A 56,011-nucleotide genomic window follows, 5' to 3' on the forward strand; every position below is an offset into this window, starting at 1 on the left:
CTGGTCCTGAACAACGGCATCTACGGCACGATCCGCGCCCATCAGGAACGCCACTATCCCGGCCGGGTGTCCGGCACGACGATGGAAAGCCCCGATTTCGTGATGCTGGCGCAGGCCTATGGCTATCACGCCGAGCGGGTCGCGCGGACCGAGGATTTTCCGGCAGCCTTCGCCCGCGCGCGCGCCTCGGCCACGGGCGCGCTGCTGGAGCTGGACATCTCGCCCGAGGCGCTGACACCGCGCCAGACCCTGACACAGATGCGCGAAGCCGCGTTGAAAGCAAAGGAAAACCAATGAGTTCCGCGATCCGCCTCGGCGCCGATATCGGCGGCACCTTCACGGATATCGCCCTGGAATGCCGGGGACGGATGTTCTCGGCCAAGGTGCTGACGAATTACGCGGCGCCCGAGCAGGCCATCCTGGACGGCATCGCCGTGGTCACGAAGGACGCGGGCATCACCCCCGCCGATCTTGAGATCGTCATCCACGGCACCACGCTGGCCACCAATGCGCTGATCGAGCGGCGCGGCGCGCGCACCGCCCTGATCACGACCGAGGGCTTTCGCGACGTGATCGAGATGCGGACCGAAAACCGCTTCGAGCAATATGACATCAACCTGCGCCTGCCCACGCCCCTGATCCCGCGCGAGGACCGCTTTCCCGTCAAGGGCCGCATCGATGCGCAGGGGCAGGAATTGCAGCCGCTGGACGAGGATGCGCTGGAAAGGCTGGCCGACCGTATCGCCGCCGAGGGCTTCGGCGCCGTCGCCATCGGTTTCATCCATTCCTACATGAACCCCGCCCATGAACGCTGCGCGCGCGAAATCATCGCGGCCAAGGTGGATGTGCCCATCTCGATCTCCTCCGAGGTCTCGCCCCAGATGCGCGAGTTCGAGCGGTTCAACACCGTCTGCGCCAACGCCTATGTGCGCCCGCAGATGGAGAGCTACCTGGGCCGCCTGCAAACCCGGCTGAAAGAGATGGGCGCGGCCTGCCCGGTCTTCATGATTCATTCCGGCGGCGGGCTGATCGGGGTCGAGACGGCGGCGGAATTTCCCGTGCGGCTGATCGAATCCGGCCCGGCGGGGGGGGCGATCTTCGCCGCCGATGTGGCGCGGCGCTTCGGGCTGGAAAGGGTCGTCAGCTACGACATGGGCGGGACCACCGCCAAGATCTGCCTGATCGAGGATTACCAGCCCAAGACCGCCCGCACCTTCGAGGTGGCGCGGACCTATCGCTTCTGCAAAGGCTCGGGGATGCCGATCTCGATCCCGGTGATCGAGATGATCGAGATCGGGGCAGGGGGCGGCTCGCTTGCCTGGGTCGATGCGATGGGGCGCATCCAGACCGGCCCGGAATCGGCAGGCTCGGAACCCGGTCCGGCCTGCTACCAGCGCGGCGGCACCCGGCCCGCGATCACCGACGCCGATCTGGTCCTGGGCAAGCTGGACCCCGACAATTTCGCCGGCGGCGCGATCCGGCTGTCGGTGGCCGATGCCGAGGGCGCCATCGCCCGCGAGGTCGGCGGCAAGCTGAACCTTGCCACCGAACCCGCCGCCTTCGGCATCGTCGAGGTGGTGGACGAGAACATGGCCAACGCCGCCCGCGTCCATGCGGTGGAAAACGGCAAGAACATCAGTGACAACACCATGATCGCCTTCGGGGGCGCGGCGCCGCTTCATGCCTCGCGCCTGTGCGAAAAGCTGGGGATCGACCGTTGCCTGATCCCGCCCGGCGCGGGTGTCGGCTCGGCCATCGGCTTTCTGCGCGCGCCCTTCGGATACGAGGCGCTGACCTCGCAGGTCCTGCGGCTGTCCCGGTTCGATGCGGACAAGCTGAACGCGCTTCTGGACGGGCTGAAGGCGACCGCCGAGGGCTTTGTGCGCTCGGGCAGTTCGGGGGCGATCACGCGCGAGATCACCGCCTTCATGCGCTATGTCGGGCAAGGCTGGGAAATCCCGGTCACGCTGCCAGACCGCGCCTTCGGTCCGGCCGACGCCGACTGGCTGCGCGACGCATTCCGCCAAAATTATGCGCGTTTCTTTGGCCGCGCCATCGAGGGCCTTGACGGGCTGGAGATCGAGATCGTCACCTTTTCCGTCAGGGCGCAGGACGAACGCCCCTTGCCCGAGGCGCGGCAGATCACCCTTGGCACCCCTGCCGAGGCGGGCGGGACCAGCCGCGCGGTGTTCGACCCGACCGAGGGCGCCCCGATGCCCTCGGCCATCGTCGAGCGCGACGCGCTGACCCCCGGCACCCGCATCCCCGGTCCGGCGGTGATCGTGGAACGCGAGACCTCGACCGTCGTGACCTCGCCCTTCGACGTGGTGATGCAGGACGACGGCACCCTTCTTCTGATCCGCAAGGAGACCGCGGCATGACCGACGCGACCTATGAAATCCGCATGCAGGTGATGTGGAACCGCCTGATCTCGGTCGTCGAGGAACAGGCGTTGACGCTTCTGCGCACGGCGTTTTCGACCAGCGTGCGCGAGGCGGGCGATTTGTCGGCGGGCGTCTTCGATCCGCAGGGGCGGATGCTGGCGCAGGCGGTGACCGGCACGCCGGGCCATGTGAACACGATGGCCGAGGCGGTGCTGCACTTCATCGCCGAAATCGGCCGTGACGACATGTTTCCCGGTGATACCTATGTCACCAACGACCCGTGGAAGGGCACGGGCCACCTGCATGACATCACGATGGTCTCGCCCTCCTTCAAGGGCGACCGGCTTGTCGGCTTCTTCGCCTGCACGGCGCATGTCGTGGACGTGGGCGGGCGCGGCTTTGGCGCCGACGGCAAGTCGGTCTATGAGGAAGGCATCCAGATCCCGATCATGAAATTCGCCGAACGCGGGCAGGTGAACCGCGATCTGGTCCGGCTGCTGCGCGCCAATGTGCGCGAGCCGAACCAGGTGGTGGGGGATTTCTTCTCGCTGGCGGCCTGCAACGACGTCGGCCACCGCCGCCTGATCGCGATGATGGATGAAATCGGGCTGGACGATCTGGACACCCTGGGCGAGTTCATCTTTGCCCGCACCCGCGCCGCCACGCTGGAACGCATCGCCGCGCTGCCCAGGGGGCGCTGGACGAACGAGATGACGACCGACGGCTATGACGACCCCGTCCGGCTGGTCGCCACGGTCGAGACGCGGGGCGAGAGCGTCGAGACCGACTTCACCGGCACCGACCCGATGAGCCGCTGGGGCATCAACGTGCCGCTGATCTATACCAAGGCCTATGCCTGCTATGCGATGAAATGCGTGATCGCGCCGGATATTCCCAACAACTGGGCCTCGCTCGAACCGTTCACGGTGTCCTCTCCGGTCAATATCCTGAACGCCGAACGCCCCGCGCCGGTCAGCCTGCGCCATGTCTTCGGCCATATGGTGCCCGATCTGGTGCTGGGCGCGCTGGCGCAGGCGCTGCCGGGGCAGGTGCTGGCCGAAGGCGCGGGGGCCTTGTGGAACATCCACATCTCGGCCCGTCCGGTGGCGGGCGCCGAGGGGCGGCGGGCGGAAATCCTGATGTTCAACTCGGGCGGGATGGGCGCGCGGCCCGGCCTTGACGGGCTGTCGGCGACGGCCTTCCCCTCGGGCGTGATGACCATGCCGATCGAGGCGACGGAACACACCGGCCCGATCACCGTCTGGCGCAAGGAGCTGCGCCCGGATTCGGCGGGCGACGGCGAATATCGCGGCGGTCTTGGCCAGATCATCGAGATCGAGGCGGCCGAGGGCCATCAGTTCGACTTTTCGGCCATGTTCGACCGCGTTCGCCACGCGGCGCGCGGGCGCGACGGGGGGCAGGACGGCAAGCCCGGCTCGGTGCGGCTGGACGACGGCACCCAGATGCGTCCCAAGGGCTGGCAGCATGTCCCCGCCGGGCGGCGGCTGGTGCTGGAACTGCCCGGCGGCGGCGGCTACGGCGACCCCGCCCGGCGCAGCGCCGAGGCCCGCGACAACGACATATCCAAGGGTTATGTGACAGGAGACGGCAAATGAGCTATGTGGCGAAACGCCTTTCGGTGGTGAAGCCCTCGGCCTCGATGGCGGCTTCGCAGGCGGCCAAGGCGCTGGCCGCGACCGGCATCGACGTGATCGACCTGGGGCTGGGGGAACCCGATTTCCCGACGCCCGCCCATGTCGCGCAAGCCGCCTACAAGGCCGCGCTGGCGGGTGAGACGCTTTATACCGCATCCGCGGGCACGCTTGCGCTGCGCAAGGCCGTCGCCGACAAGTTCCGCCGCGAAAACGGGCTGGACTACGCGCCGGACGCGATCACGGTGGCGAACGGGGCCAAGCAGATCATCTTCAACGCGCTGATGGCGACGCTGGACGCGGGCGACGAGGCGATCCTGCCCGCGCCCTATTTCGTCAGCTACCCCGAGATGGTCAAGCTGCTGGGCGGCACGCCCGTCACCCCGCAATGCGCGGCCGCCGCCGGCTTTCGCCTGACGCCTGACGTTCTGGAAGCCGCGATCACGCCGCGCACGAAATGGCTGTTCCTGAACGCGCCCGGCAACCCCTCGGGCGCGGTCTATTCGGCGGATGAGATGCGCGCGCTTGGCGATGTGCTGGCACGGCACCCGCAGGTGCTGGTCCTGTCGGACGAGATTTACGAGCATATCATCTTCGACGGGCGCGAATTCGTCAGTTGGGGCAAGGCCTGCCCGGAACTGAAGGACCGCAGCCTGATCGTGAACGGCGTGGCGAAAGCCTATGCCATGACCGGCTGGCGCGTGGGTTACGCCGCCGGGCCTATGCCGCTGATCAAGGCGATGAACACGGTGCAAAGCCAAAGCTGCACCTCGGTCGCGGCCCCCATGCAGGCCGCGGCACTGGCCGCGCTGACCGGCCCGCAGGATTGCGTGGCCCGGTTCCGCGAGGCGTTCCAGCGCCGCCGCGACCTGGTGGTTGCGGGCGTGGCAAAGATCCCCGGTCTGACGCTGCCGGCCCCGGAAGGCGCGTTCTACGCCTATATCGGCTGCGCTGGTCTGATCGGGAAACGCACGCCCAAGGGCGAGGTGCTGGCCGATGACGTGGCGGTTTCGGACTATCTTCTGGCCGAGGGCCATGTCAGTTCGGTCCCCGGCTCGGCCTACGGCCTTTCGCCCTTCTTCCGCATCTCGACCGCGACCGGCGACGAGGTCCTGGCCGAGGCCGTCGCCCGCATCGCCCGCGCAGTCGCCGCACTTCAACCCACCGAGGTATCCGCATGACCCAGCTTTTCGACACCATCCTGATCACCGGCGCCGCAGGCCGCCTTGGCACGGAATTGCGCCGGGGCCTCGCGCCACTGGCCCGCAAGCTGCGACTGGCCGATGTGGCCGAGATCGGCGACCTTCAGCCCAACGAAGAAGCGGCGATCTTCGATCTGGCCGACGAGGCCGCCGTTCACAAGGCGGTCGAGGGCGTTGATACCATCGTCCATTTCGGCGGCGCGCCGATGGAACGGCCCTGGGACGAGGTTCTGAACGCCAACATCCGCGGCAGCTATCACATCTACGAGGCCGCGCGGAAACATGGGGTCAAGCGGGTCGTCTATGCCTCGTCCGTCCATGCGATCGGCTATCACAAGCTGGAGGATCACATCGACGCCAGCGCCCGCCAGCGCCCCGACAGCCTCTATGGCCTGTCCAAGTGTTTCGTCGAGGATCTGGGCCAGCTCTACTGGGACAAGTTCGGCATCGAAAGCGTGATGCTGCGGATATTCTCGTCCTTCCCCGAGCCTGCCGACCGGCGGATGCTGTGGTCGTGGCTGTCCTTCGACGATTGCATCCGGCTGGTGACGGCGGCGCTGACCGCGCCCTGCGTGGGTTGCACCATTTCCTTCGGCATGTCCGACAACCGGCTAAAGACCGTGGACAACCGGCTGGCCGGGCATCTGGGCTATCACCCGCAGGACAATACCGAATCCTACCGCGCCGGGGTCGAAGGCAAGACGCCCGTGCCGGACCCGAGGGCGCCCGCCGTCCAATGCCTGGGCGGCTGGTTCGTCGAACTGGGCCACCCCGACGACGACGCAGCCGGGTAGGCGAAAGACCTTCGGGATGGGGCGGACCCATCCCGAAGGCGGCTCAGATCACGGCTTCTTCCATGAACGGCTCATTCGCCGGAATCCGTTCGTAGCGGAAGGGGGTCAGGTCCAGCGTGCGGAATCCGCCGTCCACGATCAGTTCCGCCACCGCCCGGCCCACGGCGGGGGATTGTTGCAGGCCATGCCCGGAAAAACCGTTTGCGAACATGAAGTTGGCAACCTCGGGGTGCCAGCCGACGATGCCGTTGTGGTCCAGCATGTTGTATTCGTAATGCCCCGTCCAGCTTTGCCGCACCTTCAGCGCGTCGAAGCTGGGGATACGATGCCAGAGCGCAGGCCAGATGCGGTCGTCGAATTCCTCGTGCCGGGTCTGGAAGTCGTCGTAATCCGCCGGGCCGTCGTCCAGCGGCGTGTTGCCGGTCAGGAACAATTCGCCCTCGGGTCGGACGAAGGTGCCCGAGGTGTCGATGACATTCGGCATCCGGCCGGGGATCGGGGTTTCGCTGGCAAAGACGAAGCTGTGGCGCTTGTAGGGCGCGACCGGGATCGACAGGCCCGCCATCGCCGCCACCTGCTGCGCGCGCGGCCCGGCGGCGTTGACCAGGATGCCGCAGGCGACGGTTTCGCCGGTGGCAAGCCGCGCGGCACTGACGCGGCCATCCGTCACCGTCAACCCGGTGACCGCATTGTCGATATATTCGATGCCGCTGGCCCGCGCCGCCCGGCGCAACCCGTTCAGCAGGCCCATCGAATCGAACCAGCCCTCTTCCCGCGCCCCCCATGCGCCGCCGCCCAGATCCTCGACGTTCAGCCAGGGAAAGCGATCCCTTAGCGCGCCGGGTTCCAGAAAGACCGTGTGCGCGCCAAGGCTGCGTTGAAGCTCGACCCTTTCGTGGGCGGGTTCGACCCCCTCGGGCGGGATGCAATAGAGATAGCCGTGTTCGCGAAAGCCCAGGTCCGGCACCGCCTCGCCCGTATAGAAGGGGGCCATGCGCTGGGTGAAACCGTTGATGAACTCGACCCCGAACTGGCTGATCCTGACGTTGATCGGGTTGGAATATTGCTGCCGGATGGCGCTGGTCGAAAGCGCGGTCGAGGAAAACTCATAGCTGCTGTCGCGCTCGACCACCAGCACGGACGGGTTGCCGCCCAGCTTCTGGCCAAGCCAATAGGCGATCGAGGAACCGACGACCGCGCCGCCCACGATGACGATGTCATAGGACGCGCGGGCAGGGGCCTTGTATTGCGGAATGGGCATGAGCGGACCCTTCAGGCAGAGAATGAGGCGATGAGATTGTCCGAGCCGCGCGCCAGCAGGCCCAGGTCGGCGCCCACGGCGACCATGCGGAAGCCGTCGGCCAGATAGCGTTCGGCGTCGGCCTTGACGGGGGCAAGGATGCCGCTGGACTTGCCCGCATCCGCCGCTGCGCGCCGCACGGATGCGATGGCCGCCTGCACGTGGTCCGCACTCGGGTTGCCCATCGCATCCATATTCGTGGACAGATCGCCCGGCCCGACGAACAGCACATCGACCCCCTCGACCGCCGCGATTTCGGCGGCATTGGCCACACCCGTCTCGCATTCGATCTGGACCGCCAGCAACTGGTTGTCGCGCGCCGTGCGGTGGTAATTCGCGATCCGCCCGAACTGATTCGCGCGATGGCCGGTCGAAAAGCCGCGGATGCCCGCTGGCGCATAGGACATGGCGGCCACGATCTCGCGCGCCTGATCGGCGTTGCGGACGTTCGGGATCATCAGGCTGCGCGCGCCCGCGTCCATGAACTGCTTGATCAGCACCGCGCTGTCCGAGGGCAGGCGCACCACCGATTCGCAGGGGAAGGCGGCGGCGGTCTGAAGCTGCGCCATGACGCTGCGCAGGTCGTTGGGGCTGTGTTCGCCGTCGATCAACAGCCAGTCCGCACCCGCGCCCGCCATGATCTCGGTCGCAAGGGGGCTGGCAAGGGAACACCACAACCCGAGGCATCTGTTGCCCGATTTCAGGGCATTCTTCAGGGAATTCGCGCGCTCTTGCATTTTATCGGCCCTCTGCCACATGAATGGTTGAAATTTGTATGATGTCATATATCACATAATGCAAGGATGATTTGCGGCGACTCGCAAGCGGAAAGGATGGATGCAGTGAAAATCGGTTTCATCGGGTTGGGCGTGATGGGTGCGCCGATGGCGCGCCATCTTGTCGCGGCGGGGCATGAACTGACCGTCTCGCTCAATCGCTCGGGTCTGCCCGAGGGGTTGGCCGCCAGCGTCGCGAAGAACCCCGCCGAGGTCGCGCGGGCCAGCGAGGTGGTCATCACCATGCTGCCCGACACGCCCGACGTCGAGCACGTGCTGCTGGGCGATAACGGCGTGATCGCCGGGACTTCGCCGGGTGCGCTGGTCATCGACATGAGTTCGATCAGCCCCATCGCGACGGCACGTTTCGCCGAGGCGATCCGGGCCGGGGGGGCGGGCTACCTGGACGCCCCGGTGTCCGGCGGCGAGGTGGGGGCAAAGGCCGCCAGCCTGACGATCATGGTCGGCGGTCCCGAGGCCGAGTTCCGCCGCGCCCTGCCGATCTTCGAGGTGCTGGGCAAGAACATCACGCTGATCGGCGAATCGAACGGTGCGGGCCAGACCTGCAAGATCGCCAACCAGATCATTGTCGCCCTGAATATTCAGGCGGTGTCCGAGGCGCTGGTCTTTGCCGCCAAGGCCGGTTGCGACCCGGCGAAGGTGCGCCAGGCGCTGCTGGGCGGCTTTGCATCCTCGCGCGTGCTGGAGGTGCATGGAGAGCGGATGATCGACCGCAGCTTCGCCCCCGGCTTCCGCATCCGGCTGCATCAGAAGGATCTTGGCCTTGCGCTGGAAAGCGCGCGTGCGCTTGGCGTCTCGCTGCCCAATACGGCAACGGCGCAGGAACTGATGAACGCCTGCGCCGCGCATGGCGGCGGCGACCAGGATCACTCGGCGCTGGTCAAGGCTTTGGAAGCATTGGCAAACAACCCCGTTGCGAAAGGTGATGAATGATGCGCGGAACCGGCAAGGCGGATGTCTTCGTGATGCTGGCCCATCCCGTGGGCCATGCGAAAAGTCCCGGCGTATTCAACGAGATATTCGAGCAGAAGGGCCTCGATAGCCTGATGGTTCCGCTGACCTGCCGGCCCGAGGATTTCGACATCTTCTGGGCGGGGCTGACGGCGGCGGAAAACGTGCGCGGCGTCATCGTCTCGGTCCCCTACAAGCAAGCGGTGTTTGGGAAATGCGCGAACGGGCATGACCGCGCGACGCGGGTGCGCAGCGCCAATTCGGTGCGCCGCAACCCGGACGGGACGTGGTATGCCGACAATTTCGACGGCGTGGGCTTTATCGAGGGGCTGAAGGCGGGCGGGCACCGGATCGCGGGCAGGCGCGTCCTTCAGGTCGGCGCGGGTGGTGCGGGGGCCTCGCTGGCCTATTGCCTGGCCGAGGAGGGCGCGGCCGAGATCCGGCTTTTCGACGTGGACGAATCCCGCGCGGCTGCACTGGCCGCGATGGTCGCCGCCAAGTTTCCCGATTGCAGCATCGCGACCGGCCCCGCCGATCCGACGGGCATGGACATGGCGGTCAACGCCACGCCGATGGGGCTGAAGCCCTCGGACCCGCTGCCGATGGACGTCGCGAAACTGACGCCCGAAATGACCGTCGTGGACATCATCATGGAACCCGCCGAGACGCCGCTTCTGGCCGAGGCCCGGCGGATCGGCTGCACCATTCAGCCGGGCCGCCCGATGATGGATTTCCAGGTCGAGGCGATGGCCGGTTTCTTCGACATCGACCGCAAGGATCGCGGCAATGGCTGAGGTCGCCAGCGCCGTCGTGATCGGCGGAACCTCGGGCATCGGCAAGGCGATCGCGCTGCGCCTTGCCCTTGCAGGCGCGCAGGTGATCGTCGCGGGCCGCGATGCCGCGCGCGGCGAGGCCGTGGCCGCCGAGGCCACCCGTCTCGGCGCGCCCCTTGCGCGCTTCGTTGCCGTGGATGTGGCCGAGCCGGATCAGGTCGAGGCGCTTGGCCGGCGGGTCGAGGATGCGATGGGCATCCCCGAGGTCGTCGTCAACTGCGCGGGCATCCTGCAAAGCGGCAAGCATGTGCTGGATCAAGACCTTGCCGAAGACGAACGCATATGGCGCATCAACTATCGCGGCACGCTGGTCGGCGCGCAGGTCTTTGGCCGGATGATGAAGCGGGCAGGGCGGGGCGCGATCCTGAATGTCGGCTCGCTGGCGTCTTTCGCGCCGCTGTCGCTGCCGTCCTACACGCCGGGCAAGCAGGCCGTGCAGGCGCTGACCGGCATCCTCGCGGCCGAGCTTGGCCCCCACGGCATCCGCGTCAATGCGGTCGCGCCGGGCTATACGCTGTCGGACGGCCTTCAGGCCCGGATCGCGGCGGGTGAACGCGACCCCGACGCGATCCTCGACACCACCGCGCTGAAGAAATTCGTCGCCCCCCAGGACGTGGCCGAGGCGGCGTTGTTTCTGTGTTCGCCCCGTGCGGCTTCGATCACCGGGGTCACGCTGCCCGTCGATGCGGGCTGGCTGGTGCAGGCCCCCTACGCGCATTACCTGCGCGGCAATCCCATCAGGAAAGGCCAACAAGATGAGTGATATCAACCGCTTTGACTTCGACACGCGCATCCATCACGGCGTTGTCCACAATGGCGTCGTCTATCTGACCGGACAGGTCGCCACGCCGGGCCAGCCGGCGGCGGACCAGATGCACGAGATTCTGGCCAGGATCGACGACCTGCTGGCCAAGGCGGGAACCGACAAGACGCGCATCCTGCATGTGCAGATGTGGCTGGACGATGTGCGCGACTTCGACGAGGTGAACCAGGTCTGGGATGCCTGGATGCCGCGGGAACATGCGCCCGCGCGGTCATCGGGGCAAGGGCGGATGGCCAAGCCCGGAATGCTGGTGGAACTGATCGTTACGGCGGCTGTGTGATGTCCTACAACGGTCGCGGGACGCCCGGTCCGCGAACCGGGGCGACATGAAGGAAAACACATGGCCAAGCGCAAATCACTGTCCACCATCGTCTGGGAAAGCCTGTCGGGCAAGATCGCCTCGGGCGAATTGCAACCCGGCGCGCAGCTTCCGACCGAGGCCGAACTGTGCGCGGAATACGAGGTCAGCCGGACTGTGGTGCGCGAGGCCATTGCCCGGTTGCGCTCGGACGGGCTGGTCATTCCGCAGCAGGGCCGCGGCATGTTCGTCAGCGAGGCGCCGAGGCAAAGCTTCCTGATTGCCGAAGAAACGCTTCAGACCCTGCCCGAGACGATCTCGCTTCTGGAACTGCGCATGAGCGTCGAGGTCGAATCCGCCGCCCTTTGCGCCGAACGCCGCAGCGACACCGAAGCGCGCGAGATCCGCGCCCTGATGGAGCAGGTCGACGCCCTTCATGCCGACCCGGAAAAGGTTGAAATCCATTACGATTACGACTTCCACGTGAAGATCGCGCAGGCTTCGGGCAATCCGCTGATCCTGGCGTTTCTGGAATATCTGCGCCCGCTGATCGTGCCGCGCTTCCAGCTTGGCCATATCGTCGCGCCGGATCTCAAGGACCGCTATTATTCGCGCATCCACCGCGAACATCAAGACATCGTCCTGGCGATCGAGTCCGCCGATCCACCGCGCGCGCGCGAGGCGATGCGCAGCCATCTGCTCAACAGCCTGGAACGCCTGCGCGCGCTGGCGGCTGCACGCGGCGCGACCGCCGGGCGTCCGGTTTCCGGTGATGCGCTTTTCCGTGCGCAGCCGCCGCTGGCAAAGAGAAAAACTGATGTATGACGAATCTGCCCCTGCCGTTCCGATCCGCCGCGCGGCCCCTGTCCGGGCCTGCACATGCAGCATGTCCGCCCCATGGCGGCGGGCCGGTCGCGACGGGGCGCCGGACATGAAGGGGAAAGAAAATCTTTGGTCTTGGCGGAATTTCTTGATTTTGCCGCAAGCCCCCATCCCGGACAGTCAACCCATCGGCAGGTAAGGAGCGATCATGACGACGGCATTGGTGACGGGCGCGACCAGCGGCATCGGGCGGGCCATCGCGCTGGAACTGGCAGGGGCCGGGCATGACGTCTATGCCGTCGGGCGCAGCCGCCACGCGCTTGAGCAATTGCGCGCGAGTGCGAGAAACATCACGCCGATCTGCCTGGACGTCACCGATCGCGAGGCGGTCGAGGCGACCATCCCCGACCTGCATGTCGATGTGCTGGTGAACAATGCCGGGATGATGCCGCCGCTGTGCAGTTTCGCCGATGCGAAGATGGGCGATATCGACACGACGCTGGAGGTCAATCTCAGCGCGGTGATCGCGCTGACGCGCCATGTCGTGGTGCAGATGCGCGAACGCCAATCGGGGCATATCGTCTTTATCGGCTCGGCCGCGGCGCACAGCCCCTTTCCGAACATGGCGGTCTATTCCGCGACCAAGGCCGGGATTTCGGGCTTCGCCGCGGCCCTGCGCGCGGATCTCTCGCCCTTTGGCGTGCGCGTGACCGAGGTGGTTCCGGGCCGTGTCCAGACCGCGCTTTACGAAGATATCCTGGACGATGACGCGCGCCGGGCGATGTATTCGGCGGTGAAGGCCGTCCAGCCCGAGGACGTGGCGCAGATGGTGCGCGCCGTGCTGGCCCTGCCCGAATGGGCCGATGTGACGCGCTTCGACATCATGACGACAAGACCGACAACCCCCAACCAGCAGGTGAAGAAATGAAGGATCTCTCAGTGGTGATCGTCGGCGGCGGCGCCGGGCTTGGCGCGCTTCTGGCCGGGATGGCGGTCGAGGCCGGGGCCTCGGGGCTGGGGATCATCGACCTGAACGGCGATGCCGCCGAGGCCGCGTTGCAGCCCGCCCGCGACAAGGGGCTGCCCGTGGCCTCTGCCAGTGCGGATATCGGCAAGGGTTCCGACTGCCATGCCGCTTTCGGCAAGATGGCCGAGGCGCTTGGCCGCGTCGATACGCTGATCAACTGCGCCGCCATCTATCCGCGCCGCCCGATCCTTCAGATCACGGACGCGGAATGGGATGCCTCGAATGCGGTCAACATCAAGGGCACCTATCACATGATGGTCGCCGCCGTCGCCCATATGCGCGAACAGGCCCCACGGCCCGAGGTGCGGGGGCGCATCGTCAACATCACCTCGGTCGATGCGTTCAAGGCCCACCCGCAGAACGCCCATTACGCCGCGACCAAGGCGGCGGTGGTCAGCCTGACGCGATCCTTCGCCCATGAGGTCGCGAAGGACGGCATCCTCGTGAACTCGGTCGCGCCTGCGGGCATGGCGACGGAACGCGCGCGCGAACTGGGCTTTCTGGATGAACTGGCGAAGGCCAGCCCCCTTGGGCGCGGCGCGAAGCCGGTCGAGATCGCCGAATGGGTGCTGATGACCGGCGGGCCGAAGAACACCTATATGACCGGCGAAAACGTCATCGTTTCAGGCGGGTATATCTACGCCTGAGGGCCGGGCAAGGGGGTAATGCGATGAAGCGGCCAGCGGGTGGAACGGATCAGGCGCAAGGCGCGGACGGCAGGTTGCGGCTGCCTTCGCTGAACGCGCTGAAGGCGTTTCACGCGGTCGCGCGTCATTGCAGCCTGCGCCAGGCCGCCGAAGAGCTGTTCGTGACCCCGCAGGCGGTCGGCCAGCAGATCAAGCTGCTTGAGGATTCGCTGGGTGTGAGCCTGTTCGAACGCAAGGGCCGCGCCATCGAGCCGACGGAATCCGCGATCCTGCTGGCCCACTACGTCGAGGCGGGCTTCAACGAATTCGCCGAAGGGGTGCGGCGCGTCACCCGCGCGTCGTGGCGCGAGCGGATCAACCTCAACATCAGCCCCTATTTCGCGGCGAACCATCTGCTGCCGCGCCTGTCGAAATTCCGCGAGATGCTGCCCGGCGCCGACCTGCGGCTGACCACCATGATCGACATGCCGGATTTCGCCCGCGACGACATCGATATGACCGTGCAATGGGGTTATGGGAACTGGGGCGATTACGAATGCGAATTGCTGACGCCCGATCCCAAGGTCATCTGCTGCACGCCCGAACTGGGCGCGCGGATCAAGACCCCCGCCGACCTGCCCCGCTTCACCCTGCTCGATACCGTCAAGTCGAAACGGATCTGGAACGATATCCTGCGCCATCTGGGCGTGACCGAGGCCCGGCGCGACGACAGCATCAGCTTCGACGACGCCGCCTCGATGCGTCGGGCGACGTTGCAGGGGATCGGGATCGGGCTGATCTCGGTCCAGGACGCCGAAACCGACCTGCGCAGCGGTGCGCTGGTCGCGCCGATCGGGCGCGATGCGCTGACCGGCATGCCCGCCGCGGAAGTGCCGGGCTTTTACCTGATCGTGCCGCGCAGCCACCTGCGGGTGAAGGCGGTGGCGGCGCTTCATCGCTGGCTGATCCGGCAGGACTGGCAGGGCGATCTCTACGGCAAGAGCCGGCAAGGAGCGGCCGTCGCGTAAGCGCGCCGGTCTGCCGTCCCGCGATGCGCGGGGCGGTCATGACAACGAAAACGACAATAATTCCAAGGGAGAAAACAAGATGAAAACGCTGAAATACGGCCTGGGCGCCGCCCTGATCGCCCTTTCCGGCGGCATGGCCCACGCCAACGCCGGTCCGACGCTGAAAACCGTCCAGGACCGTGGCGAGTTGCTTTGCACCGGCCATGACGGGTCCTATCTGGGCTTTGCCGAGGTGGACAGCCGGGGCGAATGGAAGGGGATCGACATCGAGCTTTGCCGCGCCGTGGCGACCGCCATCTTCGGCGACCCGGCCAAGCTGACCATCCTTCCGATCAGTTGGGCGCAACGCTGGCCCGCGCTTCAGTCGGGCGAAGTCGATCTGGTGATCAAGGCTTCGGGCGCGACGCTGAGCCGCGACACCGAACTGGGGCTGCAATTCTCGCTGTCCTATTACCTGGGCACGACCAAGGTGATGGCGCACAGGGAACTGGGGCTGGAAACGCTGGCCGATGCCGATGGCGGCACGGTCTGCATCCCGGCGGGCACGACGATCCAGCAGCAGATGTCATCCTATGCGGCCAAGCTGGGGATCACGCTGGAACATGTCCTGATCGAAAAGACCGAGGAACTTGAGCAGGCCTATTTCTCGGGCCGCTGCGACCTTTACGCCCAATGGGGTCCGGTCGTCGCCATCGCCCGCGCCGCCAAGGGCAACGTCGATGAACACGACATCCTGCCCGACGTCCTGGCGCTGGAACCCGAGGTGATCGTGATGCGTCCGGGCGACGACAACTGGATCGACGTCGCCAACTGGACGCTTTCCGCGCTGTGGTTCGCCGAGCAGGAAGGCATCACCTCGGAAAACGTCGATGAGATCCGCGACAACCCCGCCACCCCCGAGATCGCCAAGTTCCTGGGCGTCAATCCGGGCATGGGCACGGGTCTGGGGCTGCCGGACGACTGGGCCTATAACGTCATCAAGCATGTCGGCAACTATGCCGAGATCTTCGACCGCAGCCTTGGCGAAGGCTCGCCCTACAAGATGGACCGAGAGATGACCGCGCTGTGGAGCGATGGCGGGGTTCTCTATCCCTACCTGATCGACTGACCCAGCACCCCGCCCCCTTGCCGGGGCGGGGCGATTCCGGCTTGAAGGGATATCGCGATGTCGAACCTCTGGCGAAATCAAAAGGTCCGCAACCTGTTCTTGCAGGGGCTTTTCGTGGCCGCCGTCCTGCTGATCGTTATCGGCGGCTGGATGAACGCCCAGCAGACGATGCAGTCGCAGCGCATGATCTCGGGCTTCGGCTTTCTGCACAAATCGACCGGCTGGGACGTGAACTTTTCCCTGCTGCCCGCCTCGGCGAACGATCCCTATTGGTGGTTTTTCGTGATCGGCATCGTCAACACGCTGTTTCTGGGTGTGCTGGGGCTGATGCTGGCGACGTTCATCGGCGGGCTGGTCGGGCTGGCGCGGACATCCTCGAACGCGATGTTGCAGCTTCTGGGGCGAACCTATGTCGATTTCTTCCGCAATATCCCGCTGATCCTTCAGGTCTTTTTCTGGTATGCCTTCGTCACGCGCCTGCCTTCGGTGCGCAACGCGATCGAGATCGGGCCGATGACGCTTTCCAGCCGCGGCGTCTATATTCCCGCGCTGAACGTCGGCGGCTGGTATCTTTTCGCGGCGGCGCTGGCGCTGGTGGCGGCGGTCGTCCTGCCCTTGTGGACCCGGACCACGCGCCGCATCGACAAGCCACGCGAGGAACGTCGCGGCATGGTCCTGGCCGCGCTTTTCGGCAGCCTCGCGCTGGTGCTGGCGCTCTTGTGGCTGGGCCGCCTGCCGGAGACGCCGCTGATCGACGTGCCGCAATTGCAGGGCCTGAACATGCGCGGCGGGTTGCGCGTCTCGCCCGAGTTCTCGGCGCTGCTGATCGCCATCGGCATCTACGGCGGCGCCTATATCGGCGAGATCGTGCGCGGCGGCTTCAAGGCCGTGGGCCGCGGCCAGACCGAGGCGGCGCATTCGCTGGGCCTTTCGCCCTGGCAGACCTTTTCGCGCATCAGCCTGCCGCTGGCGCTGCGCGCCATGCTGCCCATCCTGGCCAACCAGTATATCTGGCTGATCAAGGCCACGACGATGGGGATCGCCATCGGCTTCACCGATTTCTTCATGATCGTCGCCGTGACCATCAACCAGTCCGGCCAGACGATCGAGGCCATCGCCATCCTGATGGCGGGCTTCCTGGCGATCAACCTGACCATCGCGGCGATCTTCAACCGCATCAACAAAGCCATCGCCCTCAAGGGCAACCAGTTGCGGAGCTGACCGATGAGCGATCCATCCCTCGCATCCCCGCCCGCGCCGCCCGGCAGGCTGATCGATCTGCGGCGGCGCTATTTCCGCACCCCCGTGCAGGCGGCGATTTCGCTGGCCTGCCTGGGCCTGCTGGCATGGCTGGCATGGGGCGTGCTGAACTGGGCCGTCTTTTCGGCCGAGTTCAGCGCCGATGCCTCGCCCGAAACCTGCCGCGCGGGGGCGGGCGCCTGCTGGACGGTGATCGCGCAGCGCTGGCGGATCATCCTGTTCGGCCTTTATCCCTATGACGAGCAATGGCGCTCGGCGCTGGCCTGCGTCGTGGTCGTTGCCATGATCGTGCTGAGTTGCCTGCCGTCTTTCTGGAGCGGCCTGCGCCTTGCGGCGGTCTGGGTCCTGGGAACGGCGGCCTTCTACATCCTGATGAAGGGCGGTATCTTCGGCCTGCGCCAGATCGGGGAAGACCAGTGGGGCGGCCTTGCGCTGACGCTGTTCATCTTCGTCGCGACCTGCCTGATCGGTTTTCCGCTGTCCATCGTGTTTGCCTTGATGCGGCGCTCGAAGCTGCCGGTGATCTCGCACGGGATCGGGCTGGTGATCGACGCCGTGCGCTCGCTTCCGCTCTTGTCGATCCTGTTTGCCTTCGCGGTGGTGGTGCCCTTCATGCTGCCCGATTTCCTGCAAGGCGGCAGGCTTTATCGGGTGATCTGCGGCGCGGCGCTGTTCTTCGCCGCCTATCAGGCCGAGATCATCCGCGGGGGCCTGCAAGGCGTCGCGCGCGGACAGGAAGAGGCCGCGATGTCGCTGGGCATGAGCTACCGGCACCGCGTCGGCAAGATCCTTCTGCCGCAGGCGATGCGCAACGCGCTGCCCGCGACGATCAACCAGTTCGTGATCTCGTTCAAGGAAACCTCGCTGGTGATCGTGGTGGGGTTCTTTGAAATCCTCGCCTCGGGGAACGCGGCCTATGGGACCGGCGAATGGACCTTTGCCTATCGCGAGGTCTACGCCTTCATCGCCCTGATCTATTTCACCTTCGTTTTCAGCCTCTCTCGCTATGGCGCCTATCTGGAACGGCGCATGGCGGTCGGCACGCGATAAGGAAGCACCCGATGACCAGCACCGATCAACTGCCCACACCCGCCGTCAGCATTCAGGGGATGCAGAAATTCTACGGCAGCTTTCACGCGCTGAAGAACATCGACCTGACGGTGGAAAAGGGCGAGAAACTGGTGATCTGCGGCCCTTCCGGGTCGGGCAAATCGACCATGATCCGCTGCATCAACCGGCTTGAGGAACATGACGGCGGCCGCATCACCGTCCTGGGGACCGAGCTGAACGACGATGTCGGCAATATCGACGGCATCCGGCGCGAGGTCGGCATGGTTTTCCAGCATTTCAACCTGTTCCCGCATATGACCGTGCTGGAAAACTGCGTCCTCGCCCCCATGCTGGTGCGCAAGATCCCCCGCGCGCAGGCCGAGGCGGCGGCGATGCGCTATCTGGAAAAGGTGCGCATTCCAGAACAGGCGCGGAAATATCCCGGCCAGCTTTCGGGCGGCCAGCAACAGCGCGTCGCCATCGCCCGTTCCCTGTGCATGGAGCCGGAAATCCTGCTGTTCGATGAACCGACCAGCGCGCTCGACCCCGAGATGATCGCCGAGGTGCTTGACGTGATGGTCAGCCTTGCCTCGGACGGGATGACGATGATCTGCGTCACCCATGAGATGGGCTTTGCCCGCCGTGTCGCGGATCGCGTCATTTTCATGGACGCGGGCGAGATCGTCGAGATGGCCGACCCCGAAACCTTCTTCGGCGACCCCAAAAACGAGCGGACGAAGAAATTCCTCTCGCAGATTCTGGGCCATTGACGGGCTTCCGGTTACAGCGGCAAACCTCTTTGCCAAAGACGACATGGCGGTGATGCCCTTCCGGCCCCGCGATGGCGCGCAGAAGCGTCGCCTTGCGACCGGGCCGTTCCAGGGTGGGTTCCAGCATGAGATCCTGCTGCCCCAGCGGTCGGCGCATCGCCTATTGCGCCAGCCAGACGACCGCCGCCGGGGCCGCCGCCAGGATGGCCAGGCCGATCAGCAGGATCAGCCCATCGCGCGCCAGCATCGCCAGCGACAGGAAGAACACCACCGTTCCCAGGGTCGAGGAGGCAAAGGGCAGCAGTTCCAGAAACGGCATGGACAGCCCTGCCAGCAGGCAGGTCAGTTGCGCGATCCACAGCAAGGGCGGGTGCAGCAGGAACGACAGCCGCCGCCGCACCAGCCGGTCGATCCACGCGGCGGGTGCCTTCAGCATCTCGGCGGTCTTTCTCAGCCGCTGGCTTGGGATGCTGCGCCGCATCAGGAAACCGGGCAGCCAGATGTGATCGCGATGCAGCAGCATCTGGGCCGAGACCAGCGCGATCCAGATGCCGCAGGTGCTGGAAAAGAGCGGGATGCCCGACAGCGGAGAGATCACCGCCAGCGCGGGCAGCATCAGGTTGGGGATGAAGGATGCCGCCCCCAGGGCCTCGACCACCTCGCGCAGGCGGGTTTCCTGACCGGTCGCGCAATCGCGAATACGTTCCAGCACTGAAACCACGCTGGTATCGTCGCGGTGCTGCCGGCTCGGGGCGGTGCCCGTCATGGTGCCGATCCGCCCCCTGCGGCATGCGGATCTGCAAGGATCGTTCGGCTTGTCATGGGCGCCTTTCCGCGTGGTTGTGGACGGCCAACCGCCTTTGAGGCGGAATGTTCCGCCACGACCGGGACCAGTCCCGCATCGCCGGAACGATCCTGCCCGTTCTAATCGCACGGGGCCTTCGCGCCCTTGCGTCCGGGGATGCGGTTTGCCGGGCTTTTCCGTGTCGCGGGGCGGGTCAGGGGACCCGCCGGGACAGATCGGCCAGGTTGGCCGCGCCCAGAAAGCCCATCGAGACGCGCATTTCCTCCAGCAGCATCTCGATCAGCGCGACCGCGCCGCCCTCGTCCCCGGCGGCCAGCCCCCACAGCGGCGCACGCCCAAGCTGCACCGCCTGCGCCCCGAGTGCCAGGTATTTCAGCACGTCCGAGCCGCGCCGCACGCCGCTGTCGGCCAGCAGTTCGGGCACCTCGCCCGCCGCGCGGATGCGGGGCAGGGCCTCGGCCGTCGTCGGCAGGCAATCGAAATTGCGCCCGCCGTGGGTCGAGACGACGACGGCATCCGCCCCCTCGGCGCGGGCGCGCAGCGCGTCCTCGGGCGCCAGCACGCCCTTCAGCACGATCCGCCCCCGCCAGCCGTCGCGCAGGGCGCGGAAGTCGTCCCATGTGAGGCCCGGGTCCAGTTTCAGCGCCTCGACCGTCTGGGGCTTCATCATGCCGCTGCGGAATTCGGGCGGGTAATGGCCGTAGCTGGGCATCCCGCGCGTGGCGATGGATTTGCCGATCACGCCCAGCAGCCAGCGCGGATGGCACAGCATATCCACGACATTGCGCGGCGTCGGGCGGAAGGGGACGCCGAAATGGTTGCGCAGGTTGTATTCGCGCTTGGGCACCATCTGGGTGTCCACCGTCAGCACCAGCGTGTCGCAGTCTTGCCCGGCCACGCGGCGCAGCAGGTCGCGTGTCAACTCGCGGTCGCGCCAGACGTAAAGCTGGAACCACAGTTCGGCATCGGGGGCGGCGCGGCGGATGTCCTCTATCGGCTCGACCGATTGGGTCGAGACGGTGAAGGGGATCCCGAAGCGGCTGGCGGCGCGGGCCAGCTTGCTTTCGCCCCGGTCGGCGACCATGCCCGCAAGCGCGGTGGGCGCGACGATCAGCGGCGTCGGGCGGACCCGCCCCAGAACCGAGGCCGACAGGTCGATCGCCCGCCCGCCGCCAAGGATGCGCGGTTCCAGCCGGATCGCATCCAGCGAGGCGCGGGTATTGCCAAGCGCCCGTTCGTCCTCGGTTCCCCGGTCGATATAATCGAACAGCCCCCTGGGCAGGCGCCGCCGCGCGATGGCGCGGAAGTCATCGGTATTGCGCGGCGGCATGGCGGGGCGTCAGCTTTCCAGCAGGGCCTGGACCTCGGCGCGCAGGGTGGCGCTGCGCTCGGGCTGGCAGGTGTCCAGCGGGGTCAGCACCTTTTGCGCCGCGATCCCGAACAGGTCCAGCACGGATTTCATCGGGCCGGGGTTGGTCTCGCCGAAGGCCGCCGCCATCATCGGCATGGCGCGCCGATGCAGCGCCAGCGCGCCCGCCAGATCGCCCGCCACCACCATGTCGTGCATCTTCACCCAGAAGGCGGGCAGCATGGACGCCGTGACGACGATCCCGCCCTTCGCGCCCGAGGCCATTTGCAGCGGGAAGAGCGAATCCTCGCCGCTGATGATGGTGAAGCTGTCGTCCACGCCGCCCGCCAGTTGCAGGAAGTGATACATGTCGGTGTTGCAGGCCTTCATCCCGATGATGTTGGGATGGCGCGACAGCTCATGCGTGACCTCGGGGGGGATGGCGACACGGGTGCGATAGGGGATCTCATACAGCAGGACCGGCACCGGGGATTCGTCGGCATAGCGCATGAAATAGTCGCGCAGCCCTGCCCTGGTCGGGTTGGTGTAATAGGGGGTCAGCACCAGCAGGCAATTCGCGCCCGCCGCGGCGTAATCCCTGCCCGCCCTGATCGCGTCGTAATAGCCCGTGTCCAGCACGCCCGCCATGACGATATCGCCGGGCTTGCTGGCCTCGGCGCAGGCGGCGACGGCGTCGACCCGCGTGGCGTGGGGCAGCGCGCCGTATTCGCCCGTGCCGCCGATGGGCAGCACGCCCGTGCAGCCGCCGGCATAGACATGCCCGACCAGCTTGCGCATGTCGCCTGCCGCCAGCGTATCGTCGGCGTTCACCAGCGTCGGCAGGGCGGGGATGATCCCCTTGAGGTCGGTCGAAGTCAGTTTGCTCATGTGATTTTCCATTTATTTCTTGCGGCGGTTCAGCAGACCCGCGGTGCAGATCAGGACCGTGACGAACAGGAACAGGCAGGTCGAAACCGCCGCCAGCAGCGGAGAGATCGACAGCGACACCTCGTCCCACAACTGCTTGGGCAGGGTCGCCGACATGCCGCCCGAGGTGAAGAGCGCGATGGTCAGCTCATCGAACGAGATGGTGAAGGCGAAAAGGAAGGCCGAGATCATCCCCGTCCCGATGATGGGCAGCGTCACCAGCCGCAGGGTGCGCACCGGCGTCGCGCCAAGGCTTTGCGCGGCAAGGTCCAGCCGGGTGTCGTAGTTGCGCAGCACCGACATCACCGTCAGCACCACATAGGGCACCGCGATCACCGTATGGCCGATGATCAGGCTGAGGTTCGTGCCCACAAGACCGATCCGCGCATAAAGATAAAACAGCCCCACCGACAGGATCATGTTGGGCATCACCACCGGCAGCAGCGTGAAGGCCAGGAGCGCCGTCTTGCCCTTCATCTGGCCGCGCACCATCAGGAAGGCGACGGGCGTGCCGATCAGCATCGCCAGCACCCCGGTGCATAGTCCGACGATGATCGAACGGGTCAGCGCGCTCATCCAGATGGGCGAGTTGAAGACCTGCTCATACCAGCGCAGCGTGAAACCCTGTGGCGGCCAGTTCAGCCCGCTATCCGCGAAGGACAGCGGAATCATCAGGATCACCGGCAGCGTCATCACGATCAGGATCGCGGCGACGAAGCCCAGCAGCGGGCGCGGCGCCTTGTCGGGGTCGCGGCGGCGGCGCGGGAACAGCCCGATGATCGCGTCCGAGACATGGCCAAGCCCGGTCAGGACCCCGTCGCCCGCGCGTGACAGGATGCCCTTGCCGCGCCGCTTGACCTTGCCCGAGCTTTCGCCGGTCATCGTCGAAAGCCCCACCGTGCGGTCGTAGATCACGAAGACGGCCAGCACCACGGTCAAGAGCAGCACCGCGACGGCGCTGGCAAAGCCCCAGTTCATCGTCTGGATGATCTGCTCCATGATGATCTGGGTAATCATCATCTCGCGCCGCCCGCCCAGCAGCGCGGGAAAGATGAAGAAGCCGATGGCGGTGACAAAGACCATCAGCGCGCCGGCGGTCACGCCGGGGACGGACAGCGGGAAATAGACCTTCCAGAAGGCCATGCCGGGCTTGGCGCCAAGGGTCGAGGCCGCCCGCGTCAGGTTGCGGTCGATATTGTCCATGACCGACAGCATCGTCAGCACCGCCAGCGGCAGCAGCGCATGGGTCATGCTGATCACCACCGCGCCGAAATTATACATCAGCCCGACCGGCGCATCCGTGATGCCAAGTGCCTGCATCAGCTTGTTCACGACCCCGTTGCGGCCCAAGAGGATGATCCATGCAAAGGCGCGCACCAGGAACGAGGTCCAGAAGGACAGCAGGATCCAGAACAGGATGCGCCCCTTCTTCGCCGATGGCGTGATCGAGATCAGATAGGCGATCGGATAGCCCGCGATCACCGCGCAGATCGTGGTGACGAGGGAAATCTTCAGCGTCAGCATCATCACCGTCAGATAGACGGGCGTGCCCAGCAGGCGCTGATAGTTTTCAAGCGAAAAGCTGCCCCCCACCTGAAAGGACAGGTAGAGCAGTTGCGCGAAGGGATAGATCAGGAAGGTGACCAGCAGCAGGACCAGCGGCGCCACCATCAGCACCTGCTTTGTCCGCCTGCTCATCGGGCGCCGTGGCGCGGGATCGGTGGCAACGGCTGTCATCACGCGGCCCCTTCGGCGGATATGGCGACCGCGTCGCGGCTGTCGAAGCAAAGCCGGTAATCCTGCCCGCGCTCCAGCACCCCGGCGCTGATCGCGGTGGGGCGGGTGGCGATCAAGGCCGCGTCCCCGGCGGCGGGCGCGTCGAAGAACAGCTTGGTGCTGGCCCCGGTCACGGCAAGGTTGGCAAGCCGCGCGGTGATGGACTGGTCGGCGCCCGCGCCCGGATCAAGCCGCAGGTTCTGGGGCCGCAGCATGACCTTGACCGCGCTGCCCTGCGCCAGCGGGCGGGGCAGCGAGACGCGGATCTCGGCCCCGTCCTTCAGCCGCACCGTGCCGCTGTCGCCGTCACCCGCGATCAGGCTGCCTTCCAGCAGGTTCGCCTCGCCCAGGAAATCCGCGACGAACAGCGATTCGGGCCGGAAATAGAGGTCGTCGGGCGAACCAAGCTGCGCGATCCTGCCGCCGTTCATCAGGCAGATGCGATCCGACATGGTCATCGCCTCTTCCTGATCGTGGGTGACGTAGATGATCGTGCCGCCGATCTCGGCATGGATGCGCAGGATCTCGAACTGCATCTGGTCGCGCAGCTTCTTGTCCAGCGCGCCCAGGGGTTCGTCCATCAGGATGACCGAGGGGCGGTAGATCGTGCAGCGCGCCAGCGCGACGCGCTGCTGCTGGCCGCCCGACAGTTCCTTGGGATAGCGGTCGGCGATATGGGGCAGGCGCACCATCTCCAGCGCCTCGGTCACGAGGCGGTCGATATCGGCCTGCGGCTTGCCCCGCATCTTCAGCGGAAAGGCGATATTCTCGGCGATGGTCATATGCGGAAACAGCGCATAGTTCTGGAACATCATCCCGATGTCGCGCTGGTAGGGCGCGGCATGGGTGACGTCGCGCCCGTTCAGCATGATGCGCCCGCCATCGGCATCGGCCAGCCCCGCGATCAGGCTGAGAAGCGTCGTCTTGCCCGAACCCGAGGGGCCGAGAAGGGTGAGGAACTCACCCTTTTCGACCTTGAGGTCGGTCGGCGCCAGCGCGACGAAATCGCCGTAGACCTTGCCCAGACCCTGCGTTTCAAGAGTGCTCATATCGCCCCCGTTTCCCGATCAGCCGATAAACCACGAATTGAAGCGTTCGATGGCGTTTTCCGAATGCTCCAGCCAATAGGCGGCGTCGATCTGAAGGGCGCTCGCGATATTGGCGGGATAGGTCGGGGAATTGACGGCGACCTCTTCGGGGATCATCTCGAAGGCTTCGGGCTGGATGATGCCCGCCGGGAAGAACTCGACCAGTTGCGCCATGCGGGCGGGGTCGGATGCGAATTTGATCAGCTCGCGGCAGGCGTCGGCATTGGGCGTGCCCGCAAGGATCGACCAGCCGTCGCAGCCCCAGATCGCCTGATCCCAGACCACGCCGACCGGCGCGCCCGCGGCCTGCGCCGATTGCGCGCGCGACACCCACGTCGCCATCAGGTCGACCTCGCCCGAGATCAGCATCTGCTCGGCCTGCGCGCCGCTGGTCCACCAGACGTCCGTGACGTCCTTTACCTGATCCAGCTTGGCGAAGGCGCGGTCCATGTCCAGCGGATAGACATCCGCGACCGCCACGCCGTCGGCCATCAGCGCCTGTTCCAGCGTGTCGTAGGGATGGCGGCGCAGCGCGCGGCGGCCGGGGAAGCCCTCGGCGTTGAACAGATCGGCCCATGATCTGGGGGCCTCGCGCCCCTCGAAGGCGTCGGTGCGATAGGCGAGGACGGTCGAATAGACGTTGGTGCCGACCTGATATTCATTGCGGTATTGCTCGGGGATCGACTGGATCACGGCCTCGCCGTCCAGCCCGTGCGGTTCGAGGAATTTCGTCTCGCCCGCCGTCAGTTGCAGCACCGCCGGGACCGAGATCTTGCCCATGTCCCAGGTATAGGTGCCGGTCTCGACCATCGAGCGGATCTGCGCGGTCGGCTCGGCCTGTGCCTGCGCGGGGACGACCTGGATCCCGGTCGCCTCGGTGAAGGGGCGATAGAAGACCTCGGTATAGGCCTGCGTATAGATGCCGCCGTCGTCGCGCACGACGATGCGCGTGTTCTGGGCATGCGCCCCCGAAGGCCGCCAGATCGCGGGCGCGGCCAGCGCGGCCCCGGCCCCCAGCAGCAGGCTGCGGCGCTTGAGCGTCAGCGGGATGGTGCGTTTCATTGTCATTCCTCCTTGTCGGTGTCGTTGATCGGGGTTCGGGCTGCGGCTCAGCCGGTCACGCGGCCCCTGTTCATCAGGCCGGACGGGTCGAGGCAGGCGCGCAAGGCCCGCATCACGTCCAGTTCCGGCCCGCTCTTGTAGCGGCGCATCATCGCGACCATGCTTTGGCCGACGCCATGTTCGGCGCTGAAGGTGCCGCCCAGTTCGATGGCGATGTCGTTGACCGCCTCGCGCACCCGCGCCTCGGTCGCGGCGGGGTCGGGCAGGGCCTGCCAGGCGGCGGTGGGAAACAGTGCGATGAAATGGATATTGCCGTCGCCGACATGGCCGACGACCGTGACGAGGATCTCGGGGTGGATCGCCGCCACCGCCGCCTCGGCCCGCGCGATGAAGGCGGGCACCTGCCCGACCGGCACGGCGGTGTCCGAGGTGATGCTGACGCCCACGCGCATGTTCGATTCCGTCACGCTGTGGCGCAGCGCCCACATGGCTTCTGCCTGCGCAAGGCTTTGCGCGACGGTGCCTTCGAGGATCAGGCCCTGGTCGAACGCCTCTTCCAGCGCGGCCATCAGCAGGTCGTCCAGCCCTTGGGCGCGGGTGTCGGTCAGTTCGACCATCAGGTGCCAGCCCTCGCGGGATTCGACGGGGGCGGGGTGGGTGCCGTGGTCCAGCACATTGGCAAGCTGCTGCGCGTTCATCAACTCGAACGCCGTCAGCAGCCGCCCGGCATGGGCGCGAAACAGCCGCAGCAGGTCCAGCGCGCGGGCCGGGGCGTCGATGCGCAGCCAGCACATCGCCGAGGCCGGGGCCGCCGGGTAAAGCCGCATCACCGCGCCGGTGACGATCCCCAATGTGCCCTCGGCCCCGATGAAAAGCTGCTTGAGATCGTAGCCCGCCGTATCCTTGTGCAGCGCGCGCATGGTGTTCAGGATGCGCCCGTCGGGCAGCACCACCTCAAGCCCCAGCACGTTCGCCCGCGTCGTGCCATAGCGCAGGACGGCGGTGCCGCCCGCATTGGTGGCGATGGTGCCGCCAAGCTGGCAGCTTCCTTCGGAACCCAGGCTGACGGGGTAAAGCATCCCCTCGCCCGCCGCCGCCTCTTGCAGGGCGGCGATGGTGCAGCCGGCATCGGCGGCGATGCTCAGCCCGAAGGGGTCGATGTCGCGGATCCGGTTCAGCCGCTGGGTCGAGACGATGACGGGCCGCCGGTCGTCCGGCGTCGCGCCGCCGCACAGGCTGGTGTTGCCGCCCTGCGGCAGCATCGGCCAGCCGTGGCGATGCAGCAACCCCACCAGCGCCGCCACCTGCGCGGTATCGCGCGGACGCGCCACGCACAGCGCGGGGGCGCGGAACTTGTGCCGCGCATCCTGGCAATAACCCGCCAGGTCGGCGGCTTCGGTCAGGACCGCGCCCGCCCCCAGAAGGCCGGTGATTTCGGCAAGAAGATCGGCGGCGGTGATGGGTGGCGCCATAAGCGACATATCCTGTTTTTCAGGGCAAGAGACCGGACATTTCTGCAAAAGCAGGCGGCCAGAATCATTCTTTTCTGAGTCATAGCCGAAAAATATGTGCGAGTGATAGATAAAAATTTCGTATAGGAAAAATTTGTATCTTAGTGCTATATTTCCTGCTGTGTCGTTTCCATGCGGCAAGCCATTGCATCATACTGCGATGATGGGGCAGAGAAAGCCGCAAGAGTGTTCGCGGGTTGCCCGCGCCAGCCAAGGGATTATCGCCGTTTCGGACCCGGAAATCACGTCGGGACCTGTCGAGTCAGAGTTATGGACATGCCGATCGTCAGCCAGGTAGCATATATTGCGCAACGCCAGCGCAGGCGGCGGCCGTCCGGCTCGGACGCGCCGCTGGATCTGGGGCCGCGGCTGAAGGCGCTGCGCAAGAAGCAGCAACTGACCCTGCAACGGACGGCGGAACTGACGGGGGTTTCGCCCTCGGCCCTGTCCAAGATCGAACGCAACGAGCTTTCGCCGACCCTGACCACCTTGCAGCGGATCGCCGACGGGCTGGGGGTCGAACTGGCCGGGCTGCTCAACGAGGGCGACGGGCTGCCCAATGCCACCGGGCGGCGCAGCATCGCGCGGGCCGGGCGGGGCGAGAATGTCAACACCGCCACCTGCAACAACGTCCTGCTGTGCCCTGAACTGAAGAACAAGCGCTTCATCCCGATCCGCACCGTCGTCAAGGCCCGCAACCCGGAAGATTACGAAAGCTGGGGTGTCTCGGATGGCGAGATCTTCCTGACCGTGCTGAAGGGCGAACTGGTCATTCACAGCCGCATCTATGAACCGCTGGTGCTGTATCCGGGCGATTCGATGTATTACGACGCCACGACCGAACATTGCTGGACCTCGCAGGGCGAGACGGACGCGGAACTGGTCTGGGTGCTGAGCAACTGACCCCGCAAGCCGGATCGGGACCGTTCCGATCCGCTGCCCTTGCCGACAATCCCCTTGCATCGCGATGGCCGCCGCTTGTCGGAAGATGAGCGCCGTCCCGGCTGCGTTCCAATCCAACATATTGATAATATTTCAGATTCAAGGGCGCCCGCCAGAGGAATATTACTGACTTGATAATGATATATCAGACAGATATTATACCCCGAGGAATCGTCTCAGGGAGAGGAAGATGGAACTTCAAACCACGAGCATGTCCGAGCGCCAGCGAAACTATCGCGCCAACTACCGGCAGCGCGTGGCGGGCTGGTATAACGGCTTTCTGCATATCGCGATCATCTACACCATCGGGCTGACCGCGCTTTACGTCTATGTGGCCAATATCCACGACGTCAGGCCGCTGGAGTGGCTGACGATCCCGGTGGTCTTTCTGTTTTGCAACTTCTTCGAATGGTGGCTGCATCTTTATGTCATGCACCGTCCCTCCAGGAACCCGATCGCGCGCGCGGTCTACAACCGCCACACCTTGCAGCATCACCAGTTCTTCACCGAGGCCGAGATGCGCTTTGCCGATCACAAGGACTATCGCGTGACCTTCTTCCCGCCCTATGCGCTGGCGGCCTTCACGCTGATGTCGATCCCCGGCGCCATCGTGCTGGGCTGGCTGTTCACGCCGAACGTGGGTTGGCTGTTCATCTCGACGACCACCAGCATCTACATGATCTATGAATTCATGCATTTCTGCTGCCATGTCGAAGACAACTGGTTCGTCCGCAACATGCCCTTCGTCAACACCAACCGCCGCCACCATACCGCGCATCATGACCAGTCGCTGATGATGGAGCGCAACATGAACCTGACCTTCCCGATCATGGACTGGCTGTTCGGCACCTCGGACCTGAACCGCGGCCTCTTGGGGCATCTGTTCAACGGCTATGACGAAAGCCATGTCCGCACCGACATGCGCAAGACCTCGCGCAAGCCCGTGCAGGCGCCAGCCGTCCATCCGGGCGAGTGATCGCGGTAAAGGAAACGTCATGGACATGATCGAACCCAATACCGCCGGGCTGCTGATCTTTGCGCTGTTGGCCAGCGTCGGCAGCATGGGGGTCCTGGTGCTGAGCGGGGTCTTCCCGCTTGCCACCCGGCCCGAACTGAAACGGCCCCTCGGGCTGGTGCTGATCGGCATCGACCTGGTGCTGCTGGCGGGGGTGCTTTACGGCACGCTGGCCTTCGGGCTGGATCAACTGCGCTGGACCAGCATGGTGATCGTGGGCGGAATGGCATTCCTGTTCACGCCCGGAATTTTCAACATCTGGCCCGGAAGGTGGCGCGACGGCGTGACGGGGCTTGCCACGGTGATGGCGGGCCTTGGCCTGACCGCCTGGCTTCTGGGCAGCATGGCCTGAGCCGCGCCCGGATACAGCCGCCAGCCATTCAGTCAGCAAGAAGGAACCCCCGATGCCATTTCCAATCAAGTTCGGATTGTCCGTGATGGTCGCGCTCGCCGCGCTCGCCGGATGGTTCTACATGGGCCACCTCGGCCGGACCGGCCCGCAATGGGCGCTGGTTTTCCTGGGACCCTTCAGCGTCTTTTCGCTGTGGATCTTCCCCGAAGTCATGCGCACCAAGGGCGACAGGAGGAAAGCATGAAGACCTATACCGGCGACCGCACCATCGACGGCGTCGTGGTCGAGGTGAACGGGCAGGACCTGCCCAGCCACACCGACGTCAAGCGATTCACCAATGCAGATTACGAATGGGGCTATGAGGGGCTGGCCGCGACGCAGCTTGCCTTTGCCCTGCTCTACGACCACTCGGGCGATGCAAGCCTGGCGATCCGGCTGGCCAGGCCCTTCATGCGCGAGGTGACGGCGAATTTCGGCAACGAATGGGAAATGACCTCGGCCGACATGGACAGCGCCATCACCCGCCTTGAAACCGTCGGCGCGGGATGAGGGGCCATGATCGCGACAACGCCATCCCCGCCGTCCCCCAAAGCCAAGCCAGCCGCAGGAAAGGAGCCGCGCAGTGAATCTCAGCTTCAGGGCTTCGGTCCTTCATTCGGTGAACAGCCCCCTGAGGACGGAAACCGTCGAGGTTACCGGCCTGGCTGCGCGGGATGTCCTTGTCAGGGTGCGTGCCGCGGGTCTGTGCCATACCGATCTTGAGGTGATCGAAGGTTCGCTGCGCCAGCCCATGCCCATCGTCCTGGGGCACGAGGCCGCGGGCGTGGTCGAGGCGGTCGGTCCCGAAGCGCAGGGCGTCGCGGTCGGCGATCACGTGGTGCTGTCCTGGAATCCGCATTGCGGCCACTGCTTTTACTGCGACCAGAGCCTGCCCATCCTGTGCGAGACCTACCTGGCGAACACGCCTGCCGCGCTGGCCTTCGATGGCCGTCCTCGCGCGCGGCTGGCGGCTGGCGGCGACCTGCACCAGTTGATGTATCTGGGGGCCTTCGGGGAATATTGCGTGGTTCAGGACCAGCAGGCCGTCCCCGTGCCCAAGGAAATGCCCTTTGCCCAGGCCGCCCTGATCGGCTGCGGGGTCATGACCGGGGTGGGGGCTGCGCTGAACGTGGCGCAGGTGCGGCCCGGAAACTCGGTCATGGTGATCGGTTGCGGGGCGGTCGGGCTGTCCGCCATCCAGGGCGCGCGGCTGGGTGGGGCCGAGACGATCATCGCCGTCGATCTGCAAGACAGCCGGCTGGCCGCCGCCCAGGCGATGGGGGCCACCGCGCTGGTCAACCCCGCCAGCCAGGACGCGGCCGGAACCGCCCGCGACCTGACCGCCGGGCGGGGCGTCGATGTCGTGCTGGAATCGGCTGGCAACCAACGCGCCTTTCGCCTGACGGTCGAGGCCGTCAGGCCCGGCGGCCAGGTGATCTGGCTGGGCAAGACCGACGTGGATGCCGAGGTCGCGTTCCGCTGGGGCTCGCTCATGCAGGAAAAGCGTATCCGGCGCTCGTCCTATGGCGATGCGCGGCCGATGCGGGACTTCCCCTTTCTGTGCCGCGCCTATCTTGAGGGGCGGCTGGATCTGGACGGGATGATCACGCAGCAGATCGGGCTGGACCAGATCAACCAGGGTTTCGCCGCGCTGAAGGCGGGCGAGACGATCCGCAGCGTCGTCTCGCTTGACGGCTGAGCCCATGGCGCGCTTCCGGCGGGGTCCTTGCCGGGAGCGCCTTGAACTTGCAGGTGCAGGATGAAGATCACGACCCCCCAGGGCAGTCTGGACTGCCTGTTCGCCGGGCCTGTCGGCGCCGACCGGCCCGCTATCGTGCTGGTGCATGGGATTCAGGGCACCGCCTCGATCTGGCAGCCGCTGATGGCAGGGCTTGCGCAGGATCGCCGGGTGGTGGCGCCGAACCTGCGCGGGCGGGCGGGATCGTGGTCGCCCGACGATCCCGCCGCCTACGGCCTTGCGGGGTTTGCCTGCGACCTGCGGTCCGTGCTGTGCGCGCTGCCCGCCCCCGTCCTGCTTGTCGGCTGGAGCATGGGCTGCCTCGTCGCGCTGGAATATCTGCGCCGTCACGGCCAGCAGGGTCTTTGCGGGTTGATGCTGGCCAGCGGCAGCCCCTGCCTCGGCGCGACGGGCGGGGCGGATGCGCGCTGGTTCCGGGGCGATACCATGCCGGAACTGATCCGCGACGCCACCGACCGCGCAAGGCGGTTGCGGCTGCGCGAAACCGCCACGCCCGCCGCCGTCGCCGGCTCGTGGCTTGCGGCGCAGGCTGCGGATTACCGCGATCTCTTGCCGGATATCCGCCTGCCCACGCTGATCCTGCACGGCGCCGACGACCCCGAATGCCCGCTTGAACATGCCCGGATCATGGCCCGCGCCATTGCGGGGGCCGAGCTTCGCGTCTGGCCCGGCTGCGGCCATGTTCCGATGGCGCATGATCCCGCGGGGTTTCTGGACGAACTGCTGGCTTTCGCGGATCGCTGCCCACCCGCCTGCGACTGATTTTCGCATCCGGCATTTCCGGCAGGTGGCTTTCTCTTGCCGTCCCGGCATTGTAACATGCCCGACATATATCTGGAAAACCAGCAGGAAGCCCGGACTGTCCGGGCATTTCCCTTGTTTCGGAAGGTCAGGAATGAGTGTCGTCGAGTCCGTGGATACCGCCCAAGGCCCATCACCCAAACGGAGCAAGGGCGGCGACACGTTGACCGACCGCGCTTATCACCAGTTGGAAGAAATGATCGTGACCTTGCAGCTTGCGCCGGGCCAGGTCCTGTCCGAGGCCCAACTGGCCGAGGATCTGGGCATCGGCCGCACCCCGGTCCGCGAGGCGCTGCAACGTCTGGCAAGCGAAGGGCTGGTCAACGTCCTGCCCCGCCGCGGCGTGCTGGTTTCGGAAATCAACCTTTCGCGCCAGTTGCTGCTGCTGGAACTGCGCCGCGAGGTCGAACGCCTTTGCGCCACCAAGGCGGCCCAACGCGCCAACGACGATGAACGGCGGTTCTTTTCCACCCTGGCCGACGAACTGGCCGAGGTCGCCGAAAACCGCGATCATGCGGCCTTCATCCGGCTGGACCTGCAATTCAACCAGGCCCTGGTCGCCGCCAGCCGGAACGAATTCGCCGAACGCGCGATGCGCCGCATCCAGGGCCTGTCGCGCCGCTTCTGGTTCCAGCATTACCGCGAGGCGCTGGACCTGCAACGCTGCGCCCGCCTGCATGAACAGGTCGCCCGCGCCATCGCCGCGGGCGATCCCGGACAGGCGGGCGTGGCGTCGGATGCGCTGATGGATTACATCGTGGAATTCACCCGCTCGACCATCTGAATCCCGTGGTTGCCGGGCAGGCTAGGCAAGTCCGAAAGCCCTGCGGTATTTGGGAATGAACAGATCCGCCCCCTTCAGTTGCCGCGTCGCCAGCCCGCCCACCACGCCAAGGGGGCGAAGCGGACCGGGCAGGGGCAGAAAGCTTGCCCCGTGCCGGGGACCAAGCGGCAGCAGGATCGGCGCGCAGGGCCAGGGCCGGTAAGGGCGCAGGCGCTGGATGTCGCGGCCCCTGGCGGCGGCGCGCAGGACATGGACCAGGTAGGGGACCTGCCGCATCGTGGCGACGATGGTCATGGCATCGCCGGTCGCCGCGACATCTCCGGCGGCAAAGATCGGGGCCTTGTCCGAAATCTGCAGCCAGGGATCGGTCACGATGCGCCCGTCATGGGCCAGCGGTGCATCGCCGAAGATGTCGGAACGGGCATGCGCGCCGGTGGCGGGCAGGACCAGATCGGCGTCGATCCGGCGCCCGTCCTCCAGCAGCAAGGGGCCGGTCAGGGGGCAGTCCTGCCGCGGCAGGATTGCGCGGCCCTGTATCACCGTGACGCCCATCCCGGCCAGCCGGGCATCCAGCATCCGCCCCAGCCGCTGCGGGAAACCGGGCATCAGTCGCGCCGTTGAGGAAACCAGCGTGACCGGCTTGCCGGGCAGGGCGGCGGCGATCTCGCCCGCCAGCTCGATCCCGACAGGCCCGGCGCCCGCGATGGCGATATGCCGGGCCTTGGCGATCCGCGCGGCGGTATCTGCCTGGCTGTCGCGGAAATCGTCCAGCGAATCGCCCCGCGGTTTCAGAAAGGCGGCATGGGACGAGCCGGTGGCGACCAGGATCAGGTCGGCATTGGCCGTCGCGCCGCCCGCCAGCGCGACGCCATCGGTCCCGACGCGCAGGGCGCGGTCGCGGATCACCCGGCCCCGCCGCAACAGCCGGTCATAGGGCAGGATGGCGCGTCCGGTCAGTTCGGGGTGGACCAGCGCGCGGATCATCGCGGGGGTGTGAACCATCGCCTCGCGCGGTTCGATCAGGGTGACGTCCATCTCGGCATCCAGCCGGCGGGCGACGGCGGTGCCGATGTAGCCGCCGCCGATGACGATCAGTCTGGGTGCCATGACGGGCCTTTCAGGTGGTGGTCCATTCAAACATGAAACGGCCGCCATGCAAGATGGCGGCCGCGGGTTTCGCCGGGTTCAGTGGGAAATCGCCTCGAGCGACTTGCCCCTGGTCTCGACCCCGAAAAGGCCGATGGCCAGCGCGGCGACGATGAAGGACCCCGCGCCAAGCGCAAACACGCCGGCGTTGCCAAGGGTCGGCAGCACGATCCCGATGATATAGGGACCAAGCAGCGACCCGATCCGCCCCACCGCCGAGGCGCAGCCCGCCCCGGTCGCGCGCGAACGTGTCGGGTAAAGCTCGGGCGTATAGGCGTAAAGCACCGACCACATGCCGAACAGGAAGAACTGCATCACCAGCCCGAACGAGATCAGCGTCGCCGTCGTCGTGGCATTGCCGTAGAAATAGGCCGCCGCCGCCGATCCGACCAGCATCATGATCGCGGTGGGCTTGCGCCCCCACCTGTCCAGAAGGATCGCCGCGGCGATGAAGCCCGGCACCCCGGCAAGCGAGATGGTGATCGTGTAGGTGACCGATTGCGAGACGCTGTGCCCGGCCTCTTGCAGCAGGGCGCTGAGCCATGTGGTCAGCCCGTAGAAACCCAGAAGGGCAAAGAACCAGACCGTCCAGATCATCAGGGTGCGGCTGGCATAGCCGTTGGACCACAGCTCGATGAAGGAAAAGCGGCGCGCGGCCTTGCTGCGCGTCGGCTCGGGCCGGGGTTCGGCCAGTTGCCGGCCTGCGGGCAGGCGGCGCAGGACGTTGGTCTCGATCCGGGTCATGACCTTTTCGGCCTCGGCCCGGCGGCCACGGTCGGCCAGCCAGCGCGGCGATTCGGGCACGAAGATGCGGATGACCAGCAGGAATGCCGCCGGGAAAGCCTGGAACAGGAACATCGTGCGCCAGTCGAAATGGGTCAGGAAGAACAGGCTGAGCAGCCCCGCCGCAATGAAGCCGATCGGCCAGAAGCCTTCCAGGATCGCCAGGTAGCGCCCGCGCTTGGCGCTTGGCAGGATTTCGGACACGATGGCCAGCGCGACCGGGAATTCCATCCCCATGCCAAAGCCCAGCAGCAGCCGGGCATAGCCCAGGGTCTGCGCATCGGGGGCATAGGCGCACCAGAGGCTGCCCAGCCCCCAGAAGATCATGCTGACCTGAAAGACCATCTTGCGTCCGAAACGGTCCGCGGCCATGCCCGCGATGGCCGCCCCCAGGAACATGCCGATGAAGCTCATGCTGGACAGCAGCCCGGCCTGGGCGGTGGTCAGCCCGAACTCGGCCCGGATCGAGCCGAGCAGAAAGGTCAGCGAGCCAAGGTCTATCGAATCGAAGAACCAGGCCGTCGCGATGATGCCGAAGATGAAGCGTTGATAACCCGTCATCGGCAGCCGGTCCAGGCGCGCGGCGATCATGGCATCCGTTGCCGTATCGTCAGGCCCTCGCACCGTTTCGGCAGATGGGCGCGGGGCCGTGATCCCCCCCGCACCTGTCGTGAGGTCTGTCATGTCGTCTCCTCCCTCTGAGTGCGGTCAAGCAAACAGATCTACTATTAGGATGCAACAAATATATCAGACGATGGGCAAAAATATGTTAAGCGCCCGAGCAGGGATCTCCGCCTGTTCCGCCTTGAAGCCGCGTTCCATGCTGATGAGGATCTGCCGGGCATTTTACCCCTCGCGGCGGTCCGAAACTTGCGGATTGCCGGGGTCCCGCTATCGGGCAGTTGAACGCAGACGGGCAAAATGCGATGTCGTGAGGGTCTGCCTGACAAAGGTCCGTTCGTGCCCGATTCCGAATCCAAGACGCCACTGGCCGATCAGCATCTCTTCCTGTCGCCTCAACTGAGCGAAGGCCAGGATTCGGGTGACGATATCGACCTGGATATCATCGCCAGCACCTATCGCTCGATCATCGACGAACATGCCTTCGATGAAATGGTTGCGAACTGGGGCGCCAAGCTTGCCCAGTCTGGCGCAGGCACCGGCCAGCCCAAGGTTTCCAAGGGGCTGTTCAGCCAGTTGCTGGCCTTTCGCAATACCCTGGAGCAGATGGACGTTCCGGCGGAAAACGACCCGCTGAAACTGGCGGTTTCCGAAGTGCCCGGTCCGGCGATGGTGCTGTCGCCCAACGGCAACATCGCTGTCGTCAATATCGCGGGCGAACGCGCGTTCGGCAAACGACAGGGCGCGCTCATGGACGCTGCCGTCATCGCGCCGAACTCGGTCGAGGATTATCGCGCGCTGCTGCGCGCCGCCACCGGGCAGGGCAACGCGGCGCAAGCGATCCTGACGATCCTGCCCGCAACCGAGGATTATGGAGAATCCTTCCTGGCCGAGGGCTATCTGATTCGCATGCCCGGCCAGAGCCGCGCGCATATCGCGATCCGCTCGCTGGAAATCGCGTGGGGGGCGGGTATCGCCGAGCGGCTGCAACAGGCCTTTGGCCTCACCCAGGCGGAATCCGAGGTCGCGCATCTGTTCTTTCGCCTGCGCAACCTGGAATCGATCGCGGCGCAGCGGGGTGTGTCGCTGCTGACGGTGCGCACCCAGGTCAAGACGATCATGGCCAAGATGGGCGCCCCGTCGAATATCGACCTGATGCGTCTGCTGGCGATGATCGCCAGCCGCGAACATGTCGGGTTCAGGGGCGAGGACCCTGTCTGGCACGACCCCCTGGGCCGTGAAAAGCTGATCGAGATGCCCGACGGACGCAAGATCGCCTGGACCTGGATGGGCGCCAGGCGGGGCGTGCCGGTGGTCATGCTGCGCGGATTGCCGATGACCTACCTGCTGCCCGGCGATGGAGAGGCCCGGCTGCACGATGCGGGTATCTGCCTTTATCTTCCGTCGCGGCCCGGTCACGGCAACAGCACGATGGACCCCTCGCTTGACGTGATGAGCGACAACCTGGTCGCATTGCGGGCCTTTCTCGACCAGGTCGTAGGACGCCCCTGCCTGGGTGTCGGCATGGCAAGCGGCACCTTGCCCCTTGTGGTCGAGGCGGTCGCAAACCCCTCGCGCTTCCACGCAATCCTGGCGGTTGGTTTCTCGTGCGGGATCGACCCTTCGGGGGTGCGTCGTCAGCCGCAGATCCAGCGTATCATGCTGCAACTGGCCGAGCGCGCGCCCTGGGTTGCCGAGCTGATGGCCAAATCCGGGCACAGGATGATGCGCCAGCACGGCCTGGACTGGTATCTGGATCGCGCGTTCCGCCATACGCCGCTGAACCAGCAAACGGTGCGCAATCCCGACTGGACGGCATTGATCCGAAACGCTTGCGAACATCTGCTGAAACAGGGTCACGCGACCTTCGTGCGGGAATTGCAGCTTTCGCGCCACGACATGGAGGGCGCGCTGCGGGAACTGCCCATCCCCATGCGGTATCTGGCGCCGCTTGAGGATAGCGCCGTGGACCTCGCGTCGTGCAGGCAGTTGGAACGGGACAATCCCATGATCACGGTCGAGCCGGTGCCCGGTGCGGCCGAACTGGTCTTCTACCAGCGCAACGATCTTATTCTTGATCGCATCATCGCCTCGGCGCGCCAAAACTGAAGGGCATACACCAATCGGCGTATGACAGTGCTGAACCGCACCGTCTAGATAGGTCATGCACGACGCAGGGACAGTTCGCGCATGGGGCGGTCTGTCCGGCGTGTAATCATGAGTGCCAAGCAGATCTTCGGACTGTCGATTTCGCAATGCAACGAGGGATTGATGAGCAGCGCAACCATCACGCAGCCCCACCGCCAAACACCGGAATATGTGACCAACCCGGACATGGCAGCCTTCACCATCGGGCAAATCGCCATTGCCGCGTTAAGGGAAGACGGCGCGCTTTCCGTGGATGGGCTGCGCAAACACCTGGCCCGGATCGCCCTGAGGGGCGATGACGCTGCCGCTGCGCGTGTAAGCCCGGACATGGCCATTGCGGCGCTTCGCCATATCGAATCCTTTTTGCAGCACGAAGCTGCCTGAGCAAGCCATCGGAACCAGCATTTCGGACCATTTCCTCTGCCCGGTTGTTCGCAGGCGCGGGACAAGGCCCGCTTCCAGGGTGATCGGCGCCATGCCGGAATCGACTTAATGGGGTCCGCGCCGAAAAGGGTGGCTCCGGGTCGTAACCGATGCCCGGCTCATCGCTGGACGGCGATTTCCGGCGCGGGCAGTAGCAAAGACTCTGGGCGTGGCCCAATCTGATCCACAGCCACCCGCGCCGCTAAACCCCGGACGGACCATTGCCCCGAATGCGCGCCGAATTGGCGAATGTCTTTCTGAACCAGTCTTCAAGCAGGCGCTTGTCATGGGCGAAGCGCTCGGTGCTGTTGCGCGCGGCGGGGTCGGCGAGATAGTTCATGTCGCTGAGCCGAACCTCGTCCCGCGCCAGCACCTGGCCGCCTTGGGTCAGAGTGTAGCGGAACCGGATCCGCGGCGGCGTGGTCGCGCGCATGATGCGGACATCGCGATAGTCGAAGTTCCACGGCTCGAAATCGCCCGCAAGGTCGATGTCCAGCACCTCGATCGCCAGGTCCTGCCCGGCAGGCAGGTGGCGGGCGGCCAGCCCTTCGAACGCCTTGTCGAACTCGGCCAGCGCCGAGGCGCGGCTGCGCTCCTGCCGGAATTCGCGGTCCCGGAACCTTTCGGGTGCGACATAGGTGACGGTGACTTCGGCAGCGGCCGGAAGCGGCGCAACCGCCAGCAGCGGCAGCGCGAGCGCGGCGGAAAGACAGAGTGCCCTGAGCATGAACAACCTCCGCGTCATGGGTCTGCATCTGACCATATGGTGACGGTCGCGCCGGAATGCAAAGCCGAGGCGGGCAGGTCGGTGCCCCGCCATTTCGCGGGGATGGATGCAAGGCTGAGGTCGTGCGGATTGCCGTCTGCGCGGCGGTTGACAACCTTGTCCCGGCTTCGCATCCTGCGGTTTCCACCAGGGGGGTCCCGTCAAGGGGCTGAGATTCTGCTGGGCCGCAAGGCAGCGCAGTGACCCTATGAACCTGATCCAGTTCATACTGGCGTAGGGACGGTGCGGATGCCCTGCCGGTCGCATGCGGCCAATATGGGGGCATTCTCCTTCCCGTCAGTGCCTGGGTCTCCATTGCTGCGACGCGAGGAGCCTCGACATGACAACCAACGAAACCCCGACGGTGACGACCGGACCGCTGCCCGCCTCGGCCAAGGTGTTCAAGCCGGGTGTGATCCACCCCGATATCCGCGTGCCCATGCGCGAGATCGCCCTGCGTCCAAGCGCGGGCGAGCCGCCGGTGACGGTCTATGATTCCTCGGGGCCATATACCGATCCGGCGGCCCGGATCGCCATCGAACGCGGCTTGCCGCGCCTGCGCGAAGGCTGGATCACGGCGCGCGGCGACGTGGAAACCTATGACGGGCGGCATGTGAAGCCCGAGGATAACGGCTTCGTCTCGGGTGATCGGCTGACGCCCGAATTTCCCACCCGCCACCGGCCCTTGCGGGCGCGCAGCGGCAAGGCGGTCACCCAGCTTGCCTATGCCCGCGCCGGCATCGTCACGCCCGAGATGGAGTTCATCGCCATCCGCGAGAACCTGGGCCGCAAGGCGCTGCGCGATGCACCTCGGGACGGACAGGATTTCGGCGCCGCCATCCCCGATTTCGTGACGCCGGAATTCGTGCGCGACGAGGTGGCGCGCGGGCGGGCGGTGATCCCGTCCAACATCAACCACCCCGAGGCCGAACCGATGATCATCGGCCGCAATTTCCTGGTCAAGATCAACGCCAATATCGGCAACTCGGCAGTGACCTCTTCGATGGCCGAAGAGGTCGAGAAGATGGTCTGGGCCACCCGCTGGGGCGCGGATACGGTGATGGACCTGTCCACGGGCCGCAATATCCACAACATCCGCGAATGGATCATCCGCAATTCGCCCGTGCCCATCGGCACCGTGCCGCTTTACCAGGCGCTGGAAAAGGTCGGCGGCATCGCCGAGGACCTGACTTGGGAGGTGTTCCGCGACACGCTGATCGAACAGGCCGAGCAGGGTGTGGATTACTTCACCATCCATGCCGGGGTGCGGCTGCACATGATCCCGCTGACGGTGGAGCGCGTGACCGGGATCGTGTCGCGTGGTGGGTCAATCATGGCGAAATGGTGCCTGCATCACCACCGCGAAAGCTTCCTCTATGAACGTTTCGACGAGATTTGCGACATCATGCGCGCCTATGACGTCAGCTTCAGCCTGGGCGACGGGCTGCGTCCGGGCAGCATCGCCGATGCCAACGACGCGGCGCAATTCGCGGAACTGGAGACCCTGGGCGAATTGACGCAGATCGCCTGGGCCAAGGACTGCCAGGTCATCATCGAAGGCCCCGGTCATGTGCCGATGCACAAGATCAAGGAGAACATGGACAAGCAGCTTGCCGTCTGCGGCGAGGCGCCGTTCTATACCCTTGGCCCGCTGACCACCGACATCGCGCCGGGCTACGACCATATCACCAGCGGCATCGGCGCAGCGATGATCGGTTGGTTCGGCACGGCGATGCTGTGCTACGTCACCCCCAAGGAGCATCTGGGCCTGCCCGACCGCGACGACGTGAAGGTGGGCGTCATCACCTACAAGATCGCCGCCCATGCCGCCGACCTTGCCAAGGGACACCCGGCGGCCAGGATCCGCGACGACGCCCTGTCCCGCGCCCGGTTCGAGTTCCGTTGGGAGGACCAGTTCAACCTGTCGCTGGACCCGGAAACGGCGCGCAGCTTCCACGACCAGACCCTGCCGAAAGAGGCGCATAAGGTGGCGCATTTCTGCTCGATGTGCGGGCCGAAGTTCTGCTCGATGCGGATTTCCCACGACATCCGCGCCGAGGCGCAGAAGGAAGGCATGGCGAAGATGGCGCAAAAATACCGCGAGGGCGGCGACCTCTACATGCCGGTGAATGACGGGGCCTGAGCAGAGAGATCCCTCGGGCGGTTTCGCACAGGCGAAACCGCATCGCTCATGGCAGGCTCTGCCCGACGAGCAGAGCCTATTGCGCAAGCCATTCTGCCGCGTCGCGCTGAACTGGCTCGGGCTGGCGGCCCTGCTCTGCTGGTGACGTGGCGCGGACAGGACAGGGTTGCCGATTGCTTTATCTGCTATCGCGTCCCTTGGTTTTCATGGAATGAAATATTTATTACAAAAACGGGAAAATTTTCGACATTCGTCAGGGTCAATCGATGCTGGTCATGGTCTTCAAGAACTTGGGAAATTCGCAAAAGGTGGTTGTATTGTTATTGAAATTTATAGTCATAACTTGATCTGATCGTCGTCAGGACCATTCTGGTTCCGAAGCGTATCGGGTATCTATTTCTGAAATTTTTATTGCAATACTGGATGACCTTGCTGATAGTTCCCTTCGAAAGGGAGCCAATTCATGCTGCACACGGCCAACCGCATCACAAGCGCGACACCATCGGAAAGCCTTCTCGACGGCTTTCAGCCCGACTTCGAATTCACGCCCATTGACCCCTTGCCCGAATCGGAGTTCGTCGAGCGGCTGCGCCATATCCGGCGCGAGGCCACCATCGCCGGGCATGACGTGATCCTGGCCCATGCCGACAGCATCGGGGCCTATCGGGTGTCGAATTCCTATCTGCGCTATCTCTGCGACTGGATGCGCGAGGGGGTTCTGGTCATTCCTACCGACGAAAACCTGCCTCTGACCCTGTTTTCCTTCTACAGCAGTTCGGTCCTGCTGCCACCGGGAGGCGAGCCTGTGCTGGTCGAAGATATCTGGCAGGTTGGAACATGGGGCCGCGAAACCTACAACCGCCCCGGTCGCACCGTCGACCGCGTGGTCGAGGCGGTTGCCCTTTATCTGGAAGGCAACGGATTTTCTGCCAGCCAGATCGGCCTGTTTGGCGATGCGACTTCGCAGCCGTATTGGGCCGGTTTGCAGGCACGCCTGAAGCGTAGCCGCTTCGTGCCGGATGCGGGTATCCTTGAACGGATGCAACGCCGCCGCAGCAAGCGCGAGCAGGCCATCATTCGCGCTGCGGCGCAACTGGCCAGCATCGGCATGCAGGCGGCGTATCACGTTACGCGGCCGGGCGTGACGGATCACGAGATCTATGCCGCCTTCACCTTCGCCCAGATGGCGCGGGGCGGTGAATGGGGGGACGGCTATCAGATCGGCGTCAACCGTTTCGGCACCCATTGCGGCAAGCCTTACGGCCATGTCGTGCGGCCCGGCGACCTGATCAACCTCTATATCTCGGCGGTCAGCTATCACGGCTATACCGCCCAGATCGCCCGGATGATCGCCGTGGGCGACATCACCGACAAGCAAGAGGAGGTGCTGCAAATGTGCCTCGAGGGGGTCGAGGCCGCCGCGGCCTGCGTTCGTCCCGGCGCGCTGGTCTCGACGGCGGCGGATGCCTCGTTCGAGCCTTACATCCGGCGGGGCTATCTGAATTCCGCTGATAGCCGGACGATGCCCTACAACTGGGCGGCCAATGACGACGGTTCGCCCCGCCTGATCCCGCGCCGTCACGTCCCGGACGCCGATTGGGAGGCGATGGGCCGCAAGCTGATGCATGTCTATCCCGCAACCCACGGTCCCCATAATCCGAATGTCGGGCATTCGGTCTCGATGCCGAAATTCCAGCCCTACAACATCGCCTCGAACAACCATGACCGATTCGAAGAGGGGATGACCTTCGTTCTGCATTCGCAATGGCTGGAACCCGAGGTGGCCGGCGCGAATATCGGGGATTGCTATCTCGTCACGGATGACGGCTGCGAAAACCTGAGCCGTCACACCCCCCTTGCACCCCATCGTGTGCCGGTCTGACGCGCCGGCGGCCAATAAGACAACGACCGACCAACAGGAGAAAGAAATGACCGTTTCATCCATTGCGCGCGCCGCGCTTCTTGCCTCGGCCGTCGCGTTTCCGCTGCATGCGCAAGAGCCGGTGACGCTGGTGATCGCGAATTCGCAATGGCTCGACGCCCTGCGCGGAGACAGCCTGTGGAGCGTGCTGAAGGAATACGAGACCGAGGCGCCGAATGTCCGCCTGGAGGCGCTGGGCGTTCCGTCGAAGGATTACGGCGACAGGATGATGACCGAATTCGGGGCCGGAATGGGACCGGATATCGCCATCTTGCAGGAAGGCGTGTTCTTTGCGCTTGCCGATGCGGGTCTGCTGGTCGATGTCGGCGAGGCGGTGGAAGGCGTCGAACTGAACGCCACCAAGGACAACGGCATCCTTGACGGGGTGACGCTGGGGGTCCCCTGGCAACGCGCCGTCTATGCGCTGATCTACAATGCGGACCTGGTGGAGCGGGCCGGTGTGACGCCGCCCACGACGGTTTCGGAGCTGATCGCCAGCGCGCAGGGCGTGCAGGCCGAAACCGGGGCGATCGGCTTCACCTCGCGCCACCAGATCAGCGATTTTTCCGGGTTCTACATGGACTTCCAGAACTGGGCCTATGGTTATGGCGTGGATTGGGTCGATGGCGACGGCAATCTGACCATCAATACACCCGAGGCCGCCGAGGCCATCGCCGCCTTCAAGCAGGTCTACGATGCGCGGATCATCCCCATCGGGGACGACATGCCGACGCAGCGCACGCGCTTCAAGGAAACGCAGGTCGGATTCAGCATCGACAATTCGGGCGGCACGCTGAACATCGCGTCGGGCGGAGCGATGGACAGCGGGCTGATCGAATCGATGCCGCTGCCTTTTCCCCATCCGGGCGCGCATCAGCAGATCTATGTCGCCGTGAACGCCAACAGCAAACACCCCGATGAGGCGATGGCCTTTCTGAAATGGCTGGTCACGCCCGAGGCACAGGCGGCCCTGCGCAAGGCTTCGGGGCCGGATGCGCTGGCGACCGACGTGCCGCTGGACGAGGCATTCGTGGCCGACAACCCCTGGGCGCCGGTCTTTGCGGAACTGGCGACGGATTCCCGCTCGGTTCTGATCCCCGGCTATGAGGTCGAAACCACCCAGATCATGCGCCCCGTCATGGAGGCCGTCGAAGAGGTTCTGGTGACGGGCATCGCCCCCGAGGATGCGTTGGCAAAGGCCCAGGGCAGAATCGACCAGATGTTCTGAGTGACGCGGCGCAACGCAGGAGGCCCTCATGGCATATTCTTCGCAATCCGCGCAGCCTGTGGCCGTGCGGCCCACGACAGGCGGGCGCCCGGCGGCGACGGCAAGGCTCAGACGGTTGCTGCCCTATGCCTTCATGGCGCTGCCGGTCATCTACCTTGCCGTCTTCATGTTCTGGCCGCTGGGCCGCCAGATCTGGCTCAGCTTCACCCGCACGCGGCTGGCCAATCCCAATCGCAGCGAATTCATCGGGTTGCGCAATTATGAAAGGCTGTTCGACAGCCCGGACTTCTACTCGGCGCTGTATGTCACGCTGGTTTACTCGGCGCTGGCCGTCGTCATCGGCGTGGCCATCGGAACCGTGGCCGCGCTGGCGCTGAACCGTCCGTTTCCGGGCCGGACGCTGGTGCGGGCCATCCTGCTGTTTGGATGGGCCGTGCCGAACGTGGCGGCTGCGCTGGTCTGGCTGTGGATCTTCAACGAACGGTCCGGCGTGCTGAACAGCATCGTGACCAGCCTGGGGCTGGAGCGGATTTCCTGGCTGACCAGCACCGATATGGCGCTGTCCTCGGTCCTGCTGGTGACGGTCTGGCAGGTCGCGCCCTTCGTCATGCTGGTCATGCTTGCCGCCCTGCAATCCGTCCCGCAAGAGGTGAAGGAGGCCGCCCGCGTCGACGGTGCGGATGCGCTGAACATCTTTCGCGCGGTGACGCTGCCGCATGTGATGCCGACGCTGCAATTGGTGTCGCTGCTGGTCGCGGTCTGGTCGATCCGGCGCTTCGACATCATCTATCTGCTGACCGGCGGCGGCCCGATCGGCAGCACCAGCACCCTGATCGTCAAGCTGCGCCAGGTCGCTTTCGAGAACCACGATCTGGGCCTTGCCAGCGCCTATGGCGTGATCGGCCTGATCCTCGCGCTTCTGGTCGCCGCGATCCATGCGGCCTTCAACCGTCGTCGGCAGAAAGGACAAAGTTGATGAACCGGCTGACCTCCGCCACCCGCTCGTTGCTGCATATCCTGCTGATCGTGGTGCTCGTCATCTTTGGCGGTTTCCCGATCTACTGGATGGCCACGACCGCGCTTTCCACCAATGCCGAGCTTTACAACACCGGACAGGTGCCCTGGCCGCAACTGTCGAACCTTCCCGCCGCAGCCGAGGAGCTGGCGAAACTTCCTCTTCTGCGCTGGCTGACCAATACCGGCATCGTGGCGGTCGGAACGACGCTTCTCAGCCTGATCCTCGGCTCGCTCGCGGGTTATGGGCTGAGCCGGTTCCGGTTTCATGGAAAGGGCATCATCGGCTTTCTGCTGTTCATGACGCAGGTCGTCCCCGAGGCGCTGATCCTCGTCCCGCTTTACGCGATGTTCATCAGCCTTGGGCTGCTCAACAGCCTGACCGGGCTGGTGCTGGCCAATGTCGGCTTTTCGCTGCCCGTCGCGGCCTTCATCATCAAGGGCGCGATCGACGCGGTTCCCTATGAGATCGAGGAATCCGCCGCCGTGGACAACTGTCCCCGGATCAGCGTCCTGACCATGATCGTGCTGCCGATCATCGCGCCCTCGCTGGCGGCGGCGGCGGTGATCGCCTTCTTCGCGGGGTGGAACGAATACCTCTTTGCCGCGACCTTCCTGATGGACAGCAGCCTGTGGCCCGCAAGCGTCGGCCTTGCCTCGTTCATCGGCCAATATGAAACGCCGCTTTCCGCGGTGATGAGTTCGGCGCTGATCTTCAGCCTGCCCGCCGTCGTCTTCTTCCTGCTGATCCAGCGCAAGATCGTCGCGGGGATCACCGCCGGCGCCGTGAAAGGATAATCACATGCCCCATATCCAGCTTGACCGCGTTCGCAAAAGCTTTGGCAACGCCCAGGTGATCCCACAATTCGACGCCGACATCGAGGATGGTGAATTCCTTGTCCTGCTGGGGCCGTCGGGCTGCGGGAAATCGACCCTGCTGCGCATGATCGCCGGGCTTAGCGACATCACCGGCGGGGCGCTGCGTTTCGACGGCACCGATGTCGGGACCTGGACACCCAGCCAGCGCGGCGTGGCCTTCGTCTTTCAGTCCTATGCGCTTTATCCGCATATGACCGTGCGCGAGAATATCGCCTTTCCGCTGCTGATGGACCGCTTTCGCAAATGGCATCATATCCCCGTCGTCAGCAGTTTCGTGCGCTGGCGGATGATGAACGAACCCGATATCGTCGAGCGGACCGACCGGATGGCCGAGCAACTGGAACTGACGGCCCTGATGGATCGCCGCCCGGCCCAACTGTCCGGCGGCCAGCGGCAGCGCGTGGCGCTGGCGCGTTCGCTGGTTCGCGATCCGTCGCTTTACCTGCTGGATGAGCCGCTCTCAAACCTTGACGCCAAGCTGCGCACCCAGATGCGGTCCGAGATATCGGCCCTGCACCAGCGGGTGCGCAAGACCTTCATCTACGTCACCCACGATCAGGTCGAGGCAATGACGATGGCCACCAAGATCATCGTGATGAACAAGGGCGAAATCCAGCAGGTAGGCACACCGGACGAAATCTATGAACGTCCTGCGAACACCTTCGTGGCGCGTTTCGTGGGCGCGCCGCCGATGAATCTGCTGAACGTCGGCATAGAAGACGGCCATCTTTCCCTTGAGGGTTGCCGCTGGCAGGCGGGCCATGCGTTGCCTTCCGAAAAGGATGCGATTCTTGGCATCCGGCCCGAGAATTTCCGGCTCATGCCGCAGGGCCAGGGTGATATCCCTGTCGAGATCGCGCTTGTCGAGCGGTTGGGGGCCGAGGTCATTCTGGGCTGCCGGGTCGTTTCCGAAGGGAACGTCTCTTCCGGCACGTTGTTGCGGCAGGATCTGCTTTTCGTGCGGCTGCCGGGGAATCCGGGCCTTTCCCACGGCGATCGGGTGGGGCTGAGTTACGATCCCTCGAAGATCAACTGGTATTCGCAGGCGACTGGCGTGGCAATCGACACGCCCGCGCAAGGCTTGCCGCAATCGGCATGAAGGACAGGACCATGACCGCTTTTCACGTTACCGCCACGGGCCACAGCCTGAACTATCTGCCGGAATATGTCGCGGTGGATCAGGGCTTCTTCGCAGATGAGGGGCTTGAGGTCACCGCCAGCGTGCCCCGCCCGTGGGATCGGGTGCTGGACGATCTGCGCGAGGGGACGGCCAGCGCCGCGCTTGGCGGGATCTGGGTGCCCTCGATGTATCGCGGCCGGGCCGATCACCTGGTGCCGTTCGCACAGATCGCGGCGCGCGCGCCCCTTGCCCTTGTCGGGCGCGAACGGGCCGAGGATTTCCACTGGCGGAACCTGCCGGGAAAGACCGTCCTGATGAAGGGAAGCAACGGCGCAAGCGTCGGCCTCTACCTCAAGATGCGGATGCGGGAAGAGGGGCTGGACCTCGCAGGCAGCGGGTTCATCCAGGACCTCGACGGGGCAATGCTGTCCCAGCTTTTTCTGGGCGGGATGGGGGACTACCTGGTGACCGACTATCCCGGCGCGCTGAAACTGGCGGCCGGGGGGCGCTGCCATATCGTCCAGGCCTTTCCCGTCGAGGGCGGCCCGATCCCCTGGAGCGTCTATTACGCGCTTGGGCCGGCGGATGACGCGCGGTTGCAGCTTCAGACGGCATTCTGCCGGGCCTTGCAGCGCGGGATGGACTGGATCGCGTCCCGCGAACCCGAATCCTATATTGATTTTCTCACCCGCACCTTTCCCGCCCTGCCGCCCGAGGTTTTGTTGCAAGCCGCGCGAACCTATCGCGCGCATGGCATGTGGACGACCCCGAGGATCGACCCCGAAGGCTATGAAAGATGGCAGCACGGCATCGCCGACGGGCATCTGATCGAGCAACCGATTCCCTACGAGGTTCTGAACGATTCCCGGCCCACCGCACCGTCGAAACCCGCAGAATGAAGATCGCGGTCATCAATCCCAACACCACACAGGCGATGACCGGGATGATCGGCGCGGCGGCGCGGCGTGCTGCCGGGCCGGGAACCCGGATCCTGATCGACCAGTCGCCCGCAGGCCCGGCCGCCATCGAAGGTCCCTTCGACGGCGCGCTTTGCGTGCCGGGCCTGTTGCAGGCGATCCGAAAGGCGGAACAGGACGGGGCCGCCGCCCATGTCATCGCCTGTTTCGACGATACCGGCCTGGATGCCGCCCGCGCCATGTCCGCGCGCCCGGTGATCGGGTTGGGCGAGGCGGCCCTGCACATGGCCAGCCTGCTTGCGCAGCGGTTTTGCGTGGTGACGACCCTTTCACGCTCGGTTCCGACCTTGCGGGCCAACATCCTGCGCTATGGTTTCGACCGCCGCTGTCCGCAGGTGCTGGCCAGCGACATCCCGGTTCTGGATCTTCACCGTGCCGGAAGCGGTGCGAAGGAACGTATCGCTGAACTGATCGGCACCGGGTTGCGCAACGGGGCCGAGGCTGCGGTTCTCGGATGTGCGGGAATGGCCGATCTGGCGAACGAACTGACGCGGGAATTGGGCGTCCCGGTCGTTGACGGCGTCGATGCTGCCGTCCGGCTGGCCGAAGCTCTTGCCGCATCAGGCCACCGCCCGTCCAAGATTGGGGGTTGGGCGTTGCCGTCGCGTATTGATGAGCTTCCACCTGTCGCGGGGTAGCCTCTCCGTTACTCGCGGCGCGGAGTTGCGACCTGATCCATCAACTCGACATAGCGGTCTATGCGCTGGAAGCGGGCGACGCTTTCCTTTTCCTGGCGGGCGAAGATGTGCCAGCAGATATAGTCGATGATCGTCGTGGCTGCCGAAAGCGAGTTGAACGGTGCAGGGGAATGGCAGCGGCAACGGATCACATGATCGGCCGTTCTGGCGCTTTCGGCTGCGCTGATATCGGTGATGAGCGTTACAACGGCGCCAGCGGATCGTAGCTCGCTTATCAGGCGCGGAAGCAGTTTCGGCCGGCGCCGGAATGCGAACACCATGACCAGATCGCCCTTTCGCACGCCGGCCAGTTCATGCGCCATCGACGTGCCGGTCGCAGGCAGAACGCGAACGTCATCCTTGACCAGCCCGAAGTAATGCGCCGCATAATGGGCAAGGCCGAAGCCGTTGCGCAATCCGATGATCCAGACCCGTTCCGCCGAAGTGCTTGCAGAGCATATCGCATCGAGCGTGGCCGCAGGAATGCCGTTCACCGTGGCATGGATATTGTTGATGGTGGATTGGACCACCGTCGAAAGGGACAGCACACCCGGAGAGGTTTCCGGCTTGTCCAGAACGCCGCCCTGCGGTGAACCCCAATGCGTCGCTTCGCGGATCTGGCGCTTTGCCGCCGGATACGAGCTGTATCCAAGTGTGCGGATCAGCCGTGCGGCAGTGGCGGTGGACACCTGCGCCTCTCTGGCAAGTTCGGCGGCGGTATAAAGCGCCAGATCCATCTGATGTTCCAGCATGACATCGGCAAGGCGCCGCTCTGCCGGCGACAGCGAGGCATAGGCAGCATAGATGCGCGCTTCGAGAGATCGTGTCGAACTGTTCATCTTGCGCTCGGTGGCTGGGGCGGAAATGACACCAGCCTAATGGACAGGGCACCATGCCTCCAGAGGAAAAGGCGGAAGGGGATACCGTATATCGGGAAGGATTATATCGGGAAGGATTGGGCCTTTGTTGCCCCGTTGCGATCCGGCGGAACTGGATGGCGTTTGATGCCCTTGGGCCAGACCGAACGGATCAAACGCCATCGGCAGGGATGTTCGGGGTCGATGGCGGCCTGAAGCTTTCGGACCGCCCCTTGTTGTCAGATCGCGGCCAGCGCATGTCGGGTTTCGGTCAGCAGCCGGTCCACGTCGCTTTCCGAGAACACCAGCGGCGGACGGATCTTCAGGATATTGGCGTGATGACCGGTGGCCGAGATCAGGACACGCCGTTGCCGCAGACCGTCGACCACGGCCAGGGCTGTGGCCGAATCCGGTTCCTTGCTGTCGTGGTCCTTGACGAATTCGACCCCGATGTAGAGACCTGCGCCACGCACGTCCCCGATGCGTCCATCCTCTTGGGCGATCTTGCGCAGCCCCTCCTGGATCATGGTGCCGATACGCGCCGCGTTCTCTTGCAACCTGTCGTCGCGGATCACATCGAAGGTTGCCTTTGCCGCTGCGACAGCCACGGTGTTGCCGCCGAACGTGTTGAAATAGCGCATTTCGTTGCCGAAGCGCTCGATCACCTCGCCGCGTATCGCGACCGCCGCGACGGGGAAACCATTCCCCATCGGCTTGCCCAAGGTAACGATGTCCGGCACCTGTCCATGACGCTGGAATCCCCAAAGCCGGTCGCCCGACCGTCCGAATCCCGCCTGCACCTCGTCGGCGATGACCACTCCGCCGGCGGCATGAACGACCTCGGTGATCTGCTGCAAGATGTCGGTCGGATGGGCATAGATGCCATCGGAAGAGAACAGGGAATCCGCGATGAAGGCGGCGATGCCTTCGCCGCGACGTTCCAACTCGTCGATTTCATGCTGGACCTGACGGGCCAGTATGGCGCCGATCTCGGCCGGCTTCATGCGATAGGAATCTGGTGCGGATATACGGCGCACCCACTGCCCCAGCGGGCTTTTCTTGCCAAGCGAGGGCGACAGCCCCGCCGTCAGATGCGAGTTTCCGGTATAGGCCTCCGAGGTGATGACGATACCCTTCCGCCCGGTCTGATGCATGGCGATGCGCAATGCCAGATCGTTCGCCTCGGAGCCGGTGCAGGTGAACATGATGTGTTCGATCGGAGCGCCGAAACTGGGCACGATCTGTTCGGCGAATGCCAGAATGCCTTCCTGCACATAGCGGGTATGGGTGCAGAGCGTCTGCATCTGCCGATGCACGGCCTCGACCACCCGCGGGTTGCAATGGCCGACCGACACGACGTTGTTGTAGGCATCGAGATATTCATTCCCGTCGCGGTCCCACATTTTCGTGCCCAGCGCGAGGCTGATCTGAACCGGCTCGGCATACATCAGCCGATAGGCCGGACCCAGCAGGCGGCGGCGCTGGCGGATCATGTCCTGCATCGCCGGATCAAGCCTGTCCATGTCGTCCGGGTCGAACCCGTTCACCATGCCGATATTGATACGGGGCTTGTCATTGGCATTCATATCCGTGCCTCCTCTGTATTGCGGGCCGCCTCGCTTGCGGCGCTTGATGCGAATGTCTGGCTGATTTCGTCCGCTGGCAGGCTGAGAAACCGGCGCAGTTGGCCCCAACCCTGATGGGTGTTTCGCATGATATATGGCTCATTATCCGGAAACTGCCGGGCGCGCCATGTCGTGATCAATGCGCGCGCGATGACCCGAGCCATGATCAGATGGGGCAGAACCTCGATTTCCTCGGCGGTCAGGTCGGCCACGGCAAGATAACCGGCAAGCAGGTTGCGGCAGGGTTCAAACATTGCCGGTCCGCCTGCGGGGTCGAGTTGATTGAGCAGCGCCGTCGAAAGATCGACCACGATATAGGTGCGCACTGCATCGCCGAAATCGATCACGCCGGTCACGAAAGCCGGACTGTTCCGGTCGACGACGATGTTGGAGCGGCTGAAATCGTTGTGCAGCACCTGACGGCGGCAGACCTTCAGCCTGCTCTCGATCTGGTTGAAGCGATCCAGTCCTTCGGCCAGCATGGCGCGGTGTCCGGGATCGGCCACGCCGTCCAGCAGAAAGGCAAGCTTCGGCAGGTGCTGAACATCCCATGCAATTTCCCGCTCGTCATGTGGATGAGAGAAGTCGGCCGTGGCAAGCCGCAACCGCGCCAGGGTGGCGCCGACCCTGGCCAATTCGTCGCCAGCCGGTTCGAGCCGGTCAAGCGGCATGCCCTCCAGATAGGTAAGCATCCGAACCATCCGTGACTGCCCATGACCATCCGCGATGGTGAAGAAAGACCGGCCATCACGGTTACCGATGATGCGGGGCACGGGCAGGTCGGGATCGGTCCTTGCCAGATGGTCCAGCAAGTCGGCTTGAAGCGCCAGTTCGTTCGGATCCTCGTCGGGATTCGAGAACTTGACGATGAACCGTTCCCGCGTGGGGGTGGTCAGCAGGAAGGTATCGTCCTTTTCGGTGTCCAGGCGCTTGAGAGTGCCGGCCACGTTATAATATGCCCCCAGCACCGTCAGCGCCTCGTCGGCAGGGATCGACCTGAACGGCGTTGCAAGGCCACCGGCGCGTAGAAGATTGGTCGAGGACATCGGATGCCTTTCAGATCGAGTGGAATAGGGCGGGATGCTCCCGCCCCTGCTTCATGCGTTGGGCTGACGTTGCGAGCTGTGCCACGGCAGGGCGACCCTCTCCATCACGTCGACGGCGTAGAACAGGATCGTGCCCATCACACCCAGCAGCACCAGTGAAACGAAGACCCGCGTGGTGTCGAACTGGCCCTGCGCGGTCAGGACCAGGAAGCCCAGTCCCCGGCCTCCGGCGACGAATTCCCCCACGATGGCGCCGACCAGCGCGAAGGAGATGCCGACCTTCATGCCCGAAAACAGCGAGGGCAGGGCGTTCGGCACCCGGATCTTGTAGATGATGTCGAATTTCGAGGCCCGCGTCGCCTTGGCAAGGTTCAGCATGTCCGGATCGACCGAGCGCAGGCCCAGCACCGTGTTGATCACGATGGGAAAGATCGCCAGCATGACCGCCACGGCCAGTTGCGACGCCATGCCGGTGCCCAGCCAGATCACGAACAGCGGCGCCAGGGCGACCTTGGGCACCGAATTGACCGCGATGAGCAGGGTATAGACCGTGCGTTCGAGGAACTTCGACTGCACGATGCCCACGGCCATGATCACCCCGAGCGCGACCGAAATGGCAAAGGCGATACCCGTCGTCGAAAGGGTATAAAGCATGTTGCGGATAAAGACCCAGGGGCTTTGCATGAAGGCCGCCCAGATGGCCGAAGGCGCGGGCAGGATGATGGCGGGGGGATTGAATATCCGCACTCCGACCTCCCACAGCGCGATCGTGCCGAGCAGCACCAGGACGATATCCAGCGAGCGATTGTCCCGCATCAGCTTTGCGGCGAAACTGTTTTTCATTCCTGAATGACTCCGAGTTCGGCAAAGTGATGGCGGATGCGCTGGGCATAGACCCCGAAGGCTTCGGTTTCGCGGATGGACAGCGGGCGAGGGCGCGGCAGGTCAACGTCGAAGACATCGACGATCCGACCCGGCCCGCGCGACATCATCACGACCCGGTCGGCGAGAAACACCGCCTCCGAGATCGAATGAGTGATGAAGATCACCGTCTTGTTGCTGCCTTGCCAGATGCGGGACAATTCGACGTTCAGATCGTCGCGGGTCATCGCATCCAGCGCGCCGAAAGGTTCGTCCATCAGCAGCAGATCGGGATCGCAAAGCAAGGCCCGGCAGATCGAGGCGCGCTGCCGCATGCCGCCCGAAAGCTCCCACGGGTGACGGTTTTCAAACCCTTTCAGCCCGAAGCGTTCCAGAAGCTGCATCGCACGATCCCGATATTTCGCGCGCGAATGGCCCAGGAACTCCGCTTGCAGCAGCACGTTGTCCAGGATGGTGCGCCAGTCCAGCAGCACGTCGCGCTGAAAGACGACGCCCATCCGGTCGGGTGGGCCAGCCAGAGGCCTGCCCGAGACCGAAATGCTGCCCGAGGTAATGTCCTCAAGTCCCGCGATGCATTTCATCAGGGTGCTTTTGCCGCACCCGCTTGGGCCGACGATGCTGATGAACTCACCCGGCTGGACGTCCAGGTTGATATCGCTCAGGGCGACAATCTCTCCATGAGGCGAGGGATAGATCTTGTCCGTGGCGCTGACGCGAAGATACGGCTCGGCCGGAGGTGTGACCGTCATGTTCATGCCCGTTTCCTTATTCGGGAATCAGGTCGTTGGTGAAATAATCACCGACCTGCCAGCCGGAGGTGACGACCCCTGCCCGTTCCATCCCTTCCAGCGCGAGTTCCCAGTCCTCCGCTGCCTGCCAGCCGATCGGTTGACCCTCGGTTGCTGGGGTGTCGAAATATTCGACCGAGAGACGGATCTGCTCGCGCAGAACATCAGGATTCAGCATGGCATCCGGCCGCTGCGCCATCATGGCCTCGACGCCCAGATCGGGGTTTTCGGCCAGTTCGGCCCAGGCGCGCTGTTGCACTTCGACAAGTTTCCTGAGGTCGTCGGCCCGATTCTGGAGAGTCTGATCCGAGGCGATCAGGCCATAGCTGGGGAAATAGAGATCGGCAGCATCCGAGGTCACGCATTTCGACGGACGCGACGCCTCGGCCAGCGGCAGGGCAGAGGAAACGGTGGACATCATCCCGTCTGCACGACCGGCCGTATAGGTTCCCCACAGGGCTGATGCGTCGACGAACTCGATGGTGGTGTTGTCGCGGTCGAGTTCCCCGGCGGCAAGGAAAGTGTCGATATAGGGCGCCCAGGGGCTGGCGGCAAAGACGACCAGGGTCATGCCCCTCAGATCCTCGACCTTTTCGATGGGGGCATCCTTGTCGACGAGAACGCAAAGATCGGTGCGGCGGACGAAACCTGCAAAGGACGTCACCTGCGCCCCGCCCTGACGGGCCGACGGGACCAGGCCAAGCTGGATCTGGCCGACATCGGCCTGCCCCGCGTTGACCAGTTGCAACGTGTTGCCCGACCCGCGCCCATCCTGAATATCGACCGACAGCCCGGCTTCCTCGAACCAGCCTTGTTCTTGCGCAAGGTGCATGGCGGCGTGGACGCCCCAGGGCGAAAAGTCCAGCCGCACCGTAAGCGGCTCTTGCGCCGACAGCGGACTGGCAAGGATCAGCAGCGCGATGGTGGCTGACGATAGATTCTGCACTTTTTTCATTCGTCCTCTCCTGTGGTGTGGGCTGCGGCGAATCGCCCGGCAAGCCTTTCTGTTTCTGAGTCTATTAATAGCACTACTAGTCCAATAGTAATCAAGTTTCTTTGCTATATCCTGCAAAAAATTCATGTAATTTGCTGTTATATAACAGATAAAAAATCACTTGCTGGTTTGGAAATCGACATGTTACTAAACTAACCAACTAGTCCAACAAGGGTAAGAATCATGACGGTCTCGACGACCAGGACGGCGCGAATCGGCGTCGATATCGGCGGAACCTTCACCGATCTGGTGATGATCGAGGGTGACGGCCGTTTGCATCATGCCAAGGTCCCCTCGACCCCTGCCGCGCCGGAGGAGGCGGTGATCGCCGGGATTTCGGACCTGGTAAGGGATTCGGGTATCTCGGTCGGTGATGTGCGCGAGATCGTGCATGGCACCACCGTCGGCTCGAACACGCTGCTGCAAAAGGTCGGTGCCCGGGCGGGGCTGATCACCACGGCGGGATTCCGCGACGTGCTTGAGATCGGCCGCCTGCGCACGCCGAACATGTTCGACCTGCAATGGGACAAGCCCGTTCCGCTGATCCCGCGCCGGCACCGGCTTGAGGCACGGGAACGCATCGCCGCCGACGGCAGCGTCATCACGCCGCTGGATGAGGAAAGCGTCATCGCCGCCGCAGCCGAACTGGTCGAGGCGGGCGTGGAATCCATCGCCATCTGCTTTCTCAACAGCTATCGCAACCCGGTCCACGAACAGCGCGCCGAGGAACTGATCCGCGCGCGGTTCCCCAAGGTCCAGATCACCACCTCGGTGTCCGTCCTGCCCGAGGCCAAGGAATACGAACGCACCAGCACCACGGTCGTGAACGCCTATGTCGGGCCGGTTCTGGCCGCTTATCTGCAACGCCTGCAAACCGGCATCAGCCGGTTGGGCGTGAACGCGCCCCTGCTGGTCAGCAACTCGAACGGGGCGCTCGCCTCGGCGGAAACCGCCTGCGAGAAGCCGGTGTTCTTCATCTCGTCCGGGCGCGCCGCCGGGGCTGTTGGCGGTGCGCGTCTGGGCGAGGCGCTGGCGCAGG

Annotated in this window: 55 protein-coding genes and 1 riboswitch (1 of these 56 cut by a window edge); of the genes, 37 read left to right on the plus strand and 18 right to left on the minus strand. The window is 65.0% G+C overall.

The annotated features are described in order from the left end of the window. The 5 genes from Q0O97_RS00895 to Q0O97_RS00915 all read left to right on the plus strand — a co-directional run. Nucleotides 1-297, plus strand: a 297-nt coding sequence (locus tag Q0O97_RS00895) for a thiamine pyrophosphate-dependent enzyme (RefSeq protein ID WP_294923458.1), incomplete at its 5' end; no start/stop codon positions are given. Beyond that, nucleotides 294-2,381: a hydantoinase/oxoprolinase family protein gene (locus tag Q0O97_RS00900; RefSeq protein WP_294923461.1), complete on the plus strand. Its 2,088-nt coding sequence runs from the start codon at nt 294-296 to the stop codon at nt 2,379-2,381. The genes Q0O97_RS00895 and Q0O97_RS00900, both read left to right, overlap by 4 nt. Next, on the plus strand, nt 2,378-4,000 hold the full coding sequence (locus Q0O97_RS00905) for a hydantoinase B/oxoprolinase family protein (RefSeq protein WP_294923463.1): 1,623 nt from the start codon (nt 2,378-2,380) through the stop codon (nt 3,998-4,000). The genes Q0O97_RS00900 and Q0O97_RS00905 overlap by 4 nt, the downstream gene beginning before the upstream one ends. Beyond that, the gene (locus Q0O97_RS00910) at nt 3,997-5,217 is read left to right on the plus strand and encodes a pyridoxal phosphate-dependent aminotransferase (RefSeq protein WP_294923466.1); all 1,221 of its coding nucleotides are present in this window, start codon (nt 3,997-3,999) and stop codon (nt 5,215-5,217) included. The genes Q0O97_RS00905 and Q0O97_RS00910 overlap by 4 nt, the downstream gene beginning before the upstream one ends. Continuing rightward, complete coding sequence (locus Q0O97_RS00915) at nt 5,214-6,032, plus strand: NAD(P)-dependent oxidoreductase (RefSeq protein ID WP_294923469.1); 819 nt, start codon at nt 5,214-5,216, stop codon at nt 6,030-6,032. The genes Q0O97_RS00910 and Q0O97_RS00915 overlap by 4 nt, the downstream gene beginning before the upstream one ends. Before the next feature lie 43 nt (nt 6,033-6,075). On the opposite strand, the gene Q0O97_RS00920 is transcribed toward Q0O97_RS00915, so the two are convergent. Together Q0O97_RS00920 and Q0O97_RS00925 are read right to left on the minus strand one after the other, a co-directional pair. After that, on the minus strand, nt 6,076-7,293 hold the full coding sequence (locus Q0O97_RS00920) for an FAD-dependent oxidoreductase (protein WP_294923472.1): 1,218 nt from the start codon (nt 7,291-7,293) through the stop codon (nt 6,076-6,078). A gap of 11 nt (nt 7,294-7,304) precedes the next feature. Further along, the gene (locus Q0O97_RS00925; protein ID WP_294923475.1) at nt 7,305-8,069 is read right to left on the minus strand and encodes an HpcH/HpaI aldolase/citrate lyase family protein; all 765 of its coding nucleotides are present in this window, start codon (nt 8,067-8,069) and stop codon (nt 7,305-7,307) included. A 105-nt stretch (nt 8,070-8,174) separates the two neighbouring features. On the opposite strand from Q0O97_RS00925, the gene Q0O97_RS00930 reads away from it, so the two are divergent. The 12 genes from Q0O97_RS00930 to Q0O97_RS00985 all read left to right on the plus strand — a co-directional run bounded on the left by Q0O97_RS00930 (nt 8,175) and on the right by Q0O97_RS00985 (nt 18,725). After that, nucleotides 8,175-9,062, plus strand: coding sequence for a 2-hydroxy-3-oxopropionate reductase (locus tag Q0O97_RS00930; RefSeq protein WP_294923478.1), 888 nt, complete (start codon nt 8,175-8,177; stop codon nt 9,060-9,062). After that, nucleotides 9,059-9,874, plus strand: coding sequence for a shikimate dehydrogenase (locus tag Q0O97_RS00935; RefSeq protein ID WP_294923481.1), 816 nt, complete (start codon nt 9,059-9,061; stop codon nt 9,872-9,874). Before Q0O97_RS00930 ends, Q0O97_RS00935 begins: the two co-directional genes overlap by 4 nt. Beyond that, a complete protein-coding gene (locus Q0O97_RS00940) occupies nt 9,867-10,676 on the plus strand; it encodes an SDR family oxidoreductase (protein ID WP_294923484.1) in 810 nt (269 codons plus the stop codon). Before Q0O97_RS00935 ends, Q0O97_RS00940 begins: the two co-directional genes overlap by 8 nt. After that, a complete protein-coding gene (locus tag Q0O97_RS00945; protein ID WP_294923486.1) occupies nt 10,669-11,016 on the plus strand; it encodes a RidA family protein in 348 nt (115 codons plus the stop codon). Before Q0O97_RS00940 ends, Q0O97_RS00945 begins: the two co-directional genes overlap by 8 nt. A 60-nt stretch (nt 11,017-11,076) precedes the next feature. Then, a complete protein-coding gene (locus Q0O97_RS00950; RefSeq protein WP_294923488.1) occupies nt 11,077-11,859 on the plus strand; it encodes a FadR/GntR family transcriptional regulator in 783 nt (260 codons plus the stop codon). Between the two features lie 205 nt (nt 11,860-12,064). After that, the gene (locus Q0O97_RS00955; RefSeq protein WP_294923491.1) at nt 12,065-12,784 is read left to right on the plus strand and encodes an SDR family oxidoreductase; all 720 of its coding nucleotides are present in this window, start codon (nt 12,065-12,067) and stop codon (nt 12,782-12,784) included. Beyond that, nucleotides 12,781-13,530 carry an SDR family oxidoreductase gene (locus Q0O97_RS00960; protein WP_294923494.1) on the plus strand — a complete coding sequence of 250 codons (750 nt, stop codon included), beginning with the start codon at nt 12,781-12,783 and terminating at the stop codon, nt 13,528-13,530. The genes Q0O97_RS00955 and Q0O97_RS00960 overlap by 4 nt, the downstream gene beginning before the upstream one ends. Nucleotides 13,531-13,553: 23 nt before the next feature. Further along, complete coding sequence (locus Q0O97_RS00965; protein WP_294923497.1) at nt 13,554-14,537, plus strand: LysR substrate-binding domain-containing protein; 984 nt, start codon at nt 13,554-13,556, stop codon at nt 14,535-14,537. 79 nt (nt 14,538-14,616) lie between these two features. Next, nucleotides 14,617-15,645 carry an amino acid ABC transporter substrate-binding protein gene (locus Q0O97_RS00970; protein WP_294923500.1) on the plus strand — a complete coding sequence of 343 codons (1,029 nt, stop codon included), beginning with the start codon at nt 14,617-14,619 and terminating at the stop codon, nt 15,643-15,645. A gap of 57 nt (nt 15,646-15,702) precedes the next feature. Continuing rightward, the gene (locus Q0O97_RS00975) at nt 15,703-16,866 is read left to right on the plus strand and encodes an ABC transporter permease subunit (protein WP_294923503.1); all 1,164 of its coding nucleotides are present in this window, start codon (nt 15,703-15,705) and stop codon (nt 16,864-16,866) included. 3 nt (nt 16,867-16,869) lie between these two features. Beyond that, entirely contained in the window at nt 16,870-17,955 is a 1,086-nt protein-coding gene (locus tag Q0O97_RS00980) for an amino acid ABC transporter permease (protein ID WP_294923506.1), read from the plus strand. An 11-nt stretch (nt 17,956-17,966) separates the two neighbouring features. Further along, nucleotides 17,967-18,725, plus strand: a complete 759-nt coding sequence (locus Q0O97_RS00985) for an amino acid ABC transporter ATP-binding protein (protein WP_294923508.1) — start codon at nt 17,967-17,969, stop codon at nt 18,723-18,725. Between the two features lie 160 nt (nt 18,726-18,885). Here Q0O97_RS00985 and Q0O97_RS00990 read toward each other — a convergent pair whose 3' ends face one another. The 7 genes from Q0O97_RS00990 to Q0O97_RS01020 form a co-directional block, all read right to left on the minus strand. Beyond that, nucleotides 18,886-19,491 (minus strand): exopolysaccharide biosynthesis protein, encoded by a 606-nt coding sequence (locus Q0O97_RS00990; protein ID WP_294923511.1) that lies wholly within the window; start codon nt 19,489-19,491, stop codon nt 18,886-18,888. A 232-nt stretch (nt 19,492-19,723) separates the two neighbouring features. After that, complete coding sequence (locus Q0O97_RS00995) at nt 19,724-20,860, minus strand: alpha-hydroxy acid oxidase (protein WP_294923514.1); 1,137 nt, start codon at nt 20,858-20,860, stop codon at nt 19,724-19,726. Between the two features lie 9 nt (nt 20,861-20,869). Next, nucleotides 20,870-21,766 carry a dihydrodipicolinate synthase family protein gene (locus tag Q0O97_RS01000; RefSeq protein WP_294923517.1) on the minus strand — a complete coding sequence of 299 codons (897 nt, stop codon included), beginning with the start codon at nt 21,764-21,766 and terminating at the stop codon, nt 20,870-20,872. 12 nt (nt 21,767-21,778) lie between these two features. Continuing rightward, nucleotides 21,779-23,542 carry an ABC transporter permease subunit gene (locus Q0O97_RS01005; RefSeq protein WP_294923519.1) on the minus strand — a complete coding sequence of 588 codons (1,764 nt, stop codon included), beginning with the start codon at nt 23,540-23,542 and terminating at the stop codon, nt 21,779-21,781. Next, entirely contained in the window at nt 23,542-24,630 is a 1,089-nt protein-coding gene (locus Q0O97_RS01010) for an ABC transporter ATP-binding protein (RefSeq protein ID WP_294923521.1), read from the minus strand. Before Q0O97_RS01010 ends, Q0O97_RS01005 begins: the two co-directional genes overlap by 1 nt. 18 nt (nt 24,631-24,648) lie before the next feature. After that, nucleotides 24,649-25,731 carry an ABC transporter substrate-binding protein gene (locus Q0O97_RS01015; RefSeq protein WP_294923524.1) on the minus strand — a complete coding sequence of 361 codons (1,083 nt, stop codon included), beginning with the start codon at nt 25,729-25,731 and terminating at the stop codon, nt 24,649-24,651. Between the two features lie 47 nt (nt 25,732-25,778). Further along, a complete protein-coding gene (locus Q0O97_RS01020) occupies nt 25,779-27,203 on the minus strand; it encodes an FAD-binding oxidoreductase (protein ID WP_294923526.1) in 1,425 nt (474 codons plus the stop codon). 315 nt (nt 27,204-27,518) lie between these two features. On the opposite strand from Q0O97_RS01020, the gene Q0O97_RS01025 reads away from it, so the two are divergent. The 8 genes from Q0O97_RS01025 (at nt 27,519) to Q0O97_RS01060 (ending at nt 32,934) form a co-directional block, all read left to right on the plus strand. Further along, nucleotides 27,519-28,145, plus strand: a complete 627-nt coding sequence (locus tag Q0O97_RS01025; protein WP_294923529.1) for an XRE family transcriptional regulator — start codon at nt 27,519-27,521, stop codon at nt 28,143-28,145. Between the two features lie 229 nt (nt 28,146-28,374). Further along, entirely contained in the window at nt 28,375-29,160 is a 786-nt protein-coding gene (locus tag Q0O97_RS01030; protein WP_294923532.1) for a sterol desaturase family protein, read from the plus strand. Nucleotides 29,161-29,179: 19 nt separating this feature from the next. Further along, nucleotides 29,180-29,551 (plus strand): hypothetical protein, encoded by a 372-nt coding sequence (locus tag Q0O97_RS01035; RefSeq protein ID WP_294923535.1) that lies wholly within the window; start codon nt 29,180-29,182, stop codon nt 29,549-29,551. A gap of 52 nt (nt 29,552-29,603) precedes the next feature. Then, nucleotides 29,604-29,795: a hypothetical protein gene (locus Q0O97_RS01040; RefSeq protein ID WP_294923538.1), complete on the plus strand. Its 192-nt coding sequence runs from the start codon at nt 29,604-29,606 to the stop codon at nt 29,793-29,795. Next, on the plus strand, nt 29,792-30,100 hold the full coding sequence (locus Q0O97_RS01045) for a DUF6166 domain-containing protein (protein WP_294923541.1): 309 nt from the start codon (nt 29,792-29,794) through the stop codon (nt 30,098-30,100). Before Q0O97_RS01040 ends, Q0O97_RS01045 begins: the two co-directional genes overlap by 4 nt. A gap of 73 nt (nt 30,101-30,173) precedes the next feature. After that, nucleotides 30,174-31,289: a Zn-dependent alcohol dehydrogenase gene (locus Q0O97_RS01050; protein ID WP_294923544.1), complete on the plus strand. Its 1,116-nt coding sequence runs from the start codon at nt 30,174-30,176 to the stop codon at nt 31,287-31,289. A gap of 60 nt (nt 31,290-31,349) precedes the next feature. Further along, nucleotides 31,350-32,111, plus strand: a complete 762-nt coding sequence (locus Q0O97_RS01055) for an alpha/beta hydrolase (protein ID WP_294923547.1) — start codon at nt 31,350-31,352, stop codon at nt 32,109-32,111. A gap of 133 nt (nt 32,112-32,244) precedes the next feature. After that, nucleotides 32,245-32,934 (plus strand): GntR family transcriptional regulator, encoded by a 690-nt coding sequence (locus Q0O97_RS01060; protein WP_294923549.1) that lies wholly within the window; start codon nt 32,245-32,247, stop codon nt 32,932-32,934. A 21-nt stretch (nt 32,935-32,955) separates the two neighbouring features. Here Q0O97_RS01060 and Q0O97_RS01065 read toward each other — a convergent pair whose 3' ends face one another. Both Q0O97_RS01065 and Q0O97_RS01070 read right to left on the minus strand, forming a co-directional pair. Next, the gene (locus Q0O97_RS01065) at nt 32,956-34,041 is read right to left on the minus strand and encodes an FAD-dependent oxidoreductase (RefSeq protein ID WP_294923552.1); all 1,086 of its coding nucleotides are present in this window, start codon (nt 34,039-34,041) and stop codon (nt 32,956-32,958) included. A 78-nt stretch (nt 34,042-34,119) separates the two neighbouring features. Beyond that, nucleotides 34,120-35,454: an MFS transporter gene (locus tag Q0O97_RS01070; RefSeq protein WP_294923555.1), complete on the minus strand. Its 1,335-nt coding sequence runs from the start codon at nt 35,452-35,454 to the stop codon at nt 34,120-34,122. Nucleotides 35,455-35,823: 369 nt separating this feature from the next. On the opposite strand from Q0O97_RS01070, the gene Q0O97_RS01075 reads away from it, so the two are divergent. Beyond that, complete coding sequence (locus tag Q0O97_RS01075) at nt 35,824-37,593, plus strand: alpha/beta hydrolase (RefSeq protein WP_294923557.1); 1,770 nt, start codon at nt 35,824-35,826, stop codon at nt 37,591-37,593. Nucleotides 37,594-37,701: 108 nt separating this feature from the next. Further along, entirely contained in the window at nt 37,702-38,016 is a 315-nt protein-coding gene (locus tag Q0O97_RS01080; protein ID WP_294923560.1) for a hypothetical protein, read from the plus strand. Between the two features lie 241 nt (nt 38,017-38,257). On the opposite strand, the gene Q0O97_RS01085 is transcribed toward Q0O97_RS01080, so the two are convergent. Further along, nucleotides 38,258-38,782, minus strand: a complete 525-nt coding sequence (locus Q0O97_RS01085) for a DUF3016 domain-containing protein (RefSeq protein ID WP_294923563.1) — start codon at nt 38,780-38,782, stop codon at nt 38,258-38,260. A gap of 178 nt (nt 38,783-38,960) precedes the next feature. Next, a riboswitch (TPP riboswitch) is annotated at nt 38,961-39,080 on the plus strand. Between the two features lie 81 nt (nt 39,081-39,161). Between Q0O97_RS01085 and thiC the strand changes: the two genes are divergently transcribed. The 9 genes from thiC (at nt 39,162) to Q0O97_RS01130 (ending at nt 48,741) form a co-directional block, all read left to right on the plus strand. Further along, nucleotides 39,162-40,964 (plus strand): phosphomethylpyrimidine synthase ThiC, encoded by a 1,803-nt coding sequence (thiC, locus tag Q0O97_RS01090; protein ID WP_294923566.1) that lies wholly within the window; start codon nt 39,162-39,164, stop codon nt 40,962-40,964. Then, on the plus strand, nt 40,951-41,109 hold the full coding sequence (locus Q0O97_RS01095; protein ID WP_294923569.1) for a hypothetical protein: 159 nt from the start codon (nt 40,951-40,953) through the stop codon (nt 41,107-41,109). Before thiC ends, Q0O97_RS01095 begins: the two co-directional genes overlap by 14 nt. Nucleotides 41,110-41,427: 318 nt before the next feature. Further along, nucleotides 41,428-42,846, plus strand: coding sequence for a Xaa-Pro peptidase family protein (locus Q0O97_RS01100; protein ID WP_294923572.1), 1,419 nt, complete (start codon nt 41,428-41,430; stop codon nt 42,844-42,846). 46 nt (nt 42,847-42,892) lie between these two features. After that, on the plus strand, nt 42,893-44,113 hold the full coding sequence (locus Q0O97_RS01105) for an extracellular solute-binding protein (RefSeq protein WP_294923575.1): 1,221 nt from the start codon (nt 42,893-42,895) through the stop codon (nt 44,111-44,113). A 28-nt stretch (nt 44,114-44,141) separates the two neighbouring features. Further along, on the plus strand, nt 44,142-45,089 hold the full coding sequence (locus Q0O97_RS01110; RefSeq protein ID WP_294923579.1) for a sugar ABC transporter permease: 948 nt from the start codon (nt 44,142-44,144) through the stop codon (nt 45,087-45,089). Beyond that, nucleotides 45,089-45,925 (plus strand): carbohydrate ABC transporter permease, encoded by an 837-nt coding sequence (locus tag Q0O97_RS01115; RefSeq protein WP_294923582.1) that lies wholly within the window; start codon nt 45,089-45,091, stop codon nt 45,923-45,925. Before Q0O97_RS01110 ends, Q0O97_RS01115 begins: the two co-directional genes overlap by 1 nt. A 4-nt stretch (nt 45,926-45,929) precedes the next feature. Continuing rightward, entirely contained in the window at nt 45,930-47,105 is a 1,176-nt protein-coding gene (locus Q0O97_RS01120) for an ABC transporter ATP-binding protein (protein ID WP_294923585.1), read from the plus strand. Between the two features lie 11 nt (nt 47,106-47,116). Continuing rightward, nucleotides 47,117-48,025 carry an ABC transporter substrate-binding protein gene (locus Q0O97_RS01125; protein WP_294923588.1) on the plus strand — a complete coding sequence of 303 codons (909 nt, stop codon included), beginning with the start codon at nt 47,117-47,119 and terminating at the stop codon, nt 48,023-48,025. Beyond that, nucleotides 48,022-48,741 carry an aspartate/glutamate racemase family protein gene (locus tag Q0O97_RS01130; RefSeq protein ID WP_294923591.1) on the plus strand — a complete coding sequence of 240 codons (720 nt, stop codon included), beginning with the start codon at nt 48,022-48,024 and terminating at the stop codon, nt 48,739-48,741. The genes Q0O97_RS01125 and Q0O97_RS01130 overlap by 4 nt, the downstream gene beginning before the upstream one ends. A gap of 8 nt (nt 48,742-48,749) precedes the next feature. Here Q0O97_RS01130 and Q0O97_RS01135 read toward each other — a convergent pair whose 3' ends face one another. The 6 genes from Q0O97_RS01135 to Q0O97_RS01160 all read right to left on the minus strand — a co-directional run bounded on the left by Q0O97_RS01135 (nt 48,750) and on the right by Q0O97_RS01160 (nt 54,933). Further along, nucleotides 48,750-49,619, minus strand: coding sequence for a MurR/RpiR family transcriptional regulator (locus Q0O97_RS01135; protein ID WP_294923595.1), 870 nt, complete (start codon nt 49,617-49,619; stop codon nt 48,750-48,752). A gap of 257 nt (nt 49,620-49,876) precedes the next feature. Beyond that, entirely contained in the window at nt 49,877-51,223 is a 1,347-nt protein-coding gene (locus tag Q0O97_RS01140) for an aminotransferase class III-fold pyridoxal phosphate-dependent enzyme (protein WP_294923598.1), read from the minus strand. Next, nucleotides 51,220-52,308, minus strand: a complete 1,089-nt coding sequence (locus Q0O97_RS01145; RefSeq protein WP_294923601.1) for a phosphotransferase — start codon at nt 52,306-52,308, stop codon at nt 51,220-51,222. Before Q0O97_RS01145 ends, Q0O97_RS01140 begins: the two co-directional genes overlap by 4 nt. Nucleotides 52,309-52,359: 51 nt before the next feature. After that, nucleotides 52,360-53,151: an ABC transporter permease gene (locus Q0O97_RS01150; protein WP_294923604.1), complete on the minus strand. Its 792-nt coding sequence runs from the start codon at nt 53,149-53,151 to the stop codon at nt 52,360-52,362. Then, a complete protein-coding gene (locus Q0O97_RS01155; protein WP_294923606.1) occupies nt 53,148-53,945 on the minus strand; it encodes an ABC transporter ATP-binding protein in 798 nt (265 codons plus the stop codon). Before Q0O97_RS01155 ends, Q0O97_RS01150 begins: the two co-directional genes overlap by 4 nt. A gap of 10 nt (nt 53,946-53,955) precedes the next feature. After that, the gene (locus tag Q0O97_RS01160) at nt 53,956-54,933 is read right to left on the minus strand and encodes an ABC transporter substrate-binding protein (protein ID WP_294923609.1); all 978 of its coding nucleotides are present in this window, start codon (nt 54,931-54,933) and stop codon (nt 53,956-53,958) included. A 222-nt stretch (nt 54,934-55,155) separates the two neighbouring features. On the opposite strand from Q0O97_RS01160, the gene Q0O97_RS01165 reads away from it, so the two are divergent. Next, nucleotides 55,156-56,011 carry the start of a hydantoinase/oxoprolinase family protein gene (locus tag Q0O97_RS01165; protein WP_294923611.1) on the plus strand. It continues 1,229 nt past the right edge of the window, so only the first 856 of its 2,085 coding nucleotides appear in the window; the start codon lies at nt 55,156-55,158; its stop codon lies beyond the right edge, outside the window.

Source organism: uncultured Paracoccus sp., assembly GCF_945915435.1.
In the GTDB taxonomy this organism is placed as follows: Bacteria; Pseudomonadota; Alphaproteobacteria; order Rhodobacterales; family Rhodobacteraceae; genus Paracoccus.

Bases quoted from the DNA above. Each gene is read 5' to 3' on its own strand.
- Q0O97_RS00955 (WP_294923491.1), top strand. From the start codon at position 12,065: ATGACGACGGCATTGGTGACGGGCGCGACCAGCGGCATCGGGCGGGCC.
- Q0O97_RS00960 (WP_294923494.1), top strand. From the start codon at position 12,781: ATGAAGGATCTCTCAGTGGTGATCGTCGGCGGCGGCGCCGGGCTTGGC.
- Q0O97_RS01085 (WP_294923563.1), bottom strand. From the start codon at position 38,782: ATGCTCAGGGCACTCTGTCTTTCCGCCGCGCTCGCGCTGCCGCTGCTG.
- Q0O97_RS01015 (WP_294923524.1), bottom strand. From the start codon at position 25,731: ATGAAACGCACCATCCCGCTGACGCTCAAGCGCCGCAGCCTGCTGCTG.
- Q0O97_RS00920 (WP_294923472.1), bottom strand. From the start codon at position 7,293: ATGCCCATTCCGCAATACAAGGCCCCTGCCCGCGCGTCCTATGACATC.
- Q0O97_RS01045 (WP_294923541.1), top strand. From the start codon at position 29,792: ATGAAGACCTATACCGGCGACCGCACCATCGACGGCGTCGTGGTCGAG.
- Q0O97_RS01005 (WP_294923519.1), bottom strand. From the start codon at position 23,542: ATGACAGCCGTTGCCACCGATCCCGCGCCACGGCGCCCGATGAGCAGG.
- Q0O97_RS01155 (WP_294923606.1), bottom strand. From the start codon at position 53,945: ATGAACATGACGGTCACACCTCCGGCCGAGCCGTATCTTCGCGTCAGC.
- Q0O97_RS01040 (WP_294923538.1), top strand. From the start codon at position 29,604: ATGCCATTTCCAATCAAGTTCGGATTGTCCGTGATGGTCGCGCTCGCC.
- Q0O97_RS01095 (WP_294923569.1), top strand. From the start codon at position 40,951: ATGACGGGGCCTGAGCAGAGAGATCCCTCGGGCGGTTTCGCACAGGCG.
- Q0O97_RS01105 (WP_294923575.1), top strand. From the start codon at position 42,893: ATGACCGTTTCATCCATTGCGCGCGCCGCGCTTCTTGCCTCGGCCGTC.
- Q0O97_RS00940 (WP_294923484.1), top strand. From the start codon at position 9,867: ATGGCTGAGGTCGCCAGCGCCGTCGTGATCGGCGGAACCTCGGGCATC.
- Q0O97_RS00900 (WP_294923461.1), top strand. From the start codon at position 294: ATGAGTTCCGCGATCCGCCTCGGCGCCGATATCGGCGGCACCTTCACG.
- Q0O97_RS01030 (WP_294923532.1), top strand. From the start codon at position 28,375: ATGGAACTTCAAACCACGAGCATGTCCGAGCGCCAGCGAAACTATCGC.
- Q0O97_RS01000 (WP_294923517.1), bottom strand. From the start codon at position 21,766: ATGAGCAAACTGACTTCGACCGACCTCAAGGGGATCATCCCCGCCCTG.
- Q0O97_RS01120 (WP_294923585.1), top strand. From the start codon at position 45,930: ATGCCCCATATCCAGCTTGACCGCGTTCGCAAAAGCTTTGGCAACGCC.
- Q0O97_RS00925 (WP_294923475.1), bottom strand. From the start codon at position 8,069: ATGCAAGAGCGCGCGAATTCCCTGAAGAATGCCCTGAAATCGGGCAAC.
- Q0O97_RS01110 (WP_294923579.1), top strand. From the start codon at position 44,142: ATGGCATATTCTTCGCAATCCGCGCAGCCTGTGGCCGTGCGGCCCACG.
- Q0O97_RS01020 (WP_294923526.1), bottom strand. From the start codon at position 27,203: ATGGCGCCACCCATCACCGCCGCCGATCTTCTTGCCGAAATCACCGGC.
- Q0O97_RS00950 (WP_294923488.1), top strand. From the start codon at position 11,077: ATGGCCAAGCGCAAATCACTGTCCACCATCGTCTGGGAAAGCCTGTCG.
- Q0O97_RS00995 (WP_294923514.1), bottom strand. From the start codon at position 20,860: ATGCCGCCGCGCAATACCGATGACTTCCGCGCCATCGCGCGGCGGCGC.
- Q0O97_RS01100 (WP_294923572.1), top strand. From the start codon at position 41,428: ATGCTGCACACGGCCAACCGCATCACAAGCGCGACACCATCGGAAAGC.
- Q0O97_RS00910 (WP_294923466.1), top strand. From the start codon at position 3,997: ATGAGCTATGTGGCGAAACGCCTTTCGGTGGTGAAGCCCTCGGCCTCG.
- Q0O97_RS00970 (WP_294923500.1), top strand. From the start codon at position 14,617: ATGAAAACGCTGAAATACGGCCTGGGCGCCGCCCTGATCGCCCTTTCC.
- Q0O97_RS01130 (WP_294923591.1), top strand. From the start codon at position 48,022: ATGAAGATCGCGGTCATCAATCCCAACACCACACAGGCGATGACCGGG.
- Q0O97_RS01055 (WP_294923547.1), top strand. From the start codon at position 31,350: ATGAAGATCACGACCCCCCAGGGCAGTCTGGACTGCCTGTTCGCCGGG.
- Q0O97_RS01135 (WP_294923595.1), bottom strand. From the start codon at position 49,619: ATGAACAGTTCGACACGATCTCTCGAAGCGCGCATCTATGCTGCCTAT.
- Q0O97_RS01160 (WP_294923609.1), bottom strand. From the start codon at position 54,933: ATGAAAAAAGTGCAGAATCTATCGTCAGCCACCATCGCGCTGCTGATC.
- Q0O97_RS00905 (WP_294923463.1), top strand. From the start codon at position 2,378: ATGACCGACGCGACCTATGAAATCCGCATGCAGGTGATGTGGAACCGC.
- Q0O97_RS00985 (WP_294923508.1), top strand. From the start codon at position 17,967: ATGACCAGCACCGATCAACTGCCCACACCCGCCGTCAGCATTCAGGGG.
- Q0O97_RS01070 (WP_294923555.1), bottom strand. From the start codon at position 35,454: ATGATCGCCGCGCGCCTGGACCGGCTGCCGATGACGGGTTATCAACGC.
- Q0O97_RS01060 (WP_294923549.1), top strand. From the start codon at position 32,245: ATGAGTGTCGTCGAGTCCGTGGATACCGCCCAAGGCCCATCACCCAAA.
- Q0O97_RS00915 (WP_294923469.1), top strand. From the start codon at position 5,214: ATGACCCAGCTTTTCGACACCATCCTGATCACCGGCGCCGCAGGCCGC.
- Q0O97_RS01080 (WP_294923560.1), top strand. From the start codon at position 37,702: ATGAGTGCCAAGCAGATCTTCGGACTGTCGATTTCGCAATGCAACGAG.
- Q0O97_RS00990 (WP_294923511.1), bottom strand. From the start codon at position 19,491: ATGACGGGCACCGCCCCGAGCCGGCAGCACCGCGACGATACCAGCGTG.
- Q0O97_RS01145 (WP_294923601.1), bottom strand. From the start codon at position 52,308: ATGTCCTCGACCAATCTTCTACGCGCCGGTGGCCTTGCAACGCCGTTC.
- Q0O97_RS01010 (WP_294923521.1), bottom strand. From the start codon at position 24,630: ATGAGCACTCTTGAAACGCAGGGTCTGGGCAAGGTCTACGGCGATTTC.
- Q0O97_RS01035 (WP_294923535.1), top strand. From the start codon at position 29,180: ATGGACATGATCGAACCCAATACCGCCGGGCTGCTGATCTTTGCGCTG.
- Q0O97_RS00980 (WP_294923506.1), top strand. From the start codon at position 16,870: ATGAGCGATCCATCCCTCGCATCCCCGCCCGCGCCGCCCGGCAGGCTG.
- Q0O97_RS01150 (WP_294923604.1), bottom strand. From the start codon at position 53,151: ATGAAAAACAGTTTCGCCGCAAAGCTGATGCGGGACAATCGCTCGCTG.
- thiC (WP_294923566.1), top strand. From the start codon at position 39,162: ATGACAACCAACGAAACCCCGACGGTGACGACCGGACCGCTGCCCGCC.
- Q0O97_RS01025 (WP_294923529.1), top strand. From the start codon at position 27,519: ATGCCGATCGTCAGCCAGGTAGCATATATTGCGCAACGCCAGCGCAGG.
- Q0O97_RS00935 (WP_294923481.1), top strand. From the start codon at position 9,059: ATGATGCGCGGAACCGGCAAGGCGGATGTCTTCGTGATGCTGGCCCAT.
- Q0O97_RS01140 (WP_294923598.1), bottom strand. From the start codon at position 51,223: ATGAATGCCAATGACAAGCCCCGTATCAATATCGGCATGGTGAACGGG.
- Q0O97_RS00975 (WP_294923503.1), top strand. From the start codon at position 15,703: ATGTCGAACCTCTGGCGAAATCAAAAGGTCCGCAACCTGTTCTTGCAG.
- Q0O97_RS01115 (WP_294923582.1), top strand. From the start codon at position 45,089: ATGAACCGGCTGACCTCCGCCACCCGCTCGTTGCTGCATATCCTGCTG.
- Q0O97_RS01125 (WP_294923588.1), top strand. From the start codon at position 47,117: ATGACCGCTTTTCACGTTACCGCCACGGGCCACAGCCTGAACTATCTG.
- Q0O97_RS00945 (WP_294923486.1), top strand. From the start codon at position 10,669: ATGAGTGATATCAACCGCTTTGACTTCGACACGCGCATCCATCACGGC.
- Q0O97_RS00965 (WP_294923497.1), top strand. From the start codon at position 13,554: ATGAAGCGGCCAGCGGGTGGAACGGATCAGGCGCAAGGCGCGGACGGC.
- Q0O97_RS01065 (WP_294923552.1), bottom strand. From the start codon at position 34,041: ATGGCACCCAGACTGATCGTCATCGGCGGCGGCTACATCGGCACCGCC.